A 56882-nucleotide genomic window follows, 5' to 3' on the forward strand; every position below is an offset into this window, starting at 1 on the left:
GCCAGGGCGCTCGCCCTCCGGCGGCCCCCGCGGCCCCCGCCCCCGCGCCGGCTCCCGCCGCTCCCGCCCAGCCGCAACCGGTCGCGCCCGCCGCGGCCCAGGGAGCCGCCCAGGTGCGCAACATGTGGCCGGGCATCCTGGAGGCGGTGAAGAACCGCCGCCGCTTCACCTGGATCCTTCTCAGCCAGAACGCCCAGGTGGCCGGCTTCGACGGCACCACCCTCCAGCTCGGTTTCATCAACGCCGGAGCACGTGACAACTTCGCGAGCAGCGGCAGTGAGGACGTGCTGCGGCAGGCGCTCGCCGAGCAGTTCAACGTCCAGTGGAAGATCGAGGCGATCATCGACCCGTCGGGCGGTACGGGTCAGCCCCCGTCCGGCCCTGGCGGATCGTCCGGCGGCTACGGGGGATACGGCGGTCGGCCCGCCCAGTCCCCGCAGGCCTCGCCCTCGCCGCAGCCTTCGCAGGCACCGCGGCCGCCCCAGCAGCAGGCGGCGCCGTCCTCACCGCCACCGGGCGGGGGAGGCGGTCCGGCTCCGCAGCCGGGCCCGTCCGCTGCGGAGCCGGCAGGGGCTGCGGCTCCGCAGGCCCCGCCGCAGCGGCCCGTCGCGCTCGAGGACGACATCCCGGAAGAGGACGATCCGGATCTCGTGGACTCGGCCCTGTCCGGTCACGACCTGATCGTGAGGGAGCTCGGCGCCACCGTTGTGGAGGAATACACAAACGAGTAGGCGGTGCCGTTTCGGCGGCCCGCACAAGGTCACCGGCGGCGAGCGGGCTACCCTGGCTGCCGTGAAGGTCCTCGTCATCGGCGGCGGCGCCCGCGAACATGCCCTGTGCCGCGCTCTCTCCCTCGACCCCGACGTATCCGCTCTGCACTGCGCGCCCGGCAACGCCGGAATCGCGGACGTCGCCGAGCTCCACACGGTGGACGCCCTCGACGGCGACGCCGTGGCCGCACTTGCCGGCAGGCTTGAGGCCGATCTGGTCGTCGTCGGCCCCGAGGCGCCGCTCGTCGCCGGTGTCGCCGATGCCGTACGGGCCGCGGGCATCCCCTGCTTCGGCCCCTCCCGGGAGGCGGCTCGGCTCGAGGGTTCCAAGGCCTTCGCCAAGGAAGTGATGGCCGCGGCGAACGTCCCCACGGCGCGCAGCTACGTCTGCACCACCCCGGAGGAGGTCGACGAGGCCCTGGACGCCTTCGGCGCGCCGTACGTCGTCAAGGACGACGGGCTCGCCGCGGGCAAGGGCGTCGTCGTGACCGCCGATCTGGAGCAGGCCCGGGAGCACGCGCTGGCCTGCGGCCGCGTGGTCATCGAGGAGTACCTCGACGGACCCGAGGTCTCGCTCTTCGCCATCACCGACGGTGAGACGGTGCTCCCGCTGCAGCCGGCGCAGGACTTCAAGCGGGCACTGGACGGCGACGAGGGGCCGAACACGGGCGGCATGGGCGCGTACTCGCCACTGCCTTGGGCCGATCCGAAGCTGGTCGACGAGGTTGTGGAGACCGTGCTCCAGCCCACCGTGGACGAGCTCCGCCGCCGTGGCACACCGTTCGCGGGCCTGCTGTACGCGGGTCTCGCGATCACCGGCCGCGGCGTGCGCGTGATCGAGTTCAACGCCCGTTTCGGCGACCCCGAGACCCAGGTTGTGCTCGCCAGGCTCAAGACCCCGCTCGCGGGTGTCCTCCTGCACGCGGCCCGCGGCACCCTCGCCGACGAGGCGCCGCTGACGTGGCGCGGCGACTCCGCCGTGACCGTCGTCATCGCCTCGCACAACTATCCGGCCACGCCCCGCACCGGCGACCCGATCGGCGGGCTCGACGAGGTCGCCGTGCAGGACGCGCCGCACGCGTACGTCCTGCACGCCGGGACCAGGCGGGAGGGCGAGGCGATCGTCAGCGCGGGCGGCCGGGTGCTGTCGGTGACCGCGACCGGCGGGGACCTGACCGAGGCCCGCGAGCGCGCGTACGCCGCGGTGGAGCGCATCCACCTGGACGGTTCGCACCACCGCAGGGACATCGCCGAGAAGGCAGCGTCCCGCCCCTGACGCCCACCGGGCTCCGCCGCCCCCCCGCCCACCGGGCTCCGCCGCCCGCGGACGCGCGGGGGCGCGTCGTTCCTGCCGCGGCGGAGACGCCGCTGCCGCGGCAGCCGCTCCCCGGTCGGTGAGCGGTTCCCGCCACCCGCTCCCCCAGAGGTCCGGGGAGGATCACCCCGGGCCGCTCGTGGCGGGTTCGGATACCCGTCCGGCCCACCGCCCCCTGCGGCCTGTTCGTCTGACCGCCGCGCGGCCGTCCCCCAGCGGGCGGCGCCCGGGCCCGCGTACGGCCGCGGCCCGCTCGTTCGGCGAGGTCCGAGGGCCTGCAAGGCCCCGGTCACAATGTCAGCAGCTTTGCCCAAAGGCATTCCATCGAGTGACCGCTGCCCCATCCGGATGACGGCCGGGAAAGGCCCAACTAGGGTGCGGCGCAAGCGTTCCGGCACTTGGCCCACCGACATTGCGATGTCTGTGACGGGTGCCACAGTGGGGGAGTGAGCAACACCGCCGCAGGGCAGAGGGGGTGAGTCCGGCCGTGTCCGGAACCGTCGTCGGTGAGGAGGCGGGCGCGCTGACCGCGCGTTCCCGTGCCCTCGCCGTGCTGCGGGTGCGCAGCAGGGCGCTGGCCCTGGTGCTGCTGCCCGCCGCTGTCGCCGTCGTGCTGTTCGTCGGCGGGGTCACCGGCCGGATCGGCGGCGCCCACTGGGACCTCGCGCGCTGGGTGGCCACCTGCGCCGCCGTCCTCGTGCTGCTGGCCGCCGCCGTGGTCGCCGCCGTCGTAGCCCGCGCCAGGCCCGCCGTCAGCCCGACGGTGCCGCTGGCCCCGGCCGCGGCCCCCGATCTGTACCGGCTGGTGGAGGACCTGGCCGAACGGATGGACGTGCCCGCGCCGTCGGCCATAGCCCTCACCCCGGACTGCGACAGCTGGCTGGAGGACCGCACGCACCGGGCGCACGGCCCTCGCCGCGCGTCCCGGGACGCGCCCCGCGGCGACGCACCCGTCCTGGTCATCGGCTCCCCGTTCCTGTGGTGGATGCGGGTCGCCGAGCTGCGCGCGGTGCTCGCGCCGGTCGTCGCCGGCACGGGCCCCTCGGCGCATCCCGACATAGCCGCCGCCCGCCGCTTCGTGCGGGGCCTGGACGCCGCGGCCGGGCTCGCGTCCCGTCCCGGGCTCGGGCCGGTGCGAAGGCTCGCGTGCGGGGCCGTGGGCCGGGTCGCCCGGGTGCTGCTGCGCGGTTGCCGCGGTCATGCCGCGGAGATGGAGCGCGGAGTCGCCGCAGCCGCCTCCGAACGTGCGCAGGCGGTGGACTACGGGCTGAGGATCGTGGCCCAGGAGCAGGTCGGCCTCGCGTACGCGGGATGGGACCGCCTGCTGACCCGCGTGGCGCTTCCCGCCTGGCGGATGGGGCGGTGGCCGAGCCGCCTCGACGCGGGAGTGGTCTCGGCGCTCACCGAGCTCTCCCGCCGAGACCGGCTGGCGGAGGGCTTCGCCTCCCGGCTCGGGGAGCGTCCGGCCTGCGATCTGCTGGAGGAGCCGGGGGCGGTCGACGAGGCCGCGTCGCTACTGGCCGCCCGGCTGTTCCACGGCGGGCCCGCCGAGATCGGGCCGGACTGGTCGCCGGTGGACTGGCAGCAGTACCCGGAAGAGGTCGTCGACCGGAAGTGGCGCACGGAGGCCGCCCGGCTGCACCGGGTCCTCGACGCGATGGGCGTGCGGCCGTCCGCGGGTGTTCCCGCAGGCCCCACGCTGGCCCGCGTCATGGAGCACCTCGCGGGCCGCTCCGGGCCGGCGCCCGAGCCGCCGGCCGACGGCCCGGCCCAGGTCCCGCCCGTGCCCGGGGCGCCGGACACCGACGGGCCCGGCGCCGCCCTCGCCGCCGGGATCAGCGCCGACGTGGCCCGTGAGGAGGCCGCGCGCGAGCGTTCGGCCGCACCACCGAGCGCTGCGGACCGCACGGCCGACGACCCCGACCCCTGGGGCAACGACCCGCTTCCCCTCGTCCCCCTCCAGCCGCCGCGAACCGCACGGGAGCTGCTCGCCGACCATGTGACGGCCATGGTGTGCTGCGCGGCCGTGGACACCGCCGGCGCCGCTCCCGGCATGGACTGGCTCGACGGACCGGCCCTGCTCATCAACGGTGAGCGCCGTGCGGACCTGGGTACCCGGGTGCTCAGCCTGGTCGAGGACGGGGATCCGGAGCCGCTGCGTTCCTGGCTGGCGACGGCAGGCGTTCGGGCCGAGAAGCCGATCCGGCTGGTGTGAGGGAAGCCCGGTCGGTTTCCGCCACCCCCGGCGGGAATGTTGCGTTCCGTTCACGTCAATTCACGACGAACGGTGACGGAGTGCGTGCGTTATGTGATGTGCTGGGACCGGCGCTGACGGTCAGCGCGCCGGCACCGGTCTCGGGGGACGAGGGAGGGGCGCACGATGGGGGCGGAGGAGATTCGTCGGGCGGAGCCGATCCGGCGCTGGGAATCGGGCGCCCTCGCCCATGCCGTCACGGATCCGTTCGGCCAGGGCCCGCTGCCCTGGCTGCGCGGCAGCGAGTACTACTTCGACGACACCGGGCAGGTCGTGCCCTGGTACGCGGACCCGGACGCGGCGGTCGGCCGCGGCGGGCGCTCACGCGGCCTGCGCACCGCCGACGACGTGCACCGCCAGATCAAGGGCTTCGCGTCCAACGGCGCGGTCGCTCCCGGTGAGGCGATCGACTTCCATGTGACGGTCGACCCGCCCCAGCGGTTCTCGGTCGACGTGTACCGCATCGGCCACTACGGCGGCGACGGAGCCTCCAAGATCATCACCAGCCCCCGTCTCGCCGGGATCGTCCAGCCGCCGCCGCTCGCGGCCGACCGCACGGTCTCCTGCCACCACTGGTGGCTCTCCTGGCGGCTGCAGGTGCCGTCGTTCTGGTCCGTCGGGGCCCATGTGGCCGTCCTCACCACCGAGGACGGCTACCGCTCGCACATCCCCTTCACGGTCCGCGACAGCCGCCCCGCCGATCTGCTGCTGCTCATGCCCGACATCACGTGGCAGGCGTACAACCTCTACCCGGAGGACGGGCGGACCGGCGCCAGCCTCTATCACGCCTGGGACGAGAACGGCCGGCTGCTCGGGGAGAACGACGCCGCGACCACGGTCTCCTTCGACCGCCCCTACGCCGGGGCGGGCCTGCCGCTGCACGTCGGGCATGCGTACGACTTCATCCGCTGGGCCGAGCGGTACGGCTACGACCTCGCGTACGCCGACACCCGTGATCTGCACGCCGGGCGGGTCGACCCGGCCCGCTACCGCGGCCTGGTCTTCCCCGGCCACGACGAGTACTGGTCGGTGCCCATGCGCCGGACCGCCGAGCTGGCCCGTGAGCAGGGCACTTCCCTCGTGTTCCTGTCGGCCAACACCCTGTACTGGCAGGTGGAGCTCGGCCCGTCCCCGTCCGGCGTCGCCGACCGGCTGCTGACCTGCCGCAAGCGACGCGGCCCCGGCCGCTCCGCCCTCTGGCGCGAGGTCGACCGTGCCGAGCAGCAGCTGCTCGGCATCCAGTACGCGGGCCGGGTGCCCGAGCCGCACCCGATGGTGGTGCGCAACGCCGGCCACTGGCTGTGGGAGGCGACGGGCGCCGGGGACGGCGACGAGATCCCCGGACTGGTCGCGGGGGAGGCCGACCGCTACTTCCCCCGGACCCCGCTTCCCGACCACGAGGGCCGGATCCTGCTGGCCCACTCCCCGTACACCGACGGTGACGGCGCCACCCGCCATCAGGAGACCTCGCTCTACCGGGCCCCGTCCGGCGCGCTCGTCTTCGCCTCCGGCACCTTCGCCTGGTCGCCGGCGCTGGACCGGCCGGGTCACATGGACGAGCGGATCCAGCGCGCCACCGCCAACCTCCTCGACCGGATCTGCAAGCGCGACTGAGTCCCGGCCGTGCCCCGGGCCGAGGCCCTCCGGAGCGGCCCGGGAAGGGGAGTCCCCCACGGAGGGGACGGACGCACCGACCCTCCGGCCCCCGCGGTCGCCGGGTGCGAGAGAATCGGAAGCGCTCCTGGATCAACCTACGCGGAGGAACCGTGTCCGGATTCGTAGAAAAGCCCGAGCCGATTCAGGTCCCGGGCCTCACCCACCTCCACACGGGCAAGGTGCGCGATCTCTACGAGAACGAGGCCGGGGACCTCGTGATGGTGGCGAGCGACCGCATCTCCGCGTACGACTGGGTGCTGCCCACCGAGATCCCGGACAAGGGGCGGGTGCTCACCCGGCTCTCCCTCTGGTGGTTCGACCGTCTGTCGGACCTCGTCCCCAACCATGTGATCTCCACCGAGCTCCCGGTCGGCGCCCCGGCCGACTGGGCCGGTCGCACCCTCGTCTGCAAAGCCCTCGACATGGTCCCGGTCGAGTGCGTCGCCCGCGGCTACCTCACCGGCTCCGGCCTCGCGGAGTACGACGAGAGCCGTACGGTCTGCGGGCTGGCCCTGCCCGAGGGGCTCGTGGACGGCTCCGAGCTGCCCGCCCCGATCTTCACCCCCGCCACCAAGGCCGCCGTGGGCGACCACGACGAGAACGTGCCGTTCGAGGAGGTCGCCCGTCAGGTCGGCGCGGAGACGGCGGCGCTGCTGCGCCGGACGACGCTCGACGTCTATGCCCGCGCCCGGGACATCGCCCGTGAGCGCGGCATCATCCTCGCCGACACCAAGTTCGAGTTCGGTTTCGACGGCGAGCGGCTGATCATCGCGGACGAGGTGCTGACCCCGGACTCCTCGCGCTTCTGGCCCGCCGACCAGTGGCGGCCGGGCCGCGCCCAGCCGTCGTACGACAAGCAGTACGTGCGCGACTGGCTGACCTCGCCGGCCTCCGGCTGGGACCGCAGGAGCGAGCAGCCCCCGCCGGCCCTTCCGCAGGACGTCGTGGCGGCGACCCGCGCCCGGTACCTGGAGGCGTACGAGCTGCTGACCGGCGCCGCCTGGTCGTGACGCGAAGAAGCCCCCGGCCTCGGGGCCGGGGGCTTCTTGACTGGAGCGGACGACGAGGCTCGAACTCGCGACCTCAACCTTGGCAAGGTTGCGCTCTACCAACTGAGCTACGTCCGCATGCGCCGTGGCGCGGAGCCCACTATACCCAACCTCGCTCGCGTGCGAGGCGCGCCGCGGTGTGCCGGTTCTCCGCCCCCAGTTTCGCCGCCGCCGACGAGAGGTAGTTGCGGACCGTGCCCGGTGACAGCGAGGCCCGCTCGGCGATCTCCGCGACCGGTGCCCCGTCCCCGGCGAGTTCCAGCACCTCCGCCTCGCGCGCGGTGAGCGGGGAGTCCCCGGCGGAGATGGCGTCGGCGGCCAACTCGGGGTCGACGTAACGGTTTCCCCCGTGCACCGTACGGATGATCTCGGCGAGGCGTCGGGCGCTGACCGTCTTGGGCACGAAGCCGCGCACCCCGGCGGCGAGCGCTCGCTTGAGATGGCCGGGACGGCCGTGACTGGTCACGATCATCGTCCGGCAGCCGGGCAGCTCGGCCGTCAGCGATGTGGCGACCTTCACACCGTCGCCGCCGGGCATCTGGAGATCCAGGACGGCCACGTCCGGCCGGTGCGAGTGGGCCATCGCCAGCGCCTCCGTACCGGATGCGGCCTCCGCGACGACGAGCAGATCGTTCTCGAGCGCGAGCAGCGCGGCGAGCGCGCCACGGATCAGGTGCTCGTCGTCGGCCAGCAGCACTCGTACGCGATCCTGCGTCACGCCCAGTCCCTCCTCGTTCCGTACGTCACACCCCGGCGCCCCGTTCCATTCCCCCCGGTTCCGAGCCCGCCGCGCGGTCGTCCGTTCCGGCGGGCTCGACGGTCCGCGCGGGTTCGTCCGTCCCGCCGGCCGGTACACCCGGCTGCTGCCCCGTCCCGTTCGGAGCCCTCCCGGCCGGGACGGGCACGCGTGCGGTGAGGCGGAAGCGGGCACCCGGGACGGGGCCCGCGGTCAGCGTGCCGCCCAGCGCGGTCAGACGCTCCCGCAGCCCGGCGAGGCCGGTCCCGGGGGCGCCGGGAGCGGCCGGAGTCCGGACGCCGTCGTTCTCCACGGTCAGGACTGCGGCACCGGCCGTCGTCGTGAGCCCGATGGCGCAGTGGGCGGCGTCCCCGTGGCGCAGCACGTTCGTCGTGGCCTCGCGGACGACCCAGGCGAGCGCGGACTGGATCTCCGCCGGCAGGCCGTCGGCCGGCGGCCCGTCCTCCGGCGATCCGATCGTGCAGCTGATTCCTGCGGCGCCCAGCACGCCCTGGGCCCCGTCCAGTTCGGTCCGCAGATCCGCGCCCCGGTAGCCGCGTACGACGTCCCGGACCTCGCGCTGGGTCTCCCGGGCGATGCGCTGCACTTCGGTCATCTGCTCCAGCGCCCGGTGCTCGCCGCCGCGTTGCGCGAGCTGTACGGCGAGTTCGCTCTTCAGCGCGATCACCGCGAGGCTGCGGCCCAGTACGTCGTGCAGGTCCCGGCCGAACCGCAGCCGCTCCTCCGCGACCGCGAGCCGTGCCTGGACGTCCCGAGCCTCGCGCAGCTCCCACAGCACAGCGAGGACCCACATCGAGACACGGGCGGTGAAGGCGAGCCAGCCGATCGTGAAGGCGACCGTCCCGAGGGTGACCAGGGTCTCCGCGGCGCCCCGGCCGGTCAGCGGCACCAGCACGCCCAGCAGGGCCAGCACGCCCCCGTGGACCAGTACCGTGGTGCGTCGCCGCACGATCAGGCAGTGCGCCGTCGCGAACGGGACAAGGGCGGTCGACAGTGCCACGGGCAGCATCCCCTCCATACCGACCGTCGCCGCCAGCCACAACACCGTGCCGGTCGCCAGGGCCGCGACGAACGCGGCCCGGCCCACCAGCCTCCGCGGAACCGGCCCCTGCCCCAGATAGGCGTCCATCGCGTGACGCGCCAGCAGGGTGGAGACCACGCCGTTCGCCACCGCGAGGAGGGGGGCGCCGACGGCCGCCACGGGGTGTGCGCCGGTGCGGACGGGCCGGGTCAGCATGAGCAGCGTCAGTGCGAGCAGCGCCACCCAGACGAGGAGGTACACGGTGCCGCGTGTGTAGAGGTCCACCTTGGCTGGCCTGCTGCGTCCGCGCCAGTCCCGTACCCGCACCCGGGACACCCCCGATCTTCCCCGTCCTCAGCGCCGCGGCTCCCAGCGGAACCACCGTCGCACAGCAAACACCGAGATCACGGTCCAGACCAGTGCGTTGAGCGCCGCCCCGGTGAGCTGTGCCGCGTCCGCACCGCCGGCCACGCCGGCCTCCACCAGGCGCATCACTCCGGTCATCGGCAGCAGTTCGCACACCGAGGCGGCCCGGTCCGGCAGCACGTCGAGAGGGACGAACAGCCCGGAGCCGCCCGCCGAGACCATGAACAGGGGAAGGGTGGTGATCTGCGCGCTCTCCACGGTCCGGGTGATCGCAGAGGTCGCGGCGGCCAGGGCCGTCATCACGACGGTGCCCAGCAGCGCTCCGGCAACGAGGAGTTCGGGCCGCCGGGGGCCGTCCGCGCCGAGGAGCACGACCCCGGCGACGACCACCAGGGCGCTCTGCGCGAGTGCGAGCGCGGCCGCGGGCAGCGCCGTCCCGGCCAGGATCTCCGTGTCGGACACCTCGCCCGTCCGCAGCCGCTTGAGCACCAGCTCCTCGCGCCGGGCGACGAAGGCCGAGGTGAGGTTGAGGTACACGACGAGGATCAGCACCATGCCGACTCCCCCGGTCATGAGGGCTTCCGCGATACTCAGGCCGGCTCCCGCGAGATCCATCCCGCCGAGAGTCCCACGCAGGGCGCCCACCATCGCGACGGGCATCAGCAGCGCGACGAACAGCGCGGTCCGGTTCCTCGTGAGGAGGGTCAGCTCGGCCCGGCCCAGGGCGCCCAGCCGTCCGGCGGCCGTGGTCCCGGCCGTCGCTCCGGCCCTGCCCGGAGCCGCCGTCCTCGGCACCGAGGTGCCCGGGGCCGCCGTCGAGGCGCCCGTGGTATGCGCGTTCGCCGCGTAGACGGTGTTCTCGGTGTTCTCGGTGTTCGTGGTCACAGGGCACCCGCCAGTTCCGTGTCCGGTCGGGCGATCTCCAGGAACGCCTCCTCGAGCGAAGCGGAGCGGGCGTCCAGCCGGTCGAGCCGTACGCCGGACTCGTCCGCCCAGCGCAGCAGTTCGCCGAGCGAGCGCTGCAGTTCACGGGTGCGGATCTCGACGCGCTGCCCGTCCGCGGCGGCCCGCAGCATGAGCGGCAGCCGGGAGGCGGGCACCTCCCGCGGCAGGACGAAGCGGATGCGCGACGGTCGCGAGGCGGTCACCCCGTCCGGGGTGCCGGTGGCGACGATCCGCCCGGCGTGCATGATCGCCAGCCGGTCGGCCAGGCTTTCCGCCTCCTCCAGGTAGTGCGTGGTCAGCAGTACGGTCGTGCCGGCGTCCCGCAGTTCCCGGACCAACTGCCAGGTCTCGCGGCGTCCTTCGGCGTCGAGGCCGGTCGTCGGCTCGTCGAGGAAGAGGACCTCGGGTCGGCCGAGCAGGGCCAGCGCGAGGTCGAGCCTGCGCCGTTCGCCGCCGGACAGCTGCTTGACCCGGACACCGGACCGCCTGCCGAGGCCCACGAGCTCCAGCGCCTCCCCCGGGGGACGGGCGCCGCTCGTGCAGCGGGCCCACATCCGCACCGTCTCGGCGGCCGTCAGGTCGGAGGGGAATCCTCCCTCCTGGAGCATGACCCCGATCCGGGGCCGTACGGCGGCCCGTTCGCGGTACGGATCACGTCCGAGGACGCGCACGGTGCCGCCGCTCGGGGCGGCGAGTCCCTCCAGCAGTTCGACGGTGGAGGTCTTGCCGGCGCCGTTCGTCCCGAGCAGCGCGAACAGTTCACCGCGCCCCACTGAGAAGGTGACTCCGCTCACGGCCTCGAACCCACCGCGGTATCCGCGGCGCAGTTCGGCTGCCTCGATCACGTGTCCATCACTGTTCATGGATCCAGCGTTCCGCCGGACCCCGGCCGCCGGCAGTGCGCGCTGTCATCGGCGCACATGACAAATGTCAGAACCGGCGGGCGGCACAGGGGGAAGGGAGGGAAACGACGAAGGCCCCGGTCGAGATGACCGGGGCCTTCTTACCCGAGCGGACGACGAGATTCGAACTCGCGACCCTCACCTTGGCAAGGTGATGCTCTACCAACTGAGCCACGTCCGCATGCTCCCGCTCAGCTCTCACTGGCGGTGCGTCCACCACTCTACCCGATCCACCGAGGCGGTCGGTACGTGGTGCGGAGCGGGTGACAGGAATTGCACACTGCGCCTTCCCTCTGGAAGAGGGCTGTTCTACTACTGAACTACACCCGCACGCTCCGTGAGGTCCGGCCCTCCGGCCTCGCCCCTCGGCGTGATCCAGACTCTAGCCCACCTGCGGGGGTGCAGCGCAACTCGGTTCTCGCCGGTGCCGGTCCGGAGGGTCTTCTCCCGCCGTGCGGGCGGGTGTTCAGCTCGCGTCCCGGAAGGCCTCGTACACGCGCTTGGGGATCCGGCCGCGCGCCGGCACGTCCATCTTGTTGGACTGCGCCCAGGCGCGGACGGCGGCCGGGTCGGGGGCGAGGTCGGTGCGTCGGTACTCCCTGCGCGTCCGACCGGCGTGCCGGGCCGCCTTGCGTCCCGCCGCCATGTAGGGCGCGAGGGCGGTGCGCAGTTTCTCTGCATTGGCGGTATTGAGGTCGATCTCGTACGACTTCCCGTCGAGTCCGAACGAAACCGTTTCCGCCGCTGCTCCGCCGTCGATGTCGTCGAAGAGCGTCACCACTACGCGCTGCGCCACGGATATCGGTCCCTTCCTGCGGTCCGCCGTGCGGGTCAGTACAGGTCAGTGCTGACGCGGGGCGAATCCGGTATTCCGGCTGTTGCGGGGCAATGCTGCTTTCCGCTGTATTCCTTTGTACAGCGGGCGGCATCGCATTGGGAAGCCCAGCCAATTGCATCCGCGTGTCCTCCGCAATGGCTCGGCTCGGTTTTTCCCCGGATTTTTCCATGGCGTTCTCCGTATATCTATGCGCGTAGATTTTTCGGGCGGGTACGCTGAGGGAACCGCCTTCAGCACCACACCACCGGGAGTGCCAGTGGCACGCGTCGTAGTCGACGTCATGCTCAAGCCGGAGATCCTCGACCCGCAGGGCCAGGCGGTGCAGCGCGCACTGCCCCGCCTGGGCTTCGAGGGGATCGCGGACGTACGTCAGGGAAAGCGCTTCGAACTCGAGGTCGACGGGCCGGTCGACGAGGCCGCCCTCACCCGTATCCATGAGATGGCGGAAACGTTCCTCGCGAACACCGTCATCGAGGACTTCGTCGTCAAGGTGGAGTCGTGACGGCTCGTATCGGCGTCGTCACATTTCCTGGGACGCTCGACGACCAGGACGCACTGCGCGCCGTCCGCCTCGCGGGCGCCGAGCCCGTTTCGCTCTGGCACCGCGACAAGGACCTCAAGCAGGTCGACGCGGTCGTCCTCGCGGGCGGCTTCTCCTACGGGGACTATCTCCGGGCGGGCGCCATCTCCCGCTTCTCACCGGTGATGGAAACGATCATCGGCCAGGCGAAGTCCGGGATGCCGGTCCTCGGTATCTGCAACGGCTTCCAGATCCTCACCGAGGCCCATCTGCTACCGGGTGCGATGCTCCGCAACAACCATCTGCACTTCATCTGCCGCGACCAGAGGCTGCGAGTGGAGAACGCGGAGACGGCCTGGACCGCCGACTACGAGCAGGGCCAGGAGATCTCCGTTCCGCTGAAGAACATGGACGGCCGCTACGTCGCCGACGAGCGCGTCCTCGACGAGCTCGAGGCCGAGGGCCGGGTCGCCTTCCGCTACCTGGACCTGAACCCGAATGGCTCGCTGCGCGACATCGCCGGCATCACCAACGCCGCGGGCAACGTCGTCGGGCTGATGCCCCACCCCGAGCACGCCGTGGAGCCGCTCGTCGGCACCGGCGGCACGGACGGCCTCGGGTTCTTCACCTCGATCATCAAGAGGCTGGTCGCCGCATGACACTCGACACCGGAGCAGCCGAGGGACTGACCGAGCGCCCCGCCCGCGTCTGCAGCACCGTCCGCACGCGAACGCGCGACCGAGCGTGACCCTCGACACCGGAGCAGCCGAGGGCGCGACCGCGCGCCCCGCCCGCGTCTGCAGCACCGTCCGCACGCGAACGCGCGACCGAGCGTGACCCTCGACACCGGAGCAGCCGAGGGCGCGACCGCGCGCCCCGCCCGCGTCTGCAGCACCGTCCGCACGCGAAGGAGCGACCGAGCGTGACCCTCGACACCGGAGCAGCCGAGGGAGCGACCGAGCGCCCCGCCCGCGTCTGCAGCACCGTCCGCACGCGAAGGAGCGACCGAGCGTGACCCTCGACACCGGAGCAGCCGAGGGAGCGACCGAGCGCCCCGCCCGCGTCTGCAGCACCGTCCGCACGCGAAGGAGCGACCGAGCGTGACCCTCGACACCGTCAAGCACGCCACCGAGACCCCCGAGACCGAGCAGCCCTGGAAGGACCTCGGCCTCAAGGAGGACGAGTACGCGCGCATCCGCGAGATCCTCGGCCGCCGCCCGACCGGCGCCGAGCTCGCCATGTACTCCGTCATGTGGTCCGAGCACTGCTCGTACAAGAGCAGCAAGGTCCATCTGAAGCAGTTCGGCGAGAAGGCCCCCGAGAACGACGCCCTGCTCGTCGGTATCGGCGAGAACGCGGGCGTCGTCGACGTCGGCCAGGGCTACGCGGTCACCTTCAAGGTCGAGTCGCACAACCACCCCAGCTACATCGAGCCCTACCAGGGCGCGGCCACCGGTGTCGGGGGCATCGTCCGGGACATCCTCGCGATGGGCGCCCGGCCGGTGGCGGTCATGGACCCGCTGCGCTTCGGTGCCGCGGACCACCCCGACACCAAGCGCGTGCTGCCCGGTGTCGTGGCGGGCATCGGCGGCTACGGCAACTGCCTGGGCCTGCCCAACATCGGGGGCGAGGTCGTCTTCGACTCCTGCTACCAGGGCAACCCGCTGGTCAACGCGCTGTGCGTGGGCGTCATGAAGCACGAGGACATCCACCTGGCCAAGGCGTCCGGCGCGGGCAACAAGGTCATCCTGTACGGCGCCCGTACCGGTGGGGACGGCATCGGCGGCGTCTCCGTGCTCGCCTCCGAGACCTTCGACGACACGAAGCCCGCCAAGCGGCCCGCAGTCCAGGTCGGCGACCCGTTCCAGGAGAAGCTCCTCATCGAGTGCACCCTGGAGGTCTTCCAGGAGAAGCTGGTCGCCGGCATCCAGGACCTCGGTGGCGCCGGTCTCTCCTGTGCCACCTCCGAGCTGGCCTCCGCGGGCTCCGGCGGTATGCGCGTCGAGCTCGACACCGTGCCGCTGCGCGACGCGACCCTCTCGCCCGAGGAGATCCTCATGAGCGAGTCGCAGGAGCGGATGTGCGCGATCGTCGAGCCGCGGCACGTCGACCGCTTCATGGAGATCTGCGAGAAGTGGGACGTCATCGCCACCGTGATCGGTGAGGTGACGGAGGGCGAGCGGCTGGAGATCTTCTGGCACGGCGAGCAGATCGTGGACGTGCCGCCGGGCACCGTCGCGCACGAGGGCCCGACGTACCACCGCCCGTACGCCCGCCCCGAGTGGCAGGACGCGCTCCAGGCGGACGACGCGGGCGAGCTGCCCCGTCCGGCCTCGTCCGAGGAACTGCGCGAGCAGGTCCTGAAGCTGGTCGCGTCGCCGAACCAGGCCGCCAAGTCCTGGATCACGGACCAGTACGACCGCTTCGTGCAGGGCAACACCGTGCTGGCCCAGCCCGAGGACGCCGGCATGGTCCGCATCGACCCGGACACCAACCTGGGTGTGGCGGTCGCGACGGACGGCAACGGCCGCTACGCGAAGCTCGACCCGTACACGGGCGCGCAGCTCGCGTTGGCCGAGGCGTACCGCAACGTCGCCGCGTCGGGTGCCAGGCCGCTCGCCATCTCCGACTGCCTGAACTTCGGTTCGCCCGAGGACCCGGCCGTCATGTGGCAGTTCGCCGAGGCCACCCGAGGTCTGGCGGACGGCTGCCAGCGGCTCGGCACCCCGGTGACCGGCGGCAACGTCTCGCTCTACAACCAGACGGGCGAGACGGCGATCCACCCGACACCGGTCGTGGCCGTGCTCGGTGTGATCGACGACGTGACGCGCCGTACGCCCATCGCGTTCGCCGAGGAGGGCCAGCTGCTCTACCTGCTGGGCGACACGCGCGAGGAGTTCGGTGGGTCGGCCTGGTCCCAGGTGGTCCACGACCACCTCGGCGGTCTGCCGCCGATGGTCGACCTGGAACGGGAGAAGCTGCTCGCCGAGATCCTGATCTCGGGTTCCCGCGACGGGATGATCGACGCGGCGCACGACCTGAGCGACGGCGGTCTGATCCAGGCGGTCACCGAGTCCTGCCTGCGCGGCGGGCGGGGCGCCCGGCTGGTCGTGCCGGACGGTCTCGACGCCTTCACGTTCCTCTTCTCCGAGTCCGCGGGCCGCGCGGTCGTCGCGGTGCCGCGCAGCGAGGAGCTCCGCTTCACCGACATGTGCGGTGCGCGGGGGCTCCCGGCCTGCCGCATCGGCGTGGTCGACGGGGACGCGGTGGAGGTGCAGGGCGAGTTCACCGTCCCGCTGAGCGAGCTGCGCACCGCGCACGAGGAGACCGTGCCGGCGCTGTTCGCCTGAGTCCCCGCACACGACGGAGTCCCCGCCCGGACCATGTCCGGGCGGGGACTCCGTCGTGTGCGGGGAGGGACCCGGTTGTCAAAGATTACGTAACTACGTACTTTGTGGGGCATGGATCTGGAGGAGCGGGTCGCCGAGCTGGAACGGCGGATGGCGGCGCTGGAGCTGTCGGAGCCCCGTGCGCCGGTGGCTGCCGAGGCCGACTTCTGGGCCCTCGAAGGACTCAGGGGCCAGCTCGCGCGGGCGGACGCGGAGACCGGCGGGGTGCTTTTCACCGGCGCCGTGGGGCTGCCGACGGGGGAGCGGTACGAGTGGCAGATCGGCGCGCTCACCGAGGAACTGCTGGCCGGCGACTGGTCGGACCTGGCCGACTCCTTCGCGGCCCTGGGCAATCCGGTGCGGCTGCGCCTGCTGCGCGAGATCGTCGGCGGCCGCCGCACCGCGGCCGAGCTCGCCGAGCTCGAAGGGCTCGGCACGACCGGGCAGATCTACCACCATCTGCGCCAGCTGACCGCCGCGGGCTGGCTGCACACCGCGGGCCGCGGTCGGTACGAGGTGCCGGGCGCCCGCGTGGTCCCGCTGCTGGTGGCACTCGCCGCGGCACGTCCCTAGGGGAGGAACGGTCATGTCCGTACGGAGGACGGCGACGGTCGGCGTCCGCGTGCTGTGGGCGGCCTTCTTCGCTCTGGTCGTCCTGACCCACTTATTGGATCTGCGGCACCCGGACTGGCTGCGCTTCCTGCCGGCGGCCGCCGCGATCGTGCTGAGCGTCGCCCTGGGGCGGGCCGCCCGGCGCCGCATCGACGCCCGGGACGCCGCGCCCGTGGAGACAGCCTCCCCGGTCGCCGGGCGCTGGACCGCGCTGAACAGCCCGGCCGACAAGGTACCCAGCCACGGCACCCACGAAGCCGCCCAGAGCTTCGCGATCGACGTCGTCGCCGAGTGCGAGGAGCGCCCGCGGCCGCGCTTCGCCTCGCTGTGGCCGCTCACCCGCCGGAACCGGGACTTCCCCGCCTTCGACGCCCCGCTGTACGCGGTCGCCGACGCCACCGTCGTCCGCGCCACCGACGGTCAGCGCGACCACATGAGCCGGAACTCGCTGCCCGCGCTGCTCTGGCTCCTTGCGGAGGGCGTTGTCAGGATGCTCGGGGGTACGGACCGGATCTTCGGCAACCACCTCGTGCTCGACCTCGGGGACGGCACCTGGGCGGTCTACGCCCATCTCCGGCGGGGCTCGCTCACCGTGCGCGAGGGCGAGCAGGTGACCGCGGGGCAGCTCCTCGCCCGCTGCGGGAACTCGGGCACCTCCACCGAGCCGCATCCGCATTTCCAGCTGATGGACGGGCCCGACCTAGAGGCGGCGCACGGCGTCCCATTCACCTGGCGCGGGGTCGGCGTACCGCGCAACAAGGAGACGTTCGCCGCTCAGCCGGCGGGGCCCCAGAACGCGTCCGCCTCGTCGACGTCCTGAACGCACTCGTCGATGTCGGAGATCTTGCCGCCGACGATCGTGAACCAGAGCCCGCCGGGCATCTCGATCCCGCGGTCGCCGCGGTCGGCGTAGTACGTGTGGACGGCCATCACATGCCCGCGGCCGTCGGGGTAGGCGCCCCTGAGCTCGACACGGAGGGTGCCGCCCGTGAGTTCGCCGAGCTCCCGGTGCAGATCCAGGATGTTGTCCTGGCCCTTGTAGTGCCCCGAGATCCGGCTGCTACCGGGCACGTGGTGCACGCAGTCCGCCGTCAGCAGGGAGCGGAGGGTCTCCATGTCACCCCTGCCGAACGCCTCGTAGCCCCGGCGGACCAGGGCGCTGTGCGGGTGCTCGGACATGTCCGCCACACTCCTTCCTCGCCGTCGTGGCCCCCCTTCATCGTCCGCCGGGCTCGGGCCGGTCGCCAGGCAGCGGCAGCGGCCTCGGCGCGGTTCGGTGTCCGTGGGGCGCGTTACCCTCGGCCCCATGCCACCGGTCAGGAAGCGCGCCCGCAGTTACGACCCCGCCAGGATCCGCACCGCCGTCCTCGCGCAGTTCGGACATGTCCGGGAGGCCGTGGGGGGTCTGACGGCCGAGCAGTTGGCGCTGCCCACTCGGCTCGGGGACTGGAGCGTCCGCGAACTCGCGGCGCACATCGCGCAGACGTTCGGCGCCGTCGCCAGAGCCCTCGACCACCCGGAGCCGGCGAAGGCCGATGTGGCCCTCCTGGACTGGCCCCTCTCGACCGCCGGGTGGGCCGGCGCCGTCGACGGGGGTACGCGCGCGGCGGCGGCAGCCGCCGAGGACCTCCCGTCCCTCTACGGGCGGACGGCCGGGGAGGTCGAATCCGCGCTGGCCGGCGTCTCCGGCGAGCGGCTCGTCCAGACCGGGTCCGGTGCCATGCGGCTCGCCGACCACCTCGTCACCCGCGCCGTGGAGCTGGTCGTCCACACCGACGACCTGGCCGATGCCACCGGCCTCGACCTCCCGTACGAACGCCAGGCGCTCGCCGCCTGCGTGCGGCTGCTCGCCGACGCGCTCGCCGTGAAGGCCCCCGGCGGCTCGGTGGAGCTGAGGATCCCGCCGTACGCCGTGGTGCAGTGCGTCGAGGGGCCCCGGCACACCCGCGGCACGCCCCCGAACGTCGTCGAGACCGACCCGCTGACCTGGGTCCGGCTCGCCACGGGACGCGAGGACTGGGCGGCGGCGCGGGAGGCGGCGAGGGTGAGCGCGAGCGGTGAGCGTTCCGACCTCTCGGCGCTGCTGCCCGTGACGGCCTGACTGCTCCCGGGGAACCGCAGCCCCGCCCGTCCCGTCAGAACGGCATGCGTACTCAACTGATCGTTCCCGCGGTGGCCGCGCTGACGGCAGCGATCACGCTGACGGCCTGCGGCTCCGAGAAGGGCCCGGGCCAGGGTGCGGGGAACGACGCGGGCGGTTCCGTGCGGCCCGTGGCCCCCGTCACCGGCGTGCACTGGACCGTCCGGCACGTGACCGTCGACGGCAAGCGGACCGCGGCCCCGGACGGAGCCCATGTGGAGTTCACGACCGGGGAAGCGGGCAAGGACGGCGCGAAGGGCCGCGCCGAGGGCAACTACGGCTGCAACCACTTCGGGGCCGATGTGACCATCAAGGGCGACACCATCACCGTCGGGCGTGGCCAGACGACGGAGATGGGCTGCCCGCAGGGCGTCGCGGGCTTCGAGGAAGCCCTGCGTACGGCCTTCTCCGGTGAGCTGAAGGCGAAGGTGTCGGAGAAGAACCTGACCCTGGCCACCGCCGAGGGCGACTCCATCGTGCTGAGCGCGCAGCCCGCCGCCCCGCTCGCGGGCACCAGGTGGACCGTCACCTCCCTGCTCGACGGGGGGACGGCAGCCTCGCTGCCGCCCGGCACCGAGGGCAAGGCCCACTTCGTCATCGGCAAGGACGGCTCGCTGAGCGGCAACCTCGGCTGCAACGACTTCCGCGCCGAGGCGAAGACGTCCGGGGCGACGTTCACCGTCGGCCGGCTGTCCAGCACCCGCAAGATGTGCGCGGGCACCGCCGGAATGCTGGAGAAGGCCGTGACCGAGGCTCTCAAGGGCACGGTGTCGTACGAGCTGGACCACCGCAGCCTGACCCTCACCTCCGCGGACAGCGGCAAGGGAGTGGCGGCGACGGCCGGGTGACGCGGACGGGAGGACCGGGCCGGTGAGGTGATCCCGCACGGTGACGGCCCCGGCCCGGCCCCGCTCGGGTGGTGCGGAGAGTGATGTGCGGCACGCCGCCCCGCCGCCCTTACCGGCCCGTAGGACCCCCCAAAGGCTTGATTACGCGGCTTTTGTGTGAACCTCTGACCCGGTGGGGGCGATTCTGCGCCGCATCCCCAATTCGGACCAGTGGTCGGTCTCGCCTACACTCGGTGCCGTGCCACGTGGTGACGGACGACTCAACCACGACCTGCTCCCCGGCGAGAAGGGCCCCCAGGACGCTTGCGGCGTCTTCGGTGTCTGGGCTCCGGGTGAAGAGGTCGCCAAGCTCACTTACTTCGGGCTCTACGCCCTCCAACACCGGGGTCAGGAATCCGCGGGCATCGCGGTCAGCAACGGCTCCCAGATCCTCGTCTTCAAGGACATGGGCCTCGTGTCCCAGGTCTTCGACGAGACCTCACTCGGTTCCCTGCAGGGTCATATCGCGGTCGGTCACGCCCGCTACTCGACCACGGGCGCCTCCGTGTGGGAGAACGCGCAGCCGACCTTCCGGGCGACCGCCCACGGCTCCATCGCGCTCGGCCACAACGGCAACCTGGTGAACACGGCCCGGCTCGCCGAGATGGTCGCCGACCTGCCCCGCCAGGACGGCCGCGCCACCCAGGTCGCCGCCACCAACGACACCGACCTCGTCACCGCGCTGCTCGCCGGGCAGACCGACGACGACGGCAAGCCCCTCACCGTCGAGCAGGCGGCCGCCAAGGTCCTCCCCGACGTCCGAGGCGCCTTCTCGCTCGTCTTCATGGACGAGGACACGCTCTACGCCGCGCGCGACCCCCAGGGCATCCGCCCGCTGGTCCTCGGCCGGCTCGAGCGCGGCTGGGTGGTCGCCTCCGAGTCCGCCGCCCTGGACATCTGCGGTGCGAGCTTCGTCCGCGAGATCGAGCCGGGCGAGCTCATCGCGATCGACGAGAACGGCCTCCGCACCTCGCGCTTCGCAGAAGCGAAGCCCAAGGGCTGTGTCTTCGAGTACGTCTACCTTGCCCGCCCGGACACCGACATCGCCGGCCGGAACGTCTACCTCTCCCGCGTGGAGATGGGCCGCCGCCTGGCGAAGGAAGCGCCCGTCGAGGCCGATCTCGTCATAGCGACGCCGGAGTCCGGCACTCCCGCGGCCATCGGCTACGCGGAGGCGTCGGGCATCCCCTACGGCTCGGGCCTGGTCAAGAACGCCTACGTGGGCCGGACCTTCATCCAGCCGTCCCAGACGATCCGCCAGCTGGGCATCCGCCTCAAGCTGAACCCCCTCAAGGAAGTCATCAAGGGCAAGCGGCTCGTGGTGGTCGACGACTCGATCGTCCGCGGCAACACCCAGCGCGCCCTGGTGAGGATGCTCCGCGAGGCCGGCGCCGCCGAGGTCCACATCCGGATCTCGTCCCCGCCCGTGAAGTGGCCGTGCTTCTTCGGCATCGACTTCGCGACCCGTGCCGAGCTGATCGCCAACGGCATGACGATCGACGAGATCGGCACCTCGCTGGGCGCCGACTCGCTCGCGTACATCTCCATCGACGGCATGATCGAGGCCACGACCATCGACAAGCCGAACCTGTGCCGCGCCTGCTTCGACGGCGAGTACCCGATGGAACTGCCCGACCCCGAGCTGCTCGGCAAGCAGCTGCTGGAGACCGAGCTTGCGGGCGGCGCGGACGCCGCCGACGCGCTCCGTCGTCCGTGACCAGGTCCCGTCATCCCAACCGAAAGATCCCAGGCAATGTCTGAGACAGGTGCTTCCTACGCTGCCGCGGGCGTCGACATCGAGGCGGGCGACCGCGCCGTCGAACTGATGAAGGAGTGGGTGAAGAAGACCCGCCGCCCCGAGGTCCTCGGCGGCATCGGCGGCTTCGCCGGCCTCTTCGACGCCTCCGCCCTCAAGCGGTACGAGCGCCCGCTGCTCGCCTCCGCCACCGACGGCGTCGGCACCAAGGTCGACCTCGCGCGCCAGATGGGCGTGTACGACTCGATCGGCCACGACCTCGTCGCGATGGTCATGGACGACATCGTCGTGTGCGGCGCCGAGCCGCTCTTCATGACCGACTACATCTGCGTCGGCAAGGTCCACCCGGAGCGCGTGGCCGCGATCGTCAAGGGCATCGCCGAGGGCTGCGTCCTCGCCGGCTGCGCCCTGGTGGGCGGCGAGACCGCCGAACACCCGGGTCTGCTGGGCCCGGACGACTTCGACGTCGCCGGCGCCGGTACGGGCGTCGTGGAGGCCGACCGGCTGCTGGGCGCCGATCGCATCCGTACGGGGGACGCGGTGATCGCGATGGCGTCCTCGGGCCTTCACTCGAACGGGTACTCGCTTGTGCGGCACGTGGTCTTCGACCGGGCGGGCTGGACGCTCGACCGGGAGATCCCGGAGTTCGGCCGCACCCTCGGCGAGGAACTGCTCGAGCCCACCAGGATCTACTCGCTGGACTGCCTTGCCCTGACCCGGACCACCGAGGTGCACGCCTTCAGCCACATCACCGGCGGCGGACTCGCCGCCAACCTGGCGCGCGTGGTGCCGGACGGCCTGCACGCGGTCGTCGACCGGTCGACGTGGACGCCGGGCGCGGTCTTCGATCTCGTCGGCAGCGCCGGCCGGGTGGAGCGCGCCGAGTTGGAGAAGACCCTCAACATGGGCGTGGGGATGATGGCGGTCGTTCCGCAGGACTCGGTCGACGTCGCCCTGGCGACCCTCGCCGACCGCGGTGTCGACGCGTGGGTCGCCGGTGGGATCACCGAGCGCGGGGAGCACACCAGCGGCGCCGGGATGGTCGGCGACTACGCGAGCTGAACAGCACAGAACCCGGTCCGGGGCTGGGCCCCGGACCGGGTCTGAGGAATGCAGGTGCAGGCGTCAAGCACCGCGACGCTGTGACGACGGACCGGACTCCTCGTCCTCGTCCTCGTCGTCGTTGTACATATCCGCGTAGCGGGCGTACGGGTCGTCGTCCTCGTCGTCCTCGAACGGCTCCGCGTTCGGCGGTTGACTCGAAGTCGATGCGCCCAGCTCGCTGGCCAGACGTGAGAGATCCGTCCCACCGCTGTTGTACTTCAGCTGGCGGGCGACCTTCGTCTGCTTGGCCTTGGCCCGGCCGCGCCCCATGGCTCGACCCCCTCGGTGACGGGGCTCGACGGCCCCAGAGTCTTGACACGCGTTCATGGTTCGGAGCGGGCTCTCCGTGGAGAGACCGGTCCGTAGGGCTTCAACGGTACCTGCTTCCGCGGCCATACGGTACGCCGCCCGCATCACGTGCCACCTCGCAGGACCCGCGAGGCGCCCCGTCCTCGCTGGTCAACCGCGATTTTAACCTCTTCTCGGCGTGCGGCTCGCCGACCGGCGTGAGTCTTGTCTCCCCCGGTCGGCGAGGAACACCCTCGGGATGCTATCGGCGACGCGCCTCCGCCATCCGCTGCTCCGCGATACGGTCCGCGGCCGCGGCCGGCGGAATACCGTCTTCCTTCGCACGTGCGAATATCGCCAGTGTGGTTTCGAAGATCTTCGACGCCTTCGCCTTGCACCGGTCGAAGTCGAAGCCGTGCAGCTCGTCGGCGACCTGGATCACCCCGCCCGCGTTCACGACGTAGTCGGGCGCGTAGAGGATGCGGCGGTCGGCGAGGTCCTTCTCGACGCCCGGGTGCGCGAGCTGGTTGTTGGCGGCGCCGCACACGATCCGGGCGGTCAGCACGGGAACCGTCTCGTCGTTCAGCGCGCCGCCCAGGGCGCAGGGGGCGTAGATGTCGAGACCGCCCAGGGACTCCGCACGGATCAGCTCGTCCGTGTCCCGGGCCACCCGCACCTGCGGGAACTTGTCCGTGATCCGGCGCACCGACTCCTCGCGCACATCGGTGACGACGACCTCGGCGCCGTCCTCCAGCAGGTGCTCGACCAGGTAGTGGCCGACCTTGCCGACGCCCGCGACGCCCACCTTGCGGCCGCGCAGCGTGGGGTCGCCCCACTCGTGCTGGGCGGAGGCCCGCATGCCCTGGAAGACGCCGTAGGCGGTGAGTACGGACGAGTCGCCGGCGCCGCCGTTCTCGGGGGAGCGGCCGGTGGTCCAGCGGCACTCGCGGGCCACGACGTCCATGTCGGCCACGTAGGTGCCGACGTCGCAGGCCGTGACGTAACGGCCGCCGAGGGACGCGACGAACCGGCCGTAGGCCAGCAGCAGTTCCTCGGACTTGATCCGCTCCGGATCCCCGATGATCACGGCCTTGCCGCCGCCGTGGTCGAGGCCGGCCATGGCGTTCTTGTACGACATCCCCCGGGAGAGGTTCAGCGCGTCGGCGACGGCGGCTTCCTCGGAGGCGTACGGGTAGAAGCGGGTGCCGCCGAGGGCAGGGCCCAGGGCGGTGGAGTGGATGGCGATGACGGCCTTCAAACCACTGGCGCGGTCCTGGCAGAGCACGACTTGCTCATGTCCGCCCTGGTCCGAGTGGAACAGGGTGTGCAGGACGCCGTCGGTCACATCGGTCACGGTGGTGACTCCCAAGTACGAAGCGGCGAATGAGGGCCCTCCTGTGGGTGGGGAGGGACCCGATGGGCAAGAGAGTAAGTCCTACGGAGGGGTAGATCGGTCCCAGTGCTCAGGATCACCCTCTCCCGGAGTACGTGCGTGGAAGGATCTGTGACATGACGGCCGCCACTTCTGTGCTCGTCCCGTACGCGTCCTACCTGCGGGTGTACGAGCCCCTGGCGGCGTTCCCGGAGCCCGAGCGGAGCCACTGGTCCCGTTATGCCCGCTCCGGGCGGACCCCCACCGCCCAGGACGAGCTCAGGCGGTCCCTGGCGGACCTGCTGCCGACCCCTCCCGTACCGGTCCCGGTCCACGAGAGCGCCGACGCCTTCGTCACGGAGGACGACGGCGTCGTCCGGATCTGCCCCTGGCGCACCAGGCTGCGCGGCTGGCTGGCCCTGGAGGAGCTGACCGGGCTCTTCCCTCCCCTGGTGCTCGACGCGGTGCTGCCGCCGGTGGTGCGCGGCCAGGCCGCCGCCGACTACGAGGCGTGGCGGGAGCGCAACCCGGACGCCCGCCCCTGGATCAGGACCGCGGTGTGGCAGGTGCCGGTGCGCTGGTTCGTCCTGTTCGCGGACGACGAGCGCGAGTACGAGCCGGGCGAGGTGCCGGGGGTGCCGCCCGTGCTGCGTTACCGCACGCCGATGGTCCAGGCCAGACGCAGGCTGGCACGGGCCCTGAAGACCCTGCGGGACACGATCGAGGAGGGTCCGCTCACGGAGGGGCTGGTGGATGTGGGGCGATGGCTGGAGGAGTTCCACCCGCGCTCCCTGGTCGAGCTCGACTACGGCGGCCTCGTCCACGCACTGCCGCCTGACCGGCTGGCCGAGGACCGGTCCGCCGCCGACGTGGCCGCGGGCATCGCGGCGCTGCGGGACGGCGACGGTGAGGGTGCGGGTGCGGCCTACGGCCGGCTCACGGACCGCTGGCGGGCGGTCCGTGACCGTCAGTTCGCGAACTGACGCTCGGGACGTGGCGTACCCTTCCCGGAACCGAACCGGACATGTAGGGGACGTAGGTCTCGATACGGGCCTTTGGTTCAAGCGTGACGGACAGCACTAAGTCGCCCCTTGCGGCCCTCGCCCACCCTCGTGCCAAAATAGGACAAGGAGTCCGGGGAGGGTTCCTTCCGCCTACCTAAGGGCGGAAATTTCAGCATTGCACTCTATGGGGGGTCTGATGACTCCTGATCGCTCTGTGACTGATCGTCACTGTGGCGTGACTGTCCGTTATGGCATGAACCATCGGCTTCCGCCGCTGATGGACACCTGAGAGGGCAATTCCATCGGTTTGGCCGACGTGGCTGGACAGATGGTGTAGTTGTAGTGCCGAGGACAAGCCGTTCGTCCTATAACCGACTCGGCCCGCGTCCGCCATTTCGGGCAACGCGGGTCAAGGTGCAGAATTTAGAGGAAAGAACCGAGAAGGTTCGGTTCTCCCGAGGAGGCCGCTCATGACCGCTCGCACCCCTGATGCCGAGCCGCTGCTGACCCCGGCTGAGGTTGCCACGATGTTCCGCGTGGACCCGAAGACGGTCACGCGCTGGGCCAAGGCAGGCAAGCTCACGTCCATCCGTACGCTCGGTGGACACCGCCGGTACCGCGAGGCAGAGGTCCGCGCACTGCTGGCGGGTATTCCGCAGCAGCGCAGCGAGGCCTGACGCCCCGATCAAGGGCATCTCCGGACCCCCAATCCGGTAGCCCTGCACAGAGCTCGACACGGCGGGCGCCTGCCCCAACAGGTTTCGTCGTCGATCGCGCTGGACTCCGCCGGGTCCAGCGCGATCTTTTTTGTGCGCCGGGCCGTTCGGGCGATGGTGCGCGGCCGTTCGGCGAGAGGGGCGGGCGGATGTGCGGCGTGCGTCCCGTAGGGGGTCCAGGGAGCCCCTGGGGAGTCGTGCGGGGCTGCTCAGCCAGGGGTGCAATTGCACGTATTTGATTTTTCGCTTGTAGGGAGGGGGTAAAGTCGCTCACCCCACAAACTCGTTCGGTGACTCCCGTCACACGCTGCAGGTCTTGCCGCGCGTGGCCCGCCCTCCCTCTACGAGTCTGCCGCCCGACCACGGTGGGGCAAGGCGCCATTGGTCATGCACGGGTGGGACCTTGGTCCCTGGAATCGGAGCCGGAGCCGGAGCCGGAGCCGGAGCCACGCTCGGAGCCGGAGCCACGCTCGGCGCCCGCCGCGCCGGCAGTATCCGCCGGGTCCGCCTTGTCCGCCGGGTGCACGGCGTTCCGCGGACTTTCCGGGCGCTCCACGGCCGGGGCGGGTGCCGGAGCCTGACGGCCCCCCAGGAACGCGGAAGGCGGCGGACCGGGCTCCTCCGGCACGGCCTCCGAGGGGTCCATGGCGAGACGCAGCAGCCGATGGCAGACCGGACACCGCCGGGTGAGGTGGCGATAGCCGAGGGCGGCCGCCAGATGGGCGCGCAGCAGCGCCCTGGTCTCGTGTCTCGCTGTGGATGCCGCCATCGCGCCACCTCCGCGGATCGGGGGCCCCGCAACCCCTGTCCTGACTGGGTACCGGCGGCGCAAGCCCCAGTCAATACGCCAGAAGGCCCGCACCACTTGGTGCGGGCCTTCCGTTCACTGCGGTCCTGACGGGATTTGAACCCGCGGCCTCCACCTTGACAGGGTGGCGAGCACTCCAAACTGCTCCACAGGACCAGGCTTCGCAGCCCGATCGCTCGTTGGCTGCGAGAGAGACTGTACAGCAGGTCAGAGGGTCCGGTCGAACTCACTCAAGGCAACGGCCGCGTCACGGTGCCGCCGCGTCGATCGCCTTGACGATGCGCTTGTCGGAGACGGGGTACGCGGTGCCCAGCGCGTGGGCGAAGTAGCTCACCCGCAGCTCCTCGATCATCCAGCGGATGTCCCGGACCTCCTGCGGCACCGGCCGGCCCTTGGGCAGCTGCTCCAGCAGCCAGGCGTACTCGTCCTGCATCTCGTGGACCTTCTCCATGCGCGTCGTGTCGCGCTGGACGGAGGTCGGCATCTGCTGCAGCCGGCGGTCCACCGCGACCAGGTAGCGCATCAGGTCGGGGAGCCGGCGCAGGCCCGTCCGCGTCACGAAGCCCGCCGGCACGAGCCACGCCAGCTGCTCGCGCACGTCCTTGACGTTGCCGGCGAGCGCCGGGCTGGTCGTGCTCTTGAGGCGGCGCTCACAGGCCTGCCAGGCGGCCAGGACCTGCCCCACCCGGTCGACGGTCCGCACGGTCGCGTCCACGAGGTCGGCGCGGACCTTGTCGTAGAGCTTCCGGAACGATTCCTCGTCCCATGCCGGTCCGCCGTGGTCCGCGATCAGCTTGTCCGCGGCGGCCGTCGCGCAGTCGTCGAAGAGCGCCTGGACCGAGCCGTGCGGGTTGGCGGACAGGGCCAGCTTCTGCTGGTTGGACATCCGGTCGGAGGCGAACTTCGCGGGGTTCACCGGGATGTTCAGCATGATCAGCCGACGGGTGCCCCGCCACATGGCCTCCGCCTGCTCGGCCTCGGTGTCGAAGAGGCGTACCGAGACCGAATCGCCGTCGTCGACCAGCGCCGGGTAGGCCTTGACCGGCTGGCCCGCGCGGCGGGTCTCGAAGACCCGCGTCAGGGTGCCGATCGTCCAGGACTTCAGCCCCGTCCGCTCGACGGCGTCGCCGCCGGACCGGCCGGCCGTGGCCGCGGCGGCCTCCGAGAGCGCCTTGCGGGCCTTCGGCTTCAGCCGCAGGCGCAGTGCCTCCAGGTCCTTGTCCTCGGCCAGCTTGCGGCGCCGCTCGTCAACGATCCGGAAGGTGACCTTCAGATGGTCCGGAACCCTGGCCAGGTCGAAGTCGTCCGCCGAGACCGGCACCCCGACCATGCGCTGGAGCTCCCGTGCCAGCGTGATCGGCAGCGGCTCCTGCAGCGGGACGGCCCTCTCCAGGAACGCCTTCGCGAAGTCCGGCGCCGGCACGTAGTTCCGGCGGATCGGCTTCGGCAGGGAGCGGATCAGCTCCGTCACGACCTCGTTGCGCAGACCCGGGATCTGCCAGTCGAAGCCCTCGTCCGTGACCTGGTTGAGCACCTGGAGCGGGATGTGCACGGTCACGCCGTCGGCGTCCGCGCCCGGCTCGAACTGGTACGTGACGCGGAACTTCAGCCGCCCCTGACGCCACGAGTCCGGGTAGTCGTCCTTGGTGACCGCCCCGGCCTTCTCGTTGATGAGCATCTCGCGCTCGAAGTCGAGCAGCTCGGGCTGCTCACGGCGCTTGTGCTTCCACCACGAGTCGAAGTGGGCCCCGGACACCACGTGCTCCGGCACCCGCTGGTCGTAGAAGTCGAACAGGGTCTCGTCGTCGACGAGGATGTCGCGGCGACGGGCCCGGTGCTCCAGCTCCTCCACCTCGGTGAGGAGCCTGCGGTTGTCCGCGAAGAACTTGTGGTGCGTACGCCAGTCACCCTCGACCAGGGCGTTGCGGATGAAGAGATCACGGCTGACCCCGGGGTCGATGCGCCCGTAGTTCACCTTGCGCTGGGCGACGATCGGCACGCCGTACAGGGTGACCTTCTCGTACGCCATCACCGCCGCCTGGTCCTTCTCCCAGTGCGGCTCGCTGTAGGTGCGCTTCACCAGATGCTCCGCGAGCGGCTCGATCCACTCGGGTTCGATCTTCGCGTTGACCCGCGCCCACAGCCGGGACGTCTCGACCAGCTCGGCGGACATCACGAAGCGCGGCGGCTTCCTGAACAGCGCCGAGCCGGGGAAGACGGCGAACTTGGCGTTGCGGGCGCCCAGGTACTCGTTCTTCGCGCCGTCCTTCACGTCCTTCATCCCGATGTGGGACAGGAGGCCGGCGAGGAGCGAGACGTGCACGGACTGCTCGGGCGCGCCGGCGTCCGCCGCGGGTTCCTCGAAGTGGAGCCCCATCTGCTTGGCCACCGTGCGCAGCTGCGCGTAGATGTCCTGCCACTCGCGGATGCGCAGGAAGTTCAGGTACTCCTGCTTGCACATCCGGCGGAAGCTGGACGAACCGCGTTCCTTCTGCTGCTCGCGGACGTAGCGCCAGAGGTTGAGGAAGGCGAGGAAGTCGCTCGTCTCGTCCTTGAAGCGGGCGTGCTGCTGGTCCGCCTGGGCCTGCTTGTCGGCGGGGCGCTCCCGCGGGTCCTGGATGGAGAGCGCGGCCGCGATGACCATGACCTCGCGCAGGCAGCCGTTCTTCTCGGCCTCGATCACCATCCGGGCGAGGCGCGGGTCGACGGGCAGCTGGGCGAGCTTGCGGCCCGTCGGCGTCAGCCGCTGCACCTTCTTCCCCTCCTGGGGGGACTTCTGCGCCAGGTCGAGGGCGCCCAGCTCCTGGAGGAGCTGCACGCCGTCGCGGATGTTGCGGTGGTCCGGCGGGTCGATGAAGGGGAACCGCTCGATGTCGCCGAGGCCGGCCGCGGTCATCTGGAGGATGACGGACGCCAGGTTCGTGCGGAGGATCTCGGCGTCGGTGAACTCCGGCCGGGACAGGAAGTCGTCCTCGCTGTAGAGCCGGATGCAGATGCCGTCCGAGGTACGGCCACAGCGGCCTTTGCGCTGGTTGGCGCTGGCCTGGCTGACCGCCTCGATGGGCAGGCGCTGGACCTTGGTGCGGTGGCTGTAGCGCGAGATGCGGGCGGTGCCCGGGTCGATGACGTACTTGATGCCCGGCACCGTCAGGGACGTCTCGGCCACGTTCGTCGCGAGGACGATGCGGCGGCCCGAGTGCGGCTGGAAGACGCGGTGCTGCTCGGCGTGCGAGAGCCGGGCGTAGAGGGGGAGGACCTCGGTGTGGCGGAGGTTCTTCTTGTTCAGCGCGTCCGCGGTGTCGCGGATCTCCCGCTCGCCGGAGAGGAAGACCAGGATGTCGCCCGGCCCTTCCTTCTGGAGTTCGTCGACCGCGTCGCAGATCGCGGTGATCTGGTCGCGGTCGGACTCGTCGCTCTCCTCTTCCAGGAGGGGGCGGTAGCGGACCTCGACGGGGTAGGTCCGGCCGGAGACCTCGACGATCGGCGCGTTCCCGAAGTGCCGGGAGAACCGCTCGGGGTCGATGGTCGCGGAGGTGATCACGACCTTGAGGTCGGGGCGCCTCGGCAGCAGCTGGGCCAGATAGCCGAGCAGGAAGTCGATGTTGAGCGACCGCTCGTGGGCCTCGTCGATGATGATCGTGTCGTAGGCGCGAAGCTCGCGGTCCGTCTGGATCTCCGCGAGCAGGATGCCGTCCGTCATGAGCTTGACGAAGGTCGCGTCCTGGTTCACCTGGTCGGTGAACCGGACCTTCCAGCCCACCGCCTCGCCGAGCGGGGTGCGCAACTCCTCGGCCACGCGCTCGGCGACCGTCCGCGCGGCGATCCGGCGCGGCTGGGTGTGCCCGATCATGCCGCGTACGCCGCGGCCGAGCTCGAGACAGATCTTGGGGATCTGCGTCGTCTTGCCGGAGCCGGTCTCTCCCGCGACGATCACGACCTGGTGGTCCCGTATGGCCTGGAGGATCTCGTCCTTCTTCTGGCTGACCGGGAGCTGTTCGGGATACGTGACCCCGGGCACCCGTGCCGCGCGCGCGGCGGTCCGCGCGGCGGCCTTGCCTGCCTCGGCCGCGATCTCGTCGAGCACGGCCTGCCGGGCCTCGGGTTTGCGGATGCGGCGGGTGCCCTCGAGGCGCCGCCCGAGCCGGTGCGCGTCGCGCAGCGAGATCTCGGACAGCTGCTTCTGGAGATCGGCGAAGGAAGTAGACATACGGGATCCAGGATCGCACCCGTGCGAGCGGACTGGCGAACCCATTTCCGGTGTTCCGGGCGCGGGGTCAACGGCCGGCTGCGGCGACCGGTGACGGGTGCGGCGGGCGGGCGGAGGAACGGCCCGTCGCTCTCGCGGGTGGCGTCTGCCGTAGGCGGGTGCCGTCCTCCGCGGCGGCGTCCGAGAACGGCGGTCGGTGGGTGGTGGTCGCGGGGCGCGGGCGACGGGCCCGGGGAGCGGCCGGTGCGGGGCGGGTCCGGCCGAGGGGGGCGGTGCCGTCGGTGGGTGCCCTGGCCGCGGTGACGGGTGGGGCGGGCGGAGGAACGGCCCGGGCGCAGCGGCCCTCGGCCGCGCCCCGGCGCGGCCCGGCGCGACCGCCCGTACGGGGTCGCGCGGATACGGGCGGGGCGCCGGACGGCCGGTGCGGGGCACGGCGTACCGGCCCGGGGAGCGGCCGGCCCGTACGATTACGGGCACGTCGACTCCAGGAGCCCCCGTCCATGCCCAGCCCCAGCAGCCGTTGGCACCGCGCCCTCGCGGCCGTGGCGGCGCTCCCGGCCGTGCTGGTGGGGGCACTTCTCTGCGTGGGGACGAGTACGGCCGCGGACACCGGCGGCACGGCCGGGGCCGGTCGGCCTCGGCCCGCCGTGGCTGGGCCCGCCGCCGTGGCCCCGCAGGCTGCTGTGTCCCCGAACGGTGCGGTCGCTCCGCCCGCCGCCGTGGCGGAGCCGGGCGCGGCCCCGGCCGGCGAGCAACGGGCTCCCGGCTGCGGCGAAGGCTCCGGTGACGGCGGGCTGAGCCCCGCCACGCCGCCGCGCGGGTCCGCCGCGCACGAACTTCTGCCCGCCCTGCCGACCACCGCCCATGGCGGGGCCGGCTGCCCGGCGGCCGGCGATGCCCTCCTGGACCTCGCGCCGGAGCGCGCCCCGCCCGCGCTCGCTGCACCCGGCCCGATAGACCTCTCCGTCCTGCGCGTGTAGGCCGCGGCACCGCCCCGTCCTGCCCGCAACCCTGCGCCACCCGGAGAGAGAACACCGCCATGCCCGCGTCCCGCACCCCCGCCCGCAGCGGCACCCGTCCAGCCCGCTCCCTCAAGCCGTTCGGGTACGGCGCCGCCGTCGCCGCCGCTGCGGTGCTGCTCGGCTTCGTCTCGTACACGGCCACCAAGCCCGACGACTCCGCGACCGGCGGGCGGTCCGTCGCCGACGTCTCCGCCGAGCCCGACGCCGGCGTCTACCCGGAGCTGGAGAAGCTCGCCCGGCGCGACGCCGCCGACCCGCTGGCGCTGGGCCGCGCCGACGCGCCCGTGGTGATGGTCGAGTACGCCGACTTCAAGTGCGGCTACTGCGGCAAGTTCGCCCGCGACACCGAGCCGGAACTGATCCGGAAGTACGTGGAGAAGGGCGTCCTGCGCATCGAATGGCGCAACTTCCCGATCTTCGGCGAGGAGTCGGAGGCCGCCGCCCGGGCCGCCTGGGCCGCCGGGCGGCAGGACCGGTTCTGGCAGTTCCACAAGGCCGCGTACGCCGACGGCGCCAAGGAGAAGGGCTTCGGCGAGCAGCAGCTCAGGGAACTCGCCGCCGCAGCCGGGGTGAAGGACCTGGCGCGTTTCACCCGCGACGCGGACAGCGAGGAGGCGCGTCAGGCCGTGGCGAGGGACCAGGAGGAGGGGTACGGGCTGGGCGCCACGTCCACGCCGTCGTTCGTGGTCAACGGCCGTCCGATCGCGGGCGCCCAACCGGCGGGGACCTTCGTCGACGCGATCGAGGCGGCGCGCAGGGCCGTGACCACGGAGCCGGCGGGACCGAAGTCGGCGCCGACGCCCCCGGCCCCCGGCGCGACGGCTCCGGGCACCCCGGCTCCCGGCGCGACCGCTCCCGGAACCCCGGTGCCGGGGACGGCGGGCGGCGAGTGAGCGACATCGGATACCTGGCCGCCTTCCTGGGTGGCCTGCTCGCCCTGCTCAGCCCCTGCAGCGCCCTGCTGCTGCCGGCCTTCTTCGCGTACTCGATCGACACCACGTCCCGGCTCGTCGCGCGTACCTGCGTCTTCTACGCGGGCCTGGCGACGACCCTGGTCCCGCTGGGTGCCGCGGGTTCGTTCGCCGGACGCCTCTTCTACGGCCACCGCGACCTCCTGGTCGCGGTGGGCGGCTGGCTGATCATCGCGCTCGGAGTGGCCCAGCTGGCAGGCCTCGGGTTCGCCCCCCGGCGCCTCGCCGAGGCCGGCGGGCGGATCCGCCCCACGACCGCGCTCTCGGTCTACGCCCTCGGCGCCGTCTACGGGCTCGCGGGCTTCTGCGCGGGCCCGATCCTCGGCAGCGTCCTCACGGTGGCGGCCCTGAGCGGGAGCCCCGCGTACGGGGGGCTCCTCCTCGCCGTCTACGCCCTGGGCATGGCGGTGCCGCTGTTCGTCCTGGCCCTGCTCTGGGAACGCCACGACCTGTCCCGCCGCCGATGGCTGCGGGGGCGCCCCCTGCGCGTCGGCGGCCGTTTCGAGCTGCACTCCACCTCGGCCCTGTCCGGGCTGTTCTTCATCGTCCTCGGCGCCGTCTTCCTCGTCTTCGACGGCACGACGGCCCTCCCGGGACTGCTGTCGGTCGACGACTCCTTCGCCGTGGAGCAGTGGGCCTCCTCCGCGGGGCGCGCGGTCCCCGACTGGGTACTGCTCGCCCTGGTCGTGGCGGCCGCGGCGATCGTCCTCGCGGTACGCGGGCTGCGGGGGCGGGACCGGGCCTGACCGCGCCCCGCCCCGGGAGCGGCACACTCAGCGCTCCCGTCACCGCCCATGCCCATGCCCTGCCCCCGGTTCCGGTCCTGCTCCAGGCAGTGGTCCCGCTCCAGGCGCGGGGCAGGGCTGCGCGGGTGCCGAGGGGGTGCCCCAGGACGGCGTCGGTTGGCTCCTGTGAGGGATGAGGGATGAGGCATGAGGGACCGATCCGACCCGTCGGCGTACCGGTTGGCCAGCCGACATGAGGAAAGCCCCCGCCGATGATCTCGACGCGGGCTTCTGCCCTGCTAGGGCTGCGGTGGCTGGGGCCGGGGTCGAACCGGCGACCTTCCGCTTTTCAGGCGGACGCTCGTACCAACTGAGCTACCCAGCCGTGCGACTCGATGAGTCGCAGCGGTCCTGACGGGATTTGAACCCGCGGCCTCCACCTTGACAGGGTGGCGAGCACTCCAAACTGCTCCACAGGACCAGAGGTGATGCATTGTGCGAGAGCAAGTCTCGCACACGGTGGTGGTGCGTGCCCCCAACGGGATTCGAACCCGAAATCGTTACCTTGCTGACCTGCGGAGATTCGTGGGAGCCCGGCAAATACGCCCGTCTGCGTCCTCCTGAGTCTGGCTCGATCCTCCTCGATCCTGCCCTCGTGCTGACATGTCAGCACGAGGCGGCAAGCCGTTGTGATCGCAAATCTCGGGTCTCGTGTTGAGTGAAGACGTCGAAGGAGGTTCGACTGACGTCGAAGACGTAGTCCGGGCGCCGCGGTCGCGGCAGGCGGGATGGGGCCGGAGGTAAGGGCCGCCTGGTCTGGGTGAGCGCGGCCCGCCCCGGACACACCTCGGAGATCACCGCCTGCCGCCACGACAGCCTGAGCGCCCATCTGCGCGCGGCCGGCCTCGGCGCGCTCGCCGGCCTAGGCTTCGTCGGCCTCGACGACAGCATCCCGGATGCCGACACGGCGGTGATCACCGGCTACAAGGCGGCCCGCAACAAGTCCCTGATTGGGGGACAGAACCTCTCCAACAAGGCGCTGGCGGCGGTCCGGGCACCGGTCGAGTACGGCTTCGCGCATCCTCCAGCGGCCAGACCTGTACGGCAAGACTCCGCCCGAACAACCGCCTGACCAGCATCAACGGCCATCCGCAGCGGTCGCTTACACGCTCCGACAGCAGCACGAAAGACGCCGCGGCTAGCTTCTCGCTCAGTCGGCCGCGGAGTTGAAGGCACGCGGCACATCACGACGAGACAGCGAGAGCGGTGCGGAAGCCACCGGTCTCCCACGGGAAGGGGTGCCCGCGGATGACGGTGATGACACATGACGTGGCTCGACGTCCGGATTTCGGTATCGGCACGGGGCTGCGCCGGCACACCGGAGCTCCGCGCGGGCACCACAGTGCGACCGAGGTGGAGGGAGCAGGTCGATGACCGAGGTCAACGGTGAGCGGCAGCTGCGGTTCGACGGACCGTTGGAGCGGTCGTTGGTGCACCGTCACGCGGCCGACGAGGTCTTCGTCACCGATCACGTCGCGCTGGGCGACAGCCGATTCGCCGTCGCGGCGCGGCTGCCAGCCGCCCACCGCTACTTCAACGACGACCCGAGTCCCTCGGCGTCCATCGACCCGATGCTGCTCCTCGAGTGCTCGCGGCAGGCCGGAACCCTGGTGGCCCACCGCCATCTCGGCGTCCCGACCGACACGGCGTTCCTCATCGCGGAGTGGAGCATCGCCCTCGACGACGAGTCGCCGGTCCCGTGGCCCGGGCACGCCCCCGACGAGCTGACGATGGTCATCGAGGCTCAAGACCTGAAGCAGCGCGGAGAGGCTCTGCTCGGCGCGACGCTGGTGAGTGAGCTGTACCTCGCCGGGCGCCGGGTGGCGACCAGCACGGTGATCACCGGGTATCCGTCCCGTTCCGGTTACGAGAGCTTCCGGACCCGACGCCGCAGCTCGGTGGCACCGCTCTCCGACGCCATGCCGCCGCGCCTGGGCGGCACGCCCGCGGAGGGCCGTGAGGTGGGACGGGGGCTGGAGGAGAACGTCGTCCTCTCGACGGTGCGTCGCGCCGGCGGGCGGACCGTCGCGGACCTCGACGTACCGGTCGCACATCCGGTGTTCTACGACCACCCGCTCGACCACGTCCCGGCGACCGCGCTGCTGGAAGCCGCCCGCCAGGCCGCCCTGTTGGCGGTCGCGTCGGAGACGGAGGAGGCCGGTCAGGGGACCGGGCCGTGGCGGGTGGGCGCACTGAGGGCCCGGTTCGGACGCTTCGTCGAACTGGACAGCCCGACGGGGGTGTCCGCGCGTGTGGAGCATGGCGGGAGCAGCCGCTCCGTGGCCGTGCTGTTCGAGCAGGACGGAGCGACCGCCTGCGACTGCGAGGTCACAGTCCTCGCACCGTCGGCTGCTTCCGTTTCGCCGGCCGCTTCCTCTGGCGGTCGTTGATGCTGCTGAGCGGCACGTACGGGCTCGTGTGCGCCGCCTGGTATCCACCGGAGCGGCAGACCGTCGAGGAGGCGCTGGCCGCCGGAGACGTGGACCGACGCAACGCGGCCGATCTGGGATACACGGCGCTGCCGGTCAGCGCGGACACCGCGCCGCCGGACATGGCCGTAGCCGCCGGGCACCAGGTGCTGGAGCGGGGCGGCTGCCCGGCGGCGACGCTGTCGATGGTGCTGCACGCGAGCGTGCACCACCAAGGGCACGACGCCTGGTCGGCGCCCCACTACATCGCGGACCGGCTCACCGCGCACAACGCGGTGCCGATCGGACTGCTGCAGCAGTGCAACGGAGGAGCCATCGGAATCGAGCTGGCCGTCTCCCGGCTGCAGGGCGACCCGCAGGCCGGGCCGGCCCTGGTGACCACTGGGGATCGGTTCCTGATGCCGAGCTGGCACCGCTGGCGCACCGACTACGGCATGGCCGCGGGCGACGCGGGGACGGCGGTGCTGGTGCACCGAGGCGACGGGCTTCCCTCGGACCTCACCCTGCACGCCCTGGCGACCACCGTGGCGTCCGAGCTGGAAGTCATGCACCGTGGAGAGGACGAGCTGAACGCGGACCCGCTCGGGCACGGCCCGATGATCGACGTGCGGCGTCCCAAGCGTCACTTCGTCCGGACCTTCGGCGTCGACCACTTCACCAAGCTCGCGCACGACCGCATCCGGGGAGCGGTCGGCGAGGCGCTCGCGTCCTGCGGCCTCGCCCCGGACGATCCACGACTGCGCCACGCCGTGCTGCCGCGCCTGGGCACCAAGGCGATGGCGGAGGCGTACGTACCGCCACTGGCGGAGTCCGTCTCGGCGCCACTGCTGGACCTCGGGCGTGCCACCGGCCACCTGGGAGCCGGCGACCTGAACGCCTCGCTCGCCGACCTGGCGAGCAGCGACTGGCTGGAGCCCGGGCAGTACGCCGTCGTACTGAACGGCGGTGGCGGGTTCACCTTCACCGCGGCCGTGGTCAGCCGCACGGACACCGCCGCCTGAACCAGCCGCGACATCCCACTCGGCCGGACCGAAGAGACCTCCCGGGCGTCGAACCGCCCGGGCAGCCCATGGACAGGAGAACCGACATGAGCAACATCCAGGACCGCTTCTACTCCCTGCTCAGCGCGAAGATCGGCTTGGAGACCGAGACGCTCACCGGGGACACCACCCTCGAATCCCTCGACCTCGACTCGCTCCTCATCGTCGAACTCAGCGTCGCCGTGGAGAAGGAGTTCGGTGTGGTGCTCGACGAACTCCAGCTCGCCCCCGAGCGCACTGTCGGCGCGGTCCTCGGCACCCTCGACAGCCAGCTCAAGGCGGCTTCGTGACCGCCGGACGCCGTCGCCGGTTCGACGTGGCCGTCACCGGCCTGGGGCTCGTCACGCCGGCCGGAATCGGGGTGAAGGCCAACGTGGCCCAGATCTGGGACGGCCGGTCCACCGCGAGCAAGAGCCCCGAACTGGAGGGCATGGCCGTCGACTTCTCCTGCCGGGTCGACGACTTCGACGCGGCGGCGGAGCTCGGCCGCCGCGCGGCGCTGCGGATGGACCGGGTCAGCCAGCTCGGCGTGACCGCCGCACGGCTGGCCGTGTCGGATGCCGGTCTCGACCCCCAGGCGTGGGACGGCGCACGGGTCGCCGTGGTGATCGGCACCTCGTTCGGCGGTTCCGCCAGCTTCGAGCGCGAGCACGAGACCTACCTGCGAAGCGGGCCCACGGTGGTCTCACCACAGCTCATGGTGACGGCGCCGGTCAACATGACGGCCGGTCACATCGCCATGGACTGCCAGGCGCTGGGACCGAACCAAGTGGTGTCGACCGCCTGCGCCTCCGGTACCACCGCCATCGGTCTCGGCCGGATGCTGCTGGAGGCCGGACTCTGCGACGTGGTGCTGGCCGGCGGTTCCGAGGCGGCGCTCACCCGCACCGGCATGGCCAGCCTGCACAAGATGGGCGCGCTCTCCCGGCGTGCCGAGGACCCGGCGGCCGCGTCCCGCCCGTTCGACGCGAACCGGGACGGCTTCGTCGCCGGTGAGGGCGCCGGCGTCCTGGTGCTCGAAAGGGTCGCCGACGCGCGCGCCAGAGGGGCCAGGGTCCGCGCCAGGATCAGCGGCTTCGGAGCCTCGGCCGACGGCTTCCACGCCTCCGCCCCCCACCCGACGGGTGACGGTGCGGAGCGGGCGATGCGAGCGGCGCTGGCCGACGCCTGCCTCGACCCGGCGGAGGTGGCTCACGTCAACGCGCACGGCACGTCGACCCCGAAGAACGACGTCACCGAGGCGGCCGTCATCCGCCGGGTCATCGGTGACCATCCCCTGGTCACCTCGACCAAGGGAGTGATCGGCCACCTGATCGGCGCCGCCGGAGCGGTCGAGGCCGCGTACACGGTACTGGCGGTCGAGGAAGGCTCTGTACCGCCGACCGCGAACCTGGAGAGCGTCGATTCCCAGGTGGAGATCGACGTGGTCGCCGGGGCGCCGCGCACGGCGACGATCGGCGCGGCGATGTCGAACTCCTTCGGATTCGGCGGGCAGAACGCCGCCGTGGTGGTGACGGCGGCATGACGGAGACCGGCCGCTCCGTCCTGGTGACCGGAGGCAACCGGGGCATCGGTCTCGCCATCGCCCGGGACCTGGCCGCGCAGGGCGACCGGGTGGCGGTCACCCACCACAGCACCGAGCCCCCGCCCGGCCTGTACGGGGTGGCCTGCGACATCACCGATCCCGACGCGGTGGCGCGGCTGTTCGACAATGTGGCCGCCGAGCAGGGGCCGGTGGAGGTGCTGGTGGCCAACGCCGGCATCACCCGGGACGCGCTCCTGCTGTCGATGGCCGACCACGACGTGGACGAGGTGCTGGACACCAACCTCCGCGCGGTCATCCGGCTGGCCAAGTACGCGTCCCGGGGCATGCTCGCCGAGCGCTGGGGGCGGCTCGTCCTGGTCTCCTCGTCGGCCGCCTTCACCGGCTCTCCGGGCCAGACGAACTACGCGGCCGCCAAAGCCGGCCTGGTCGGCATGGCCCGCTCGCTGGCCTGGGAGCTGGGGCCGCGCGGCATCACCGTCAACGTGGTGGCTCCGGGCCTGATCGACACCGACATGACACGCGGCCTGAGCGTCGCCCGGCGCGAGCAGTTCCTGAGCCGGACGCCGCTGGGACGGCCCGGCAGGGTCGAGGAAGTGGCCGCTGCCGTCCGCTTCCTGGCGAGTGCCGAGGCCGGCTATCTGACCGGCGTGGTGCTGCCGGTCAGCGGCGGACTCGGCATGGGCATATGACAATCCGTCTGTTATCAGGAACAAGAGGCTGATCAATGGCAATCGGCGTGATATCCGTCGGCGCTCACCTTCCCGAACGCGTCGTGACCAACCGAGAGATCGCTGCCTGGGCGAACGTCACCGAGCAATGGGTCGCCGAACGGACCGGCATCCTGGAGCGGCGTTACGCCGCGGCCGGCGAGGCGACATCCGACCTGGCGCTGCCCGCCGCGCGCGTGGCGCTCAGCGAGGCCGGCCCGGAGGCCAGGGAACGGCTCGCCGCCCTGATCGTCGCCACCTGCACCCCCGACCACCCACAGCCTTCGACGGCGGCGATCGTGCAGGCGGGCCTCGGCCTGCCGGCCCTGCCCGCCTTCGACGTCAACGCGGTGTGCAGCGGCTTCCTCTACGCGCTCACCCTCGCCAAGGCGCTGCTCGACGGACAGCCCGGGCAGCACGCCCTGGTGGTCGGGGCGGACGTCTTCTCACGGCTCATGGACCGCGGTGACCGCAAGACCGTCAGCCTCTTCGGCGACGGTGCGGGCGCGGTCGTGCTCGGTCCGGTGCCGGAGAGTTACGGAATCCACGCCAGCACCCTGCTGGCCAACGGCGAACTGCACGACTACGTGAAGGTCGCGGCCGGCGGCAGCCGGACCCCGCTGGACGAACGGGCCCGGTCGGCGGGCGAGCACCTCTTCCGGATGGACGGCAGGGCGGTCCGGGAGTACGCAATGACCACCCTGCACAAGGTGGTCGGTCAGACCCTCGCGGAATGCGGCGCCCAGATCGAGGACGTGGACCGCGTCGTCCTCCACCAGGCCAACACCCGCCTGCTGGAGTCCTTCGCGGCCGAGGCCGGCATCGACCCGGACAAGGTCGCCCTCACGGCGCCGAACCTGGGCAACACCGCGGCCGCCTCCGTACCGCTGACGCTGCACCACACCCACCACGCCCGCCCCCTGGAACGCGGCGAGCGTGTCCTGCTGGCCTCCATCGGCGGTGGGATGACCGCCGCCGCCACCCTCATGACCTGGTACTGAGGACGGAAGGGCAACTCATGAGACTCGACGGAATGTCCGCCATCGTCACGGGCGGCACGCGGGGCCTCGGCCGCACCATCGCGGAGAGCTTCCTCGCCGAAGGCGCGAACGTCGTCTGCGCCGCCCGCAACCCGTACGACGTGAAGGAACTCATCGACCGCCATCCGGGCCGAGTCCGCTACCAGCGCACCGACGTCACGGACGAGGACTCCGTGGCGGAGCTGATGGAGGCGGGACTGGCCGCCTTCGGCCGGATCGACGTGCTGGTCAACAATGCCGGAGTCAGCCGCGACGGCACGATCAGCCGGCTTTCGACGGCGGACTGGAACACCACCGTCGCCACCAACCTCAACGGGGTCTTCCTCTGCACCCGCGCGGCCATCCGCCCGATGCAGGAACAGGGCGGCGGCCGGATCATCAACCTCTCGTCCTGCGTGGCCAGCCGTGCCGTGGCCGGCGCGGCCGCCTACAGCGCCAGCAAGGCCGCCGTGGAGATGTTCACCCGGGCGTCGGCTCTCGAACTGGCCCCCAAGGGCATCACGGTCAACTGCCTGTCACCCGGCTACATCGACGAGGGCATGGGCAAGCAGGTCGCCGCGGACGACCGTATCTGGGCGAGCTACCGCAAGCGGCTGCTCTCCGGACGGCTGGGACGGCCGGAGGAGGTCGGGGCGGCCGCTGTGTTCCTCGCAGCGTCGGACAGCTCCTACGTGAACGGGCACGTGCTGGAGGTCAACGGGGGGCTGATGTGGGCGGCCTGACGTCATCCTCCGCTCCGGTGGTGGCCTTCTTCGACATAGACGAGACGCTGGTCGCGATGAAGAGCCCGTTCGCGATGCTGCGCCACCGGCTGCGCCAGCAGGGCGACCTGGACGGCTCGGCGTACCGGGCCGCGGCCGATCCCCTCCGCAGGTTCGCCGCCCAGGGCGGCGAACCTGCGGAGGTGAGCGCGATGTTCTACCGCGCCGTCGTCGGCGTCCGGTGGGACGAGCTGCTGAGCCAGGGCCGCGACTGGTACGCGCAGCTGCGCGGCCGGGGAGTCCCGTTCGTCGAGGCCACGCTGCGCGAGCTGCGCCACCACCAGCGCCAGGGCCACCTCACCGTGGCGGTGTCCGGCGCGTGGGCCGCGAGCCTGCAGCCGATGGCCGAGGACTTGGGCATCGACCTGGTGCTGTGCACCGAGCCCGAGGTGGACGAGGCCGGGCTGATGACGGGGCGGATCGCGCGGGCGATGTTCGGCCCGGCCAAGGGGGCCGCGGTGCGCGACGTCCTCGCGGCGCAGGGCGCGGTCGCGGGGGAGTGCTTCGCCTACGCCGACGACCCGAGCGATCTCGACATGCTCCGTCTGGTGGGCCGGCCCACCGTCGTCGGCGACCACCCCGTGCTCGCCGGGATGGCGGCCGAGCACGGGTGGCGAGTGCTGTCCAACGCGCTCGTACCCGGCACCGAGCGCATCCCCGTCTGACCGCCCGTCCCGCACGTTCCCGCCCGGCCTGGGCGCTCCCGCGCGCGGCCGACGACGGCGCTCTCGCCGACACCGGATGCCGAAGCAGCTCAGCCTGCTCGTTCAAGGTAATGCTCGCGCGAATGACAGAGTGCTGATATAAACTAGTGTCCTGCCTCGTCGAGGGAACTCTCTGTAAGTCGTCCATGGAGGGATTGCAGCTCACATGAGCACAGTGACCTCGGGCCGCGCCACGGCACGGCCCTCGATCGTCCTCGCCGCGGTGTGCGTGGCCGTCCTGATCCTGCCCGCCTCGCTGACCGGCAGTTCGGTGGCCCTGCCCGACATCGCGTCCAGCCTGCACGCCGGCATCGTCCCGCTGCAGTGGGTGGTCAACGCCTACAACCTCGCGTTCGCCTCCTTCATGCTCGCCTGCGGCTCGCTCGCCGACATCGTCGGCCGCCGCAGGCTGTTCGCCGTCGGAACGAGCGTGTTCGTCCTCGCCTCGGTGGCCAGCGGCCTGGCCGGCAACGTGCTGCTGCTCGACGTGATGCGCGGCTTGGCCGGCCTCGGCGCCGCCGCCGTGATGACCAGCGGCAGCGCGCTCCTGGCCACCACCTTCGAAGGAGCCGCGCTCGGCCGGGCCTTCGCGATCCTCGGCTCCTCGGCGGGCGCCGGCCTGGCCCTCGGTCCCTCCGTGTCCGGTCTCCTAGTCGGCGGGCTGGGCTGGCGGTGGGTGTTCTTCGCGCACGCCCTCGTGGCCGCCCTGGCCCTGCTGGCGCTCCCCTCGATCCCGGAGTCCCGCAACAGGGAGGGCGCCAGGATCGACTGGTGGGGCACCGTCACCTTCACCAGCAGCCTCTTCCTCCTGATGCTGGCTGTGGTCCAGGGACCGCAGATCGGCTGGGCCAGCGCCGAGGTGATCGGCCTGTTTACCGGTGCGTCGCTGCTGATCGCCCTGTTCATCGTCGCCGAGAGCCGCCAGACACATCCCATGTTCGACCTGGCGCTCTTCCGGCAGTCCCGTTTCCTGGCCGTCTGCCTGCTCCCCGTGGCCATCGCCTTCGGCTTCGTCTGCCTGCTGGTGCTGCTGCCCTCGTGGTTCAGCGGAGCCAACGGGGCGTCCGCGGACGCCGCCGGCGCAACCATGATGCTGCTCACCCTGCCGGTGCTGGTGGTGCCGCTCGGTGTCAGCCGGCTGGTGAAGCTGGGCATGTCGACCCGCGTCGTCCTCAGCCTCAGCCTCCTCCTGGTGGCGCTCGGCGGCGCCTGGCTCACCGTGCTGCACCCGGGCATCTCCGCGCTGGAGCTGGCCGGTCCGCTCCTGCTGATCGGTGTCGGGATGGGCTTCTCGGCAGGTCTGATCGACGGCGTGGCGATCACCTCGGTCGCTCCGGAACGCGCCGGCATGGCCGCGGGCATGTTCAACACCATGCGGCTCGCCGGCGAAGCGGTCGCCATCACGGTGATGAGCACCGTCCTGGTCTCCCTCCTGCAGAGCCGGGTGGCCGACGGCCTGCGCGACTACGGACTGCCGTCCGCCGACGCGGCCGACGTGGCCAACCGTGTCGCCAGCGGCGACCTGGCGGGCGCCGGCCGGAGCGTCGAACCCGGACTGCGCGACCGCTTCGGCGACTTCCTCGCGGACAGCTACACCGGGGCCATGCACTCCGTCCTGTGGCTGCTGGCCGCGGTCTGCGCCGTCGCCACCGTCGTCGTCTACCTGATGCTGAGCGACCGCAAGGAGACGCCCACCGCCGCTCCGGTCGCCGAGGACGCCCCCGCCCAGGAGACAACCCGCGTATGACGACTCAAGACCAGCGTCCCGTCCTGGTGGTCGGCGCCGGCCCGTCCGGCCTCACCGCCGCCGTGGAACTGACCCGGCGCGGCGTGCCGGTGCGCTGCGTGGACCGTGCCGAAGGCCCGAGCACGTCGACGAAGGCACTCGGCGTCTGGCCCCGCACCCTGGAACTGCTGCGCAGGATGGGAGCAGAGGAGGAGATACGGCGGCGCGTCCTGCCGCAACGGGCCATGCGGTACTACTCCGACGGCCGGGTGATCGCCGACCTGCGCTTCCGTGACACGGACGTGCAACCGGTCTGCCTGCCGCAGCCGGACGTCGAGTCCATGCTCCGGGACGCCCTGACCGAGGCCGGCGGACAGGTCGAGTGGGGCACTGAACTGGTCGGGTTCCAGCAGGACGGGCCGACGGTCAAGGCGGTGCTGCGCGGCTCCGACGGAACGGAGCGGACGGAGGAGTTCTCCTGGGTGGTGGGCGCCGACGGCGCGCGCAGCCGCGTCCGGGAGCACCTGGACATCGACTTCGAGGGCGCCACGCACGAACTGTCCTTCGTGGTGGCCGACATCGAGCTCGACGGACCGCTGGAGCCGGACGTCACCCACTACTTCTGTTCACCGCGCGGCATCCTGGTGACGTGTGGCCTGCCCTCCGGCCGCTTTCGGGTCTTCACCTCGGCGCCGCCCGGCCTGAGGCGCGACGAGGTGGACCTGGCGGTCGTCCAGAACCTGGTCGACGAGCGAGGCCCCGGAGGCATCGAGCTGCGCGACCCGGATTGGATCAGCGTGTTCGCGGTGCACTCCCGGCACGCGGACCGCACCCGCGAGGGAAGGGTCTTCCTGCTGGGCGACGCCGCGCACATCCACAGTCCGGCCGGCGGCCAGGGGCTGAACATCGGCATGGCCGACGCGCACAACCTGGCGTGGAAACTGGCCCTGTGCTGGCACGGCCGCAGTGACGCGACGCTGCTGGACAGCTTCGAGAGCGAGCGCGCACAGACCGCCCGGGCCGCCATCAAGCAGGCGGACATCCAGACCAGGATCTGGCTGCTGAACAAACCGCACCAGGTGGCCCTGCGCGACAACGCGCTCCGCGTCGCCTCCGCGCTGCGGCTCTTCCACCTCGACTACCTGCCCTGGCTGGCCGGGCAGCGGACCGTCTACACGCAGCCCGGTTCCCGGCGCAGGCGCCTCGCCCTGCCCGCGGGACGGCCGTGGCCGGGCTCCGGAGGATTCACCGAGGGCGGCCTCGTCCCCCGGAGGCAGATCTGGGACATCGCGAGCTCTCGGCGGATGCCGCTGCGCTCGGCTCTCTCCGACCTCCGGTACACACTCCTGCTGCACGGCGACGGAACGCCCGGCGGCCGGTCCGCCCAACTGGCCGCCTGGGTGCGTGACCAGTGCGCCGAGACGGTCGAGGTCCAGGTGATGCAGACCCGGACCGGTACGCTGCGGCCGTGGACGCCCGAACGGCCCGCGTCGCCCAACGGCCCGGACACTACCCGGATCGCCCTGGTCCGCCCGGACGGGATCGCCGACCTGGCCTGCCCCGCGCGCGAGTCCTGGCGCGTACGGCGGCGGCTCGAAGAGCTCTTCGCCCCGCTGCTCAAGTCCGCCGACATCCCCGAGGCTCGCGCCGACGCGCTCTGACCTCCACCCGAAGCCGACTGACGTCCCCACCGGAGAAACACGATGTCGATCATCCCCGAAAGCCACCGCGACCTGTTGGAGCGCCCCCTCTTCGCGCACCTGGCCACCATCAGGCCGGACGGCACCCCGCAGGTGAACCCCATGTGGTTCAGCTGGGACGGTGACTACCTGTACTTCACCAACACCACGACCCGGTACAAGTACCGCAACGTCACCAGTCATCCGGTCGTCTCGGTGTCCATCAACGACCCCGAGCAGCCTTACCGCTACCTGGAGATCCGTGGCGCCGTCGAGCGCATCGACCCGGACCCCGAGGGCGCCTTCTTCCTGCGGCTCGCCGATCGCTACGCCCTCGAATTCGACGGCCCGCCCGCCGACGCGGAGCACCGGGTGGTGTACGTCATCCGCCCGACCGGGACCAGCAAGCAGTGAGGACCGGCCGGGGCCCGGCGCCCGGCAGGACGCCGGGCCCCGGCCCGGCGTCAGCCCCGCGCGGCACCGTCCGCCGCGCGGGCGCGGCCCGTGTCCTCGACGGCGGTGAGGTCCGTGTCGCCCGTCCCCCGGAACCGGAAGTAGAAGACCGTGCTGACCGCACAGAGCCCCACGACGTACCAGGGGTACCAGGCGGCGTGACCGAGTCCCGAGAGGTACTCGTTGAGATAGGGCGCCGTACCGCCGAACAGCGCCACCGTCAGCGCGTACGGCAGCCCCACGCCGCTGGATCGCAGAGTGGTGGGAAACATCTGCAGGGTCGCCGCCGGCGCGGCCGTCGCGTAGCACCCGAAGAGCAGCAGTGCCGCGGTCATCACCGCGAACAGCCGCACGGCCGACCCCGACATGACCCCGAACAGGACCGGGGTCAGGCAGACGAATCCGCCGCCGAACGCCAGCAGCATGGGCCGTGGGCCGAAGCGGTCGGTTGCCACCCCGAGCAGGGGCAGCGCGGCCATGAAGACCACCTGTGCGGCGACGGACGCCCACAGCGCGGCGTTCGCCGGCACCCCGTCGTGGACCTGGGCGTACAACGGCAGGTAGCTGGCGAAGGTGTAGTAGACGACGGTCGCGCCCAGCGAGAAGCCGGCCACCCGCAGGACACTGCGCGGATGTGAGCGCAGTGCCCGCCACGCCGGACGGTGCTGCCGCTCGCGCGCCGCGTCGAAGACCGGCGTCTCGCGCACACAGCGGCGCATCCACCAGCCGTACAACGCGAACAGGGCGCCGAGCGCGAAGGGAACACGCCACCCCCAGTCGCCCAACTGGCCCGGCGTGAGCGTGTTCCGCAGGATCAGCGCGAGAAAGGTGGCCGCGAGCGTGCCGAGCGTGGTGCTGATGTAGATGGCGCTGGAGTACAGCCCTCGGCGCCGTCTCGGCGCCGTCTCGGTCACGTAGGTGCTCATCGCCGTACCCTCGCCGCCCGCGGACAGCCCCTGCAGCGCCCGGGCCGCCACCAGCAGCACCGGGGACAGCACGCCGGCCGTCCGGTGGGCCGGGGCGAGCGCGATCAGGAGACTGCCGCCCGCCATCATCAGCAGCGACAGCCGCAGCCCCGCGCTGCGGCCGCGACGGTCGCAGTAGGCACCGATGAGCAGCCCGCCGACCGGCCGGAACAGGAAACCGACGGCGAACACCGACAGGGTCTGCAGGACGTTCGTGGCCCCGCTGCCGGAAGGAAAGAACTGCGGGCCGAGCACCGCGGCGAACGTCACGTACACGGTCCAGTCGAACCACTCCGCGGCGTTGCCGAGGGAGGCGAGCAGGATCTGGCGCAGGCGGCCGCCTCCCGTCGTGGTGCGCACGTCGGCTACTGGAGCAGCGGTGTTCACGATGCCGTCCTCCCCTGACCCGATGTTGTGGCCAGCCGTTCCGCCAGATCGGTGTGCACGATGACGCCGATGTCGGTGAAGGTCGCCAGCGCCCTGTTCCAGTGCACGCGCGCCTGTGCGTGGTCGCCGCCAGAGGCGGCGACGGCGCCCAGGACCTCCTCGGCCCGGGCGATGTTCAGACGCTGCGCGCCCGGCTGCGACAGGCAGAGCACCTGGCGCGCGCACTCCTCGGCCCGGTCCGGGGCGCTCAGGGTCAGGTAGAGCTGAGCCAGGTCGAGCAGGATCTTGCTGCGGGCCATCCTGTTCGTGCTCGAGTCGGCCAGCGAGCGGGCCGCCTCCGCGTTCCCGGCGGCGTCACGGCCCAGGAGCCCGTCGGCGACGGCGAGGCGTGCCAGGGCGTACGCCTCACCGTCCACGTAGCCGATCTGCCGGGCTCCGTCGAGCGCCGTGGCCGCGTACCGCGCCGACCGCTGCGGTGAGCCCAGGCTCCCGCTGATGGCCGACAGCAGGCACAGCGTCTCGACCTCATAGGTGCGGTCGCCGCACTCCTGGAAGGAGCTCAGTGCCCGCTCCGCCGACTCGCACGCGCTGTCGTACCGGCCGATGTCCAGGTCGACGAGCGCGAGCCCGTACAGCGAGACGCTGCGGTCGTACGAGGAGTCGATGGCCTCGGAGACTTCGAGCGCCTGGCCGAAGTAGGACCGCGCCTCGGTGAGCTCTCCGGTCGCCTGGTGCACCAGGCCCAGATTGCGCAGGCTGTACGAGCTGATGTGGTGCAGGCCGAGGGCGCCGGCGGTGGCCAGGGAGGCCGTGAGGTACTCGGTCGCGCCCTCGATGTCTCCCCGCGTCCAGTGGATGAAGCCCAGCACTCCTTTGGCGGTGGCCTCCAGACGCGGCGAGAGGATGGTGTGCGCGATGTCGAGCGCCCGCTGCGCGGCCTCCTGGGCTCGGCCGCCGCGGCCGAGACTGAGGTGGGCGAGGCTCATGTTGTTCAGCGTGGCCGCGGCCTCCTCCGCCATGCCCAGCCGGTCGTGCACCGCGAGGCTCTTCTCCTGGTGCACGAGGGCCCACTCGTAGTCGCCCAGGGTGTTGGCGAGGTTGGCGAGGCTGCGGTGCATCGCCGCGATGCCGCGGTCGTCGGCGCGTGCCTCGGCGGCGGCCAGGGCGGTGCGGGTCGTCTCCCGCCACTCGGTCCGGTACTTGCCCGTCCAGAAGAAGCCGCGCAGCGCGTCGGCGATGTGCCAGGAGAGGTAGTGCGGTCCGTGCGCGCCGAAGTAGCGGACGCACGCCATCAGATTGCGCCGCTCGGCCAGCAGCCAGGCCATCGAATGGCTCTCGTCGCCATGCCTCGGCGCGTCGAACGTCTCTAACGGCACCGACGGTTCGGCGAGGCGGACGAACTCCGAGTAGAGGACGTCGGCCGCGGCACAGACGCCCGCGAGGTACCACCGGCCGAGCCGTTCCACCGCCTCGGCCCGCTCCGGCCCGGGGTGCTCCTCGGCGGCGCGGTCCTGGGCGTACTCGCGCAGCAGGTCGTGGAACTGGTAGCGGCCCGGGGCGGGTTGCTGCAGAAGACTCGCCATCTCCAGGCGGCTGAGACCCGCCCGCGCCTGCGCCTCGCTGATGTCGGCGAGGACCGAGACGGCGGCGGGGGAGAAGTCGGAGCCGGGGAAGAGTCCCGCGAGCCGGAAGATGACGCGGTCGTCCGGTGTGAGGGCGTAATAGGACAGGGCGATGGCGTTCGAGACGGCGGACGTCGTGTCGCCGTCGACGGACAGGGCGGCGAGGCGTTTGCCGCGCCGCAGACTCTCCAGGTACACCTCGGTCTGCCCGCCCGGGGCGCCGATGAGGTTGGCCGCGGCGATCCGCAGGGCCAGCGGCAGACACGAGCACAGTGCGGTGACCTCCCGCACCGTCTCCGGATCGATCGCCACCGCGGCCTGGCGCATCATGCCGGCGACCAGGTCCACTGACTCGGGCGTGCTGAGCGTGTCGACCTGGATCAACTGGGCTCCGTGCGTGACGACGAGGGACCGCAGCTGCCGTCTGCTGGTGATCAGCACGGAGCAGCCGCCGTCGCCCGGTATGAGCGGGACCACCTGTTCGACACCGGCGGCGTTGTCCAGTACCACCAGCACCTTCTTGCCGGTCAGCTTCGACCGGTACAGGTTCGCCTGCTCCACGAGGTCGACCGGGATCTGCTTGGCCGGCACCCCGAGCGCGCGCAGGAACTGCGAGAGTACCTGCTCGGTCGGCAGTGGCTCGCGCGCCTCGCCCCGGTCGTAGCCGCTCAGGTCCACATAGAGCTGCCCGTCTGGAAAGGTCGGCCGCACCCGCCTGCCGACGCACACCGCCAGAGCCGTCTTGCCCACTCCGGGCGGTCCGGACAGCACGACGACCGGGACGCTGGTGCGCCCGGACACGGGCGGGAGTGAGGCCGAGATCCGGTCGATCACGGCCTTGCGTCCCACGAAACCCGCTCCGAGCGGTGGCAGTTGGGCGGGAACCGGGCCGGTCTCGCCGGCGCCGGAACCCGGGCCGTCCGGAACCGCCAGCGCCGGATCCGATTCGAGGATCCCGGTGTGGAGGGTGCGGAGCCGTTCGCCGGGCTCGATGCCGAGCTGCTCGACCAGGTGCCGCCGGGCCTGCTGGTACACGTCCAGAGCCTCCGCTTGCCGGCCCGAGCGGTAGAGGGCGAGCATCAGCATGCTCCAGAAGTTCTCCCGCAGCGGGTTGTCCATGGCAGCCGCGCGCAGCTCTCTCACCAGCTGCGCGTGCCTGCCGAGTTGGAGGTCTGTCTCGAAGTACGCCTCCAGCGCGGCCAGCCGCTCGTCCTCCATGGGCCGGCACTCGTCCAGGTGCAGGGAACTCGACGGGACGTCCTCCAGTGCCGCGCCCCTCCAGGTGGCGAGCGCCGCGGCGAGCAGGCGGGCCCGCTCCTCAAGCGCCTCGGACCGGTGAGCGGTCCGGACCAGCCCGCGGAAGCGCTGGAAGTCCAGCTCATCCTCGGGGACGTCGATCCGGTAGCCGCCGGCGGCCGTCTCCAGCGGGAGGGCGTCGCCGAGCAGCAGCCGCAGGCGCCGTACGTAGGTGTGCAGCGTTCCGCGAGGATTGGACGGTTTCCGTTCTTCCCAAAGCCATTCAGCAAGGCGTTCGTTGCTTACGACCGTCCCGCTTCGCACCAGCAGTGCCGCCAGCAGAATGCGAAGTTTCGCGGAGTCCAATGCCAGTTCTTTACCTTGGACCGTCACTGAAAGCGGTCCTAATATACCGAAGTTGTTTCCGTAGCCCGATGTCGCGGCGCTGTCCGCCGCGATCGCCGTCGGTCCTGCCACACAGCTCACCTTCCCCCGTCGGCGTGCGTTGACCTGTTCGCCACACTAGTGGACGTCATCTTCTGGCCAAAGGAATTACTGGAGCAGCACACTGGGTGACGTTTCTCACCGCTGCAAGAATTCGGAACCATCCGACGCGCTCTTCCCTGACACGTAGTTGAGACGATGGCAGGCGGTACGCAATGACGAGGAAGCAATTCTCGCGTCCGTCATGCCCGCCGCAGGTGGCCGACGATCAGCGCGCCGATCGTCGACGACCAGTGCGGGGGGAAGATGTGCCCCATGCCGGGGACCCGGCGAAGCTGTGCGCCCGGAATCGCCCGGCGCAACTCCTCGCCGTGCTCCACGGGGAAGATCTGGTCCTGCTCACCGTGCACCACCAGCGTCGGCACCTGAAGTGCGGTGATGCGGCTGGTGAGCGCGGGCGTCCGCGCCATCGCCGTCAAGTTGCGTCCTGAGGTGTCGGGTTCGCGGCTGTGCGCCGCTATGCGGTCGACCAGGTCCGCCCAGTAGGCGCGGTCGAACTGCGCGGCGGGACCGACCAGTCCCCGCCAGCCCTCGAGCGCCATGGCCCGGCGCTCCTCGGGCCCGGCCGCCGGCGGTCCGGTGCGCGGCTGCCGTATACCGGCGCCGGCGCTGGGCGAACTGGACAGCAGCACCAGGGAACGGACGAGTTCGGGACGGCCGAGGGCGAGCAGCAGGGATACCGTTCCTCCCGCCGACTGGCCCACCACGTGGGCCGGGCCCGCGTCAAGCCCGGCGATCACCGCCGCGGCGTCCGCGGCCATCGTCGAAAGGCCGTACTCAGCGCCGGACTTGCCGGACCTCCCGGTGTCGCGGTGGTCGTAGCGCACCACGTAGTAACCCGCCGACGCGAGGAGTCGGCACAGTTCGTCCGGCCATACGATGCCCGGCGCGGTGGCGCCCATGACCAGCAGCACCGCGGGATCACGACGGTTGCCGAACGTCTCGGCCCACAGGAGCAGACCGTCGTCGGCTGGAATCGACTTCTCCACTGACCTGGCATTCCCCTTGCTAGGGTGCCGTGGACGCTGTTCATCTCTCCCCGGGGAGCACTTCATGACCCGCGTGCACACGGCACTCGTCCTGATCGATCTGCAACGGTGGATCGTCGACAGGCCCTGGCAGCCGGTGAGCGGCGACGCGGTGGCGGACGCCTGCGCAAGGCTGCGCGAGCACTTCGAGGCGGCGGACTCCGCGTCCGTCGTGCTCGTCCGGTACGTCCGCGCCGACGGTGCCGACGGCGGCCTCGCGGCGGCCCCCAACCAGCTGGTTCCCGGGCTTGCCGCCCGTGCCGGAGAGCACGTGGTGACCAAACACGGCCTCGACGCGTTCGAGGACACCGATCTCCACGACCACCTGCGGCAGACGGGAGTGACGAAGATCGTGCTGGCCGGCCTGACCACCGCGCACGGCGTCGCGTCCACCGCGGCGACAGCGCTGCGCCTCGGTTACGAGGTGGTCGTCGTCTCCGACGCCACCGCAAGCGAGACCGACGCGCAGCATCGCGAGGCACTGGATCGCATGACCGCGGCCGGTGCGCGCACGGGGCTGGTGGGCTCACTCGTGACCGCCGAGGCCGTCGGAGGCTGACCCGGCGGCGGACGCGGCACCGCGAGGCCAGTCGCCCCGCGGTGGGCCGTCGCATGGCGTGGGTGGCGCCGGCGCTCACGGCTCAGTATCGGCTGCCGACGGGGGCGGGCAGCGCGAGAAGATCTGCGAAGTCCTCGTCGGCCAGTCGGACTTCCACCGCGGCCAGGTTCTCGCGCAGATAGCGGGAGTTCTTCGTGCCGGGGATCGGTACGACGTGCTCTCCCTGGGCGAGGGTCCAGGCGATGGCGACCTGGGCGGGAGTGATCGACCGGCGGTCGGCCACCTCTCTGATCACGTCGACGATGTGCTGGTTGGCCTCCATCGCGGCGCGGCAGAAGCGAGGGTTGGCCGTCCGGAAGTCGCTGCTCTCGAACTGGCCGGCGCGTAACGTTCCGGTGAGGAAGCCGCGCCCCAGGGGCGCGAACGGGACGAAGCTTGCTCCCACGCTCTCGCACCAGCCGACCACGCCTTCCGGCCCGCCGTCCAGCGGGTCGCGCGTCCACAGCGAGAGTTCGGACTGCACGGCCGTCACCGGGTGGATCGCGTGCGCTTCACGGGCCTGCGCCACGGTCGCCTCGGACAGCCCGAGCCAGCGCACCAAGCCCCGCTGGACGAGCTCGGCCATGGTGCCCCATGTCTCCGCCAACGGCACCGCTGGGTCGATGCGGTGGAGGTAGTAGAGGTCGATGACATCGATGTTCAGGCGTCGCAGACTCGCCTCCGCGGCCTTGCGAAGATGGGCCGGTGAGCCGTCGCGATGGATCGCCCGCAGGCTTAGGTCCTCCAGGACGATCCCGGACTTCGTCGCGACAACGGCCTCCTCGCGCCGCCCCGCGATGGCCTTGCCGAGCAGGGTCTCGTTGTGTCCGGCGCCGTAGAGGTCGGCCGTGTCAAGGAGGTTCCCGCCGAGGTCCAGGGCCTCGTTGATGACCCGGACGGATCGCTCGTCGTCGCGGGAGGACTCCTGGTACAGCCAGCTCATACCCATGCAACCGAGGCCGATGGCGCCGACCTTGATTCCCGTGTTGCCCAGACTTCTCAGGCGCACCCTTCACCCTCTCCTCTCCGGCCGCCGCCAGGCTCTGCTCTTCCGGGCGGCCGCCGGGAATTCGACGACGGGACATTGGACGAATACGGCGTCGCCGCCGGCGCGACCGCCTCGTTGCGTGGCGCAGTCGTGGTGCACCCCGCTCCGACCGCCGGCCGGGCGCCGGCTCGCGGGCCGACGCGGAGCAAAGGTAGCCACGGCGCCTTTCCTTTCGCTGTCAGAGCCCGCAAGCAGGCGCGGAGTGCGGAAAGATCCGTGAGTCATGACGGTCACGGGCCGGGACCCGAGCACATCCGGAACGGTCAGTAGCGCGTGCCCACCGCAGCCGGAACGTCCTCCAGCGCCGCCAGCGCCGCGTCATCCAGCTCCACTCCGGCCGCACCCGCGTTCTCCTCCAGGTAGCCCATGTTCTTCGTGCCCGGGATCACCACGACGTTCTTGCCCTGCGCGAGCACCCAGGCCAGCGCCACCTGGGCCGGGGTGGCCTGCAGCCGGTCCGCCACCTTCCGCAGTTCACCGAGGATGCCCAGGTTCGCTGCCAGTGCCTCGGACTGGAAGCGGGGCAGCCGGTGACGGCCGTCGGCCTCCGGGAGATCGTCGGCGGAGCTGATCCGTCCGGAAAGGAAACCCCGGCCGAGCGGCGAGAAGGCGATGAAGGCGATGCCCTGCTCGCGGCAGAACTCCAGGACCCCCGACTCGATCGCGTCACGGCTCCACAGGGACAGTTCACTCTGCACGGAAGCCACGGGGTGCACGGCCTGAGCCCGCCGGATGTCCTCGACCGACGCCTCCGAGAGGCCGATGGCACGCACCTTGCCCTCCCACACCAGCTCCGCCATGGTGCCCCAGCTCTCCTCGACGGGCACGTCCGGGTCCACCCGGTGGAGCTGGTAGAGGTCGACATGGTCGACGCCCAGACGCCGGAGGCTGGCCTCGCAGGCGCCGCGCAGGTGCTCGGGCCTGCCGTCGCGGTGGCTGGCGTAGGTCTTGGGGTCGTCCACCACCAGACCGCCCTTGGTCGCCAGCACCACCTCGTCCCGCCGGCCGCGCAGCGCCCGCCCGACGAGCTCCTCGTTGGTGAACGGGCCGTACATGTCCGCGGTGTCGATCAGCGTGCAGCCCAGCTCCACGGCACGGTGGATGACCTCCACGGAGACCGTGTCGTCCCTCCCCAGTTCGTCGTACGCCCAGGACATACCCATGCAGCCCAGGCCCACGACGCCGACCTCGGGGCCGGAAGCCCCCAGTGTGGTACCGCGCATCGCGGCCTCCCTCTCCTCGATCAAGCTGTGACAGTACACATGCTTGATCTCTATGACTACCATAAGCCAGAACACATACACTCGTCAGATCGCGGAGGGTCGAATGACGCAGTCGGCGGCGACGCTGGGGCCGGTGCCGGTCCTTCCCAACTACCTGGACGAACAGCTGGTGACCCGCATGGGGATCGAGATCCTCAGCTGCGAACCGGACCTCGTCGTGGGCACCATGCCGGTGCGCGGGAACCGGCAGCCGATCGGAATCATGCACGGCGGCGCCAACGCGGTCCTCGCGGAGACCCTCGGCTCGCTCGCCGCCTGGGTGCACGCCGGACCGGACCGGATCATCGTCGGCCAGGAGCTCTCCTGCACCCACCACCACGCGGTGCGCTCCGGCCTCGTGACGGGCGTCTGCCGTCCCCTGCACGTGGGGCGCGCGGTCGCCACGTACGAGATCGTCATCTCCGACGAGCGGGGACGGAGGGTCTGCACCGCCAGGCTCACCTGCGCGCTCCCTCCGCCCCGGCGACCGGCGCGCTCCGAAAGGGATTCGTAGGCTCATTCATGGGAGACTGCTGATATGGCGGATACCAAAACGACGAAGCATGCGCAGGACTCTCGCGCACGTGTGACGGCGGCGGTTGGGGACCGGCTCGGAAACACCATCAAGCGGGCCGAGCAGGCATTGATCGCGCGCAAGACCCAGGCGCTGCGCCAGTTCGACCTGACCGTTCCCCAGTACTCCGTACTGCTGCTGCTCTCGCTCTTCCCGGGCGGGATGTCGGCCGCGCAGCTCGCCCGGGAGAGCATGGTGACGCCGCAGACGATGTCGACGGTCCTCGCCAACCTGGAGAAGCACGGCCTGATGGAGCGAGAGCCTTCCCAGCTCCACCAGAAGGTCATCGTCAACAAGCTGACCAGGGCCGGACGCGCCGTGCTGAAGAGGGCGGACAAGGAGGCCGTGCGCGTCGAGGACGGGCTCCGGGCCGAATTCACCCCGGAGGAGTTCGAGCAGTTCGAGAACTACCTGGAGCGGGCCATCAAGACGCTGAACGAAAGCCGCTGAACCGGGTGGCTCCTCAGTGAGCCACCCGGTCCCGGACGTCTTGGCGTCTGACGGTCAGACGGCGCTCACCAGCAGGCACGACCAGGTGAACCCGGCCCCCGCGCTCACCACCAAGGCGTACTCGCCCGGCGACAGGACGCGGCCGGCCCACAGCTCGGCCAGGCTTGCCGCCGCATCCCCCGCGCCCAGGTGGCCCGTGTTCCCGCCCACCGTCAGGATCTCGGCCGGCAGCATCTTGCGCAGCACTGGCGCATAGGCGAGGTCGATGGCCTTCGCGCCAAGCCGGGGCGGAACGACGCAGCGCAGCAGCGGACTGTCGAGCGCCAGCCCTCCGGCGGCGAGGCAGCGCTCCACGACCGCCGTCAAGCTCTCCTCGCTGGCCCGGGTGAAGGCCTCCATGCCCCCACGCTCGAAGAAGGCCTTCTTCGTGCGGCGCATGTCCACTTGGTCGCTCACGGAGCGCGGCATCGGACCGAACGCGTCCCGTCCGCGGTGCATCCCTTCCAGGTGTGGCGCGGCGACGGTGGTGACCGTGTGCAGCAGCAGATCCGCGGAGCGCTCTTCGAGCGAGTGGAGCAGCAGCGCGGTGGCGCCGTCCCCGTAGGCGATCCCGTAGTCTCCGCGCCAGCGGTCGAAACCTGGTGCGGCGAACCGGTCCGCCGTCGTGACCAGGACGTCGCCGAGGGCGGGGTCGGCCAGTAGCCGGGCGGCGCCCACCTCGACAGCCGCCGCGCCCCCGTTGCAGACCTGCTGAATCCCCAGCGGCTCGGCCTGCCGGGCGCCCAGCTGATCGGCGATGTAATGGGGAGGCGACCAGAGGTCGTGCCCCTGGTAGTACATCCAGGCGTGCAGGACCATGCCCAGCTCGGTCGGTGCGGTCCCGGTGCTCTCCAGGGCCGCGCGAGCCGCCAGCACCGCCATCTCGGGAGGAGCCTTGTCCGCCACCGGCAGTGCCTCGTATCCGAGTTCTTCGGCGGTGCCCGCCTCCACCAGGCCTTGCTCGACGGCGTGCCGGGCGGTCTGACGTGCCTCGGGTATCCATGTGCTCAGGCCGGACAGACCCAGCGGTCTCGGTAGTCGCACAGCAATGCTCCGCTCGTCATCAGGGACTTCATGATAAGCAGTTCCCTTAGGAAAGTCAGTAGTCTGTCATGTGGAGGTAGAGGGCATGTCCAGCAGCGCGACGGGCATTGAGATACACACCGAGGGCTACGTGCGGACGATCACCTTCGCCCGCCCCGAGCGCCGCAACGGCATGGATCTGCCCATGCTCGGTGCCTACTACGACGCCTTGGCCGAGGCCGAAGCCGACGACGAGGTCCGCGCCGTCGTCGTCACGGGCGCTCGCAGTAGCTTCTGCTCGGGAGCGACCCCCGACCTGCTCGCCCAACTGGCCGGACCACAGGACTCGCCGGAAGAGAGCCCGGACTCGATCCTCGGGCATCCCGCGCATCTTCCGCTGACCATGCGAACCCCGCTGATCGCGGCGATCAACGGCAGCGCGGCGGGTCTCGGTCTCGTGCACGCCTTGTTCGCAGACGTCCGGTTCATGGCGGAAGAGGCGCAGGTCTCGGCGGTCTTCAGCCGGTTCGGCCTGATCGCCGAGTACGGTGCGGCCTGGCTGCTGCCACGCCTCGTGGGCGTCGGCAACGCGACGGACCTGCTTCTG

General features: G+C 71.6%; 50 protein-coding genes, 6 tRNA genes and 1 pseudogene (1 of these 57 running past the window's edge). 35 read left to right on the top strand and 22 right to left on the bottom strand.

What is annotated here, in order from left to right; translation table 11 throughout:
• The 5 genes and pseudogenes from QMZ92_RS20800 to QMZ92_RS20820 form a co-directional block, all read left to right on the top strand.
• Window positions 1–731 (top strand): annotated as a pseudogene (locus QMZ92_RS20800) (DNA polymerase III subunit gamma and tau); the annotation flags it as partial.
• A gap of 61 nt (window positions 732–792) precedes the next feature.
• Window positions 793–2046, top strand: a complete 1254-nt coding sequence (gene purD, locus QMZ92_RS20805; RefSeq protein ID WP_283298899.1) for a phosphoribosylamine--glycine ligase — start codon at window positions 793–795, stop codon at window positions 2044–2046.
• Window positions 2047–2572: 526 nt separating this feature from the next.
• On the top strand, window positions 2573–4300 hold the full coding sequence (locus QMZ92_RS20810; protein ID WP_283298900.1) for a M48 family metalloprotease: 1728 nt from the start codon (window positions 2573–2575) through the stop codon (window positions 4298–4300).
• Between the two features lie 165 nt (window positions 4301–4465).
• Window positions 4466–5953, top strand: a complete 1488-nt coding sequence (locus tag QMZ92_RS20815) for a N,N-dimethylformamidase beta subunit family domain-containing protein (protein WP_283298901.1) — start codon at window positions 4466–4468, stop codon at window positions 5951–5953.
• Between the two features lie 152 nt (window positions 5954–6105).
• On the top strand, window positions 6106–7005 hold the full coding sequence (locus tag QMZ92_RS20820) for a phosphoribosylaminoimidazolesuccinocarboxamide synthase (protein ID WP_283298902.1): 900 nt from the start codon (window positions 6106–6108) through the stop codon (window positions 7003–7005).
• Between the two features lie 41 nt (window positions 7006–7046).
• On the opposite strand, the gene QMZ92_RS20825 is transcribed toward QMZ92_RS20820, so the two are convergent.
• The 8 genes from QMZ92_RS20825 to QMZ92_RS20860 all read right to left on the bottom strand — a co-directional run bounded on the left by QMZ92_RS20825 (window position 7047) and on the right by QMZ92_RS20860 (window position 11831).
• A tRNA-Gly gene (locus tag QMZ92_RS20825) sits at window positions 7047–7122 on the bottom strand.
• 22 nt (window positions 7123–7144) lie between these two features.
• Complete coding sequence (locus tag QMZ92_RS20830; RefSeq protein ID WP_283298903.1) at window positions 7145–7762, bottom strand: response regulator transcription factor; 618 nt, start codon at window positions 7760–7762, stop codon at window positions 7145–7147.
• 25 nt (window positions 7763–7787) lie between these two features.
• Window positions 7788–9158, bottom strand: coding sequence for a sensor histidine kinase (locus QMZ92_RS20835; protein ID WP_283298904.1), 1371 nt, complete (start codon window positions 9156–9158; stop codon window positions 7788–7790).
• Window positions 9159–9176: 18 nt separating this feature from the next.
• Window positions 9177–10073, bottom strand: a complete 897-nt coding sequence (locus QMZ92_RS20840) for an ABC transporter permease (RefSeq protein ID WP_502962102.1) — start codon at window positions 10071–10073, stop codon at window positions 9177–9179.
• Window positions 10070–10996, bottom strand: coding sequence for an ABC transporter ATP-binding protein (locus QMZ92_RS20845; protein ID WP_283298905.1), 927 nt, complete (start codon window positions 10994–10996; stop codon window positions 10070–10072). The genes QMZ92_RS20840 and QMZ92_RS20845 overlap by 4 nt, the downstream gene beginning before the upstream one ends.
• Window positions 10997–11143: 147 nt before the next feature.
• Window positions 11144–11216: transfer RNA gene (locus QMZ92_RS20850), tRNA-Gly, on the bottom strand.
• A gap of 77 nt (window positions 11217–11293) precedes the next feature.
• Window positions 11294–11365: transfer RNA gene (locus tag QMZ92_RS20855), tRNA-Gly, on the bottom strand.
• A gap of 136 nt (window positions 11366–11501) precedes the next feature.
• Entirely contained in the window at window positions 11502–11831 is a 330-nt protein-coding gene (locus tag QMZ92_RS20860) for a histone-like nucleoid-structuring protein Lsr2 (RefSeq protein ID WP_283298906.1), read from the bottom strand.
• A gap of 298 nt (window positions 11832–12129) precedes the next feature.
• On the opposite strand from QMZ92_RS20860, the gene purS reads away from it, so the two are divergent.
• The 5 genes from purS to QMZ92_RS20885 all read left to right on the top strand — a co-directional run bounded on the left by purS (window position 12130) and on the right by QMZ92_RS20885 (window position 17214).
• Complete coding sequence (gene purS, locus QMZ92_RS20865; RefSeq protein WP_283298907.1) at window positions 12130–12375, top strand: phosphoribosylformylglycinamidine synthase subunit PurS; 246 nt, start codon at window positions 12130–12132, stop codon at window positions 12373–12375.
• The gene (purQ, locus tag QMZ92_RS20870; protein WP_283298908.1) at window positions 12372–13052 is read left to right on the top strand and encodes a phosphoribosylformylglycinamidine synthase subunit PurQ; all 681 of its coding nucleotides are present in this window, start codon (window positions 12372–12374) and stop codon (window positions 13050–13052) included. The genes purS and purQ overlap by 4 nt, the downstream gene beginning before the upstream one ends.
• Window positions 13053–13493: 441 nt before the next feature.
• A complete protein-coding gene (purL, locus tag QMZ92_RS20875; RefSeq protein ID WP_283298909.1) occupies window positions 13494–15743 on the top strand; it encodes a phosphoribosylformylglycinamidine synthase subunit PurL in 2250 nt (749 codons plus the stop codon).
• Between the two features lie 111 nt (window positions 15744–15854).
• Window positions 15855–16355 carry an ArsR/SmtB family transcription factor gene (locus tag QMZ92_RS20880; protein ID WP_283298910.1) on the top strand — a complete coding sequence of 167 codons (501 nt, stop codon included), beginning with the start codon at window positions 15855–15857 and terminating at the stop codon, window positions 16353–16355.
• A 13-nt stretch (window positions 16356–16368) separates the two neighbouring features.
• On the top strand, window positions 16369–17214 hold the full coding sequence (locus tag QMZ92_RS20885) for a M23 family metallopeptidase (protein WP_283298911.1): 846 nt from the start codon (window positions 16369–16371) through the stop codon (window positions 17212–17214).
• On the opposite strand, the gene QMZ92_RS20890 is transcribed toward QMZ92_RS20885, so the two are convergent.
• Complete coding sequence (locus QMZ92_RS20890; RefSeq protein WP_283298912.1) at window positions 17169–17573, bottom strand: nuclear transport factor 2 family protein; 405 nt, start codon at window positions 17571–17573, stop codon at window positions 17169–17171. The two genes, QMZ92_RS20885 and QMZ92_RS20890, sit on opposite strands and share 46 nt — an antisense overlap.
• A 127-nt stretch (window positions 17574–17700) precedes the next feature.
• On the opposite strand from QMZ92_RS20890, the gene QMZ92_RS20895 reads away from it, so the two are divergent.
• From QMZ92_RS20895 to purM, 4 genes are all read left to right on the top strand, one after another.
• Window positions 17701–18495 (top strand): maleylpyruvate isomerase family mycothiol-dependent enzyme, encoded by a 795-nt coding sequence (locus QMZ92_RS20895; RefSeq protein WP_283298913.1) that lies wholly within the window; start codon window positions 17701–17703, stop codon window positions 18493–18495.
• Between the two features lie 44 nt (window positions 18496–18539).
• On the top strand, window positions 18540–19382 hold the full coding sequence (locus tag QMZ92_RS20900; protein ID WP_283298914.1) for an META domain-containing protein: 843 nt from the start codon (window positions 18540–18542) through the stop codon (window positions 19380–19382).
• Between the two features lie 238 nt (window positions 19383–19620).
• On the top strand, window positions 19621–21138 hold the full coding sequence (purF, locus tag QMZ92_RS20905; RefSeq protein ID WP_283298915.1) for an amidophosphoribosyltransferase: 1518 nt from the start codon (window positions 19621–19623) through the stop codon (window positions 21136–21138).
• 36 nt (window positions 21139–21174) lie between these two features.
• Window positions 21175–22239 carry a phosphoribosylformylglycinamidine cyclo-ligase gene (gene purM / locus QMZ92_RS20910; RefSeq protein ID WP_283298916.1) on the top strand — a complete coding sequence of 355 codons (1065 nt, stop codon included), beginning with the start codon at window positions 21175–21177 and terminating at the stop codon, window positions 22237–22239.
• Between the two features lie 63 nt (window positions 22240–22302).
• Here purM and QMZ92_RS20915 read toward each other — a convergent pair whose 3' ends face one another.
• Together QMZ92_RS20915 and QMZ92_RS20920 are read right to left on the bottom strand one after the other, a co-directional pair.
• Entirely contained in the window at window positions 22303–22551 is a 249-nt protein-coding gene (locus QMZ92_RS20915; protein WP_138054382.1) for a DUF3073 domain-containing protein, read from the bottom strand.
• Window positions 22552–22831: 280 nt separating this feature from the next.
• A complete protein-coding gene (locus QMZ92_RS20920; RefSeq protein WP_283298917.1) occupies window positions 22832–23923 on the bottom strand; it encodes a Leu/Phe/Val dehydrogenase in 1092 nt (363 codons plus the stop codon).
• Between the two features lie 155 nt (window positions 23924–24078).
• On the opposite strand from QMZ92_RS20920, the gene QMZ92_RS20925 reads away from it, so the two are divergent.
• Window positions 24079–24924, top strand: coding sequence for a DUF8083 family protein (locus QMZ92_RS20925; RefSeq protein ID WP_283298918.1), 846 nt, complete (start codon window positions 24079–24081; stop codon window positions 24922–24924).
• A gap of 491 nt (window positions 24925–25415) precedes the next feature.
• Window positions 25416–25622, top strand: coding sequence for a developmental transcriptional regulator BldC (gene bldC, locus QMZ92_RS20930; RefSeq protein WP_003949541.1), 207 nt, complete (start codon window positions 25416–25418; stop codon window positions 25620–25622).
• Between the two features lie 424 nt (window positions 25623–26046).
• On the opposite strand, the gene QMZ92_RS20935 is transcribed toward bldC, so the two are convergent.
• The 3 genes from QMZ92_RS20935 to hrpA form a co-directional block, all read right to left on the bottom strand.
• A complete protein-coding gene (locus QMZ92_RS20935; protein ID WP_283298919.1) occupies window positions 26047–26430 on the bottom strand; it encodes a DUF6274 family protein in 384 nt (127 codons plus the stop codon).
• Window positions 26431–26550: 120 nt separating this feature from the next.
• Window positions 26551–26625: transfer RNA gene (locus QMZ92_RS20940), tRNA-Asp, on the bottom strand.
• Between the two features lie 91 nt (window positions 26626–26716).
• Window positions 26717–30676, bottom strand: a complete 3960-nt coding sequence (hrpA, locus tag QMZ92_RS20945) for an ATP-dependent RNA helicase HrpA (RefSeq protein WP_283298920.1) — start codon at window positions 30674–30676, stop codon at window positions 26717–26719.
• Between the two features lie 500 nt (window positions 30677–31176).
• Between hrpA and QMZ92_RS20950 the strand changes: the two genes are divergently transcribed.
• The 3 genes from QMZ92_RS20950 to QMZ92_RS20960 are packed head-to-tail and all read left to right on the top strand — an operon-like array spanning window position 31177 to window position 33415.
• Window positions 31177–31656, top strand: a complete 480-nt coding sequence (locus QMZ92_RS20950; RefSeq protein ID WP_283298921.1) for a hypothetical protein — start codon at window positions 31177–31179, stop codon at window positions 31654–31656.
• 59 nt (window positions 31657–31715) lie between these two features.
• Window positions 31716–32591 (top strand): DsbA family protein, encoded by an 876-nt coding sequence (locus tag QMZ92_RS20955; protein ID WP_283298922.1) that lies wholly within the window; start codon window positions 31716–31718, stop codon window positions 32589–32591.
• Window positions 32588–33415 carry a cytochrome c biogenesis CcdA family protein gene (locus QMZ92_RS20960; RefSeq protein WP_283298923.1) on the top strand — a complete coding sequence of 276 codons (828 nt, stop codon included), beginning with the start codon at window positions 32588–32590 and terminating at the stop codon, window positions 33413–33415. The genes QMZ92_RS20955 and QMZ92_RS20960 overlap by 4 nt, the downstream gene beginning before the upstream one ends.
• 290 nt (window positions 33416–33705) lie before the next feature.
• Here QMZ92_RS20960 and QMZ92_RS20965 read toward each other — a convergent pair.
• Both QMZ92_RS20965 and QMZ92_RS20970 read right to left on the bottom strand, forming a co-directional pair.
• A tRNA-Phe gene (locus QMZ92_RS20965) sits at window positions 33706–33779 on the bottom strand.
• Window positions 33780–33800: 21 nt separating this feature from the next.
• Window positions 33801–33875, bottom strand: a tRNA-Asp gene (locus tag QMZ92_RS20970).
• A gap of 339 nt (window positions 33876–34214) precedes the next feature.
• Between QMZ92_RS20970 and QMZ92_RS20975 the strand changes: the two genes are divergently transcribed.
• The 12 genes from QMZ92_RS20975 to QMZ92_RS21030 all read left to right on the top strand — a co-directional run bounded on the left by QMZ92_RS20975 (window position 34215) and on the right by QMZ92_RS21030 (window position 45500).
• Window positions 34215–34526 carry a hypothetical protein gene (locus QMZ92_RS20975; RefSeq protein ID WP_283298924.1) on the top strand — a complete coding sequence of 104 codons (312 nt, stop codon included), beginning with the start codon at window positions 34215–34217 and terminating at the stop codon, window positions 34524–34526.
• Between the two features lie 298 nt (window positions 34527–34824).
• Entirely contained in the window at window positions 34825–35844 is a 1020-nt protein-coding gene (locus QMZ92_RS20980; protein ID WP_283298925.1) for a ScbA/BarX family gamma-butyrolactone biosynthesis protein, read from the top strand.
• The gene (locus QMZ92_RS20985; RefSeq protein ID WP_283298927.1) at window positions 35841–36884 is read left to right on the top strand and encodes a beta-ketoacyl-[acyl-carrier-protein] synthase family protein; all 1044 of its coding nucleotides are present in this window, start codon (window positions 35841–35843) and stop codon (window positions 36882–36884) included. The genes QMZ92_RS20980 and QMZ92_RS20985 overlap by 4 nt, the downstream gene beginning before the upstream one ends.
• 86 nt (window positions 36885–36970) lie before the next feature.
• On the top strand, window positions 36971–37213 hold the full coding sequence (locus QMZ92_RS20990; protein WP_283298929.1) for a phosphopantetheine-binding protein: 243 nt from the start codon (window positions 36971–36973) through the stop codon (window positions 37211–37213).
• Window positions 37210–38448, top strand: coding sequence for a beta-ketoacyl-[acyl-carrier-protein] synthase family protein (locus QMZ92_RS20995; protein WP_283298930.1), 1239 nt, complete (start codon window positions 37210–37212; stop codon window positions 38446–38448). The genes QMZ92_RS20990 and QMZ92_RS20995 overlap by 4 nt, the downstream gene beginning before the upstream one ends.
• Entirely contained in the window at window positions 38445–39158 is a 714-nt protein-coding gene (locus tag QMZ92_RS21000; RefSeq protein WP_283298931.1) for an SDR family oxidoreductase, read from the top strand. Before QMZ92_RS20995 ends, QMZ92_RS21000 begins: the two co-directional genes overlap by 4 nt.
• 35 nt (window positions 39159–39193) lie before the next feature.
• Complete coding sequence (locus QMZ92_RS21005) at window positions 39194–40177, top strand: 3-oxoacyl-ACP synthase III family protein (protein WP_283298932.1); 984 nt, start codon at window positions 39194–39196, stop codon at window positions 40175–40177.
• Between the two features lie 17 nt (window positions 40178–40194).
• On the top strand, window positions 40195–40938 hold the full coding sequence (locus QMZ92_RS21010; RefSeq protein ID WP_283298933.1) for an SDR family NAD(P)-dependent oxidoreductase: 744 nt from the start codon (window positions 40195–40197) through the stop codon (window positions 40936–40938).
• 20 nt (window positions 40939–40958) lie between these two features.
• Window positions 40959–41642, top strand: coding sequence for an HAD family hydrolase (locus QMZ92_RS21015; RefSeq protein WP_283298934.1), 684 nt, complete (start codon window positions 40959–40961; stop codon window positions 41640–41642).
• A 205-nt stretch (window positions 41643–41847) separates the two neighbouring features.
• Window positions 41848–43428, top strand: coding sequence for an MFS transporter (locus tag QMZ92_RS21020; RefSeq protein WP_283298935.1), 1581 nt, complete (start codon window positions 41848–41850; stop codon window positions 43426–43428).
• A complete protein-coding gene (locus tag QMZ92_RS21025; RefSeq protein WP_283298937.1) occupies window positions 43425–45068 on the top strand; it encodes an FAD-dependent monooxygenase in 1644 nt (547 codons plus the stop codon). The genes QMZ92_RS21020 and QMZ92_RS21025 overlap by 4 nt, the downstream gene beginning before the upstream one ends.
• A 42-nt stretch (window positions 45069–45110) precedes the next feature.
• The gene (locus QMZ92_RS21030; RefSeq protein WP_283298938.1) at window positions 45111–45500 is read left to right on the top strand and encodes a PPOX class F420-dependent oxidoreductase; all 390 of its coding nucleotides are present in this window, start codon (window positions 45111–45113) and stop codon (window positions 45498–45500) included.
• 50 nt (window positions 45501–45550) lie between these two features.
• Here QMZ92_RS21030 and QMZ92_RS21035 read toward each other — a convergent pair whose 3' ends face one another.
• The 3 genes from QMZ92_RS21035 to QMZ92_RS21045 form a co-directional block, all read right to left on the bottom strand.
• The gene (locus QMZ92_RS21035; RefSeq protein ID WP_283298939.1) at window positions 45551–46891 is read right to left on the bottom strand and encodes an MFS transporter; all 1341 of its coding nucleotides are present in this window, start codon (window positions 46889–46891) and stop codon (window positions 45551–45553) included.
• A complete protein-coding gene (locus QMZ92_RS21040) occupies window positions 46888–50226 on the bottom strand; it encodes an AfsR/SARP family transcriptional regulator (RefSeq protein ID WP_283298940.1) in 3339 nt (1112 codons plus the stop codon). The genes QMZ92_RS21035 and QMZ92_RS21040 overlap by 4 nt, the downstream gene beginning before the upstream one ends.
• 209 nt (window positions 50227–50435) lie before the next feature.
• On the bottom strand, window positions 50436–51242 hold the full coding sequence (locus QMZ92_RS21045; RefSeq protein ID WP_283298941.1) for an alpha/beta fold hydrolase: 807 nt from the start codon (window positions 51240–51242) through the stop codon (window positions 50436–50438).
• Between the two features lie 64 nt (window positions 51243–51306).
• On the opposite strand from QMZ92_RS21045, the gene QMZ92_RS21050 reads away from it, so the two are divergent.
• Window positions 51307–51840, top strand: a complete 534-nt coding sequence (locus QMZ92_RS21050; protein WP_283298942.1) for a cysteine hydrolase family protein — start codon at window positions 51307–51309, stop codon at window positions 51838–51840.
• 82 nt (window positions 51841–51922) lie between these two features.
• On the opposite strand, the gene QMZ92_RS21055 is transcribed toward QMZ92_RS21050, so the two are convergent.
• Entirely contained in the window at window positions 51923–52888 is a 966-nt protein-coding gene (locus QMZ92_RS21055; RefSeq protein ID WP_283298943.1) for an aldo/keto reductase, read from the bottom strand.
• Window positions 52889–53190: 302 nt separating this feature from the next.
• Entirely contained in the window at window positions 53191–54150 is a 960-nt protein-coding gene (locus QMZ92_RS21060) for an aldo/keto reductase (protein ID WP_283298971.1), read from the bottom strand.
• A gap of 103 nt (window positions 54151–54253) precedes the next feature.
• Between QMZ92_RS21060 and QMZ92_RS21065 the strand changes: the two genes are divergently transcribed.
• Both QMZ92_RS21065 and QMZ92_RS21070 read left to right on the top strand, forming a co-directional pair.
• Window positions 54254–54703 carry a hotdog fold thioesterase gene (locus QMZ92_RS21065; protein WP_283298944.1) on the top strand — a complete coding sequence of 150 codons (450 nt, stop codon included), beginning with the start codon at window positions 54254–54256 and terminating at the stop codon, window positions 54701–54703.
• Window positions 54704–54775: 72 nt separating this feature from the next.
• Window positions 54776–55213 carry a MarR family winged helix-turn-helix transcriptional regulator gene (locus QMZ92_RS21070; RefSeq protein ID WP_283298945.1) on the top strand — a complete coding sequence of 146 codons (438 nt, stop codon included), beginning with the start codon at window positions 54776–54778 and terminating at the stop codon, window positions 55211–55213.
• A gap of 54 nt (window positions 55214–55267) precedes the next feature.
• On the opposite strand, the gene QMZ92_RS21075 is transcribed toward QMZ92_RS21070, so the two are convergent.
• Complete coding sequence (locus tag QMZ92_RS21075; RefSeq protein ID WP_283298946.1) at window positions 55268–56296, bottom strand: 3-oxoacyl-[acyl-carrier-protein] synthase III C-terminal domain-containing protein; 1029 nt, start codon at window positions 56294–56296, stop codon at window positions 55268–55270.
• Window positions 56297–56381: 85 nt separating this feature from the next.
• Here QMZ92_RS21075 and QMZ92_RS21080 point away from each other — a divergent pair, with 85 nt between their 5' ends.
• Window positions 56382–56882, top strand: partial view of an enoyl-CoA hydratase-related protein gene (locus QMZ92_RS21080; protein ID WP_283298947.1) — the 5' portion only. It continues 297 nt past the right edge of the window; 501 of the gene's 798 nt are visible here — the first part of the coding sequence; its start codon is at window positions 56382–56384; its stop codon lies beyond the right edge, outside the window.

It is taken from the genome of Streptomyces sp. HNM0645, assembly GCF_030056615.1.
In the GTDB taxonomy this organism is placed as follows: Bacteria; Actinomycetota; Actinomycetes; order Streptomycetales; family Streptomycetaceae; genus Streptomyces; species Streptomyces marianii.

Excerpts from the sequence above, each read along its gene's own strand:
- QMZ92_RS20900 (WP_283298914.1), top strand. The coding sequence starts at position 18,540 with ATGCGTACTCAACTGATCGTTCCCGCGGTGGCCGCGCTGACGGCAGCG.
- QMZ92_RS20950 (WP_283298921.1), top strand. The coding sequence starts at position 31,177 with ATGCCCAGCCCCAGCAGCCGTTGGCACCGCGCCCTCGCGGCCGTGGCG.
- QMZ92_RS20925 (WP_283298918.1), top strand. The coding sequence starts at position 24,079 with ATGACGGCCGCCACTTCTGTGCTCGTCCCGTACGCGTCCTACCTGCGG.
- hrpA (WP_283298920.1), bottom strand. The coding sequence starts at position 30,676 with ATGTCTACTTCCTTCGCCGATCTCCAGAAGCAGCTGTCCGAGATCTCG.
- QMZ92_RS21050 (WP_283298942.1), top strand. The coding sequence starts at position 51,307 with ATGACCCGCGTGCACACGGCACTCGTCCTGATCGATCTGCAACGGTGG.
- QMZ92_RS21005 (WP_283298932.1), top strand. The coding sequence starts at position 39,194 with ATGGCAATCGGCGTGATATCCGTCGGCGCTCACCTTCCCGAACGCGTC.
- QMZ92_RS20980 (WP_283298925.1), top strand. The coding sequence starts at position 34,825 with ATGACCGAGGTCAACGGTGAGCGGCAGCTGCGGTTCGACGGACCGTTG.
- QMZ92_RS21065 (WP_283298944.1), top strand. The coding sequence starts at position 54,254 with ATGACGCAGTCGGCGGCGACGCTGGGGCCGGTGCCGGTCCTTCCCAAC.
- QMZ92_RS20955 (WP_283298922.1), top strand. The coding sequence starts at position 31,716 with ATGCCCGCGTCCCGCACCCCCGCCCGCAGCGGCACCCGTCCAGCCCGC.
- QMZ92_RS20895 (WP_283298913.1), top strand. The coding sequence starts at position 17,701 with ATGCCACCGGTCAGGAAGCGCGCCCGCAGTTACGACCCCGCCAGGATC.
- QMZ92_RS20990 (WP_283298929.1), top strand. The coding sequence starts at position 36,971 with ATGAGCAACATCCAGGACCGCTTCTACTCCCTGCTCAGCGCGAAGATC.
- QMZ92_RS20845 (WP_283298905.1), bottom strand. The coding sequence starts at position 10,996 with ATGAACAGTGATGGACACGTGATCGAGGCAGCCGAACTGCGCCGCGGA.
- QMZ92_RS20890 (WP_283298912.1), bottom strand. The coding sequence starts at position 17,573 with ATGTCCGAGCACCCGCACAGCGCCCTGGTCCGCCGGGGCTACGAGGCG.
- QMZ92_RS21020 (WP_283298935.1), top strand. The coding sequence starts at position 41,848 with ATGAGCACAGTGACCTCGGGCCGCGCCACGGCACGGCCCTCGATCGTC.
- purM (WP_283298916.1), top strand. The coding sequence starts at position 21,175 with ATGTCTGAGACAGGTGCTTCCTACGCTGCCGCGGGCGTCGACATCGAG.
- bldC (WP_003949541.1), top strand. The coding sequence starts at position 25,416 with ATGACCGCTCGCACCCCTGATGCCGAGCCGCTGCTGACCCCGGCTGAG.
- QMZ92_RS21025 (WP_283298937.1), top strand. The coding sequence starts at position 43,425 with ATGACGACTCAAGACCAGCGTCCCGTCCTGGTGGTCGGCGCCGGCCCG.
- QMZ92_RS20815 (WP_283298901.1), top strand. The coding sequence starts at position 4,466 with ATGGGGGCGGAGGAGATTCGTCGGGCGGAGCCGATCCGGCGCTGGGAA.
- QMZ92_RS21010 (WP_283298933.1), top strand. The coding sequence starts at position 40,195 with ATGAGACTCGACGGAATGTCCGCCATCGTCACGGGCGGCACGCGGGGC.
- QMZ92_RS21030 (WP_283298938.1), top strand. The coding sequence starts at position 45,111 with ATGTCGATCATCCCCGAAAGCCACCGCGACCTGTTGGAGCGCCCCCTC.
- QMZ92_RS21060 (WP_283298971.1), bottom strand. The coding sequence starts at position 54,150 with ATGCGCGGTACCACACTGGGGGCTTCCGGCCCCGAGGTCGGCGTCGTG.
- QMZ92_RS21000 (WP_283298931.1), top strand. The coding sequence starts at position 38,445 with ATGACGGAGACCGGCCGCTCCGTCCTGGTGACCGGAGGCAACCGGGGC.
- QMZ92_RS20935 (WP_283298919.1), bottom strand. The coding sequence starts at position 26,430 with ATGGCGGCATCCACAGCGAGACACGAGACCAGGGCGCTGCTGCGCGCC.
- QMZ92_RS20885 (WP_283298911.1), top strand. The coding sequence starts at position 16,369 with ATGTCCGTACGGAGGACGGCGACGGTCGGCGTCCGCGTGCTGTGGGCG.
- QMZ92_RS20880 (WP_283298910.1), top strand. The coding sequence starts at position 15,855 with ATGGATCTGGAGGAGCGGGTCGCCGAGCTGGAACGGCGGATGGCGGCG.
- QMZ92_RS20915 (WP_138054382.1), bottom strand. The coding sequence starts at position 22,551 with ATGGGGCGCGGCCGGGCCAAGGCCAAGCAGACGAAGGTCGCCCGCCAG.